This is a genomic window from Stappia sp. (assembly GCF_048261845.1).
Classification (GTDB): Bacteria; Pseudomonadota; Alphaproteobacteria; order Rhizobiales; family Stappiaceae; genus Stappia.
The window spans coordinates 1-55138 of the sequence record NZ_JBLXFR010000018.1 but is presented as its reverse complement, the minus strand read 5'-3'; the positions used below and the strand labels follow the sequence as shown (position 1 = coordinate 55138).

The following is a 55138-nucleotide window of genomic DNA, read 5'->3' as shown; positions in this document are numbered from 1 at the left end:
GAGGTTGTTGAGCAGGCTCGGCTCGCCGGGGGCGATTTTCAGGGCCTGATTGTAAAGCTCGCGCGCCGTCTTGGTCTCGCCCATCTGGTCATGGATCGCCGCCGCTGCCGACATCAGCCGCCAGTCTGGCCGGGTCGGTGTCTGGGCGCCGTTGATGACCTGCAGCGCTTCGGGAAGGCGGCCGTTCATGGCGAGCACCTTGCCATAGGCGGCTGCGATGTCGCGGTCGTTCTGATGGGCGATCACGGCCTTGCGCAGTACCGCCTCGGCCTGGTCGACCTGGCCGTTGCGACGCAATGCGGCCGCGTAGTTGAGAATGTTCTCGCGATCCTTCGGCGCCCGCTCATAGGCCTGGCCCCAATACCCGACAGCCTGGGTCGCGGCACTGGATCCCGGTGCGGCATACCCCTGGGTGGCGCTCGAATGCGTGCCGACATTGCGCTTCGACGAGGCGCAACCGGTCAGGGAGACGAGTGCGGCGATGGAGGCCGCAAGCATCAGGCGGGTGGCGACGGGACGCCGTGAAGTGTGGCGCGTGGCGGGCATGGTGCCGGGCTCCTCAACGCGAAACGGGACTTGCAAATTGCGCTGTCCCATCAATACGTCGTTAACCCTAATGCTTCGTTAAGCCGGCGGGACGGCGGCACTGCCGGGCGCGGGCGGGGCAATTGCCGCACTCGCATCTTCATGCTTAAACGGGGCATCCGTTTCTTTCCCGCCTCGTCAGGATGCCCGCCCATGCGTTCCTCGCTCATTGCCTTCGATCCCGCTTCGACGGCCATTCCCGTCCATCCGGTTGACAGGGACGGCACCGCCGGCCTGCTGCAGTCGCTCGGCGGGATGGCACACGTGCTTGCCCAGACAAGCGGTTTCGAGGGGACAGCCGGCCAGGTGCTGCTGGTGCCGGACGCGGAAGGGGCGCCGGTTGCAGTGCTTTTCGGTGTGGCGAAGGACGCGCCGCCGTTCACCCTTGGCGACCTCGCCCGCAAATTGCCCGGCGGCGACTACCGGCTGGTCTGCGCGCCCGGGGAGCAACACGATGCGGCGCTAGGCTTCGCCCTTTCCTCCTATCGTTTCGACCGCTACCGCAAACCCGCCGACAAGCCGCGCCCGCGCCTGATGGTGGGCGAAGGCGTCGACCTGGCAAGGCTGGGGCATATTCTCGACGGCGTTGGCCTGGCGCGCGATCTCGTCAACACGCCGGCCAGCGATCTGGGGCCGGCGGAACTGACTGACGCGGCGCTGAAGCTCTTTGCCGACCACGGTGGCCGGGTACGGGTGATCGAGGGCGACGCACTGCTCGACGAAGGGTTCCCGATGGTGCATGCCGTCGGACGGGCAAGTGATCGCGCTCCCCGGCTTGTCGATGCCGTCTGGGGTGAGGAGGACCACCCGAAGGTGACGCTCGTCGGCAAGGGCGTTGTCTTCGACACCGGGGGCCTCGACATCAAGCCGTCGAGCGGCATGGCCCTGATGAAGAAGGACATGGGCGGGGCGGCCAGCGTTCTGGCACTGGCCTCCATGGTCATGGCGGCGGGGTTGCCGGTGCGCCTCCGGGTGATCATTCCGGCGGTGGAGAATGCCATTTCCGGTTCCGCCTTCCGGCCCGGCGATGTCCTGGCAAGCCGCAAGGGCATCAGCGTGGAAATCGGCAACACCGACGCGGAAGGGCGGCTGATCCTTGCCGACGCGCTGGCGCTTGCCGACGAGGATGCGCCCGACCTCGTCATCGACATGGCAACGCTGACGGGGGCCGCCCGGGTCGCGCTGGGGCCGGATCTGCCACCCTTTTACACCGATGACGAGGATTTCGCCTCGGATCTGGCGCGTCATGCCGAGGCTGCCCGCGATCCGCTCTGGCGGATGCCCTTGTGGCGGCCCTACGAGAGCTACCTCGACAGCCGGATCGCCGATATCAACCACATCAATACCAGCGGTGCGGGGTTTGCCGGCTCGATCACCGCGGCTTTGTTCCTCTCCCGCTTTGTCGAGAAGGCGGCCACATGGGTGCATTTCGACATCTATGGCTGGAACCCGGCGGACCGCCCGGGACGTCCCCAGGGCGGCGAGGCGCAAGCTGCCAGGGCCTTGTTCGACCTTCTGGCCAACCGTTATCCGGGCCGCTGAACGTCGTTGCGTGGCCGGATTGTTTCGCCGTTTTTCTAACGGAACCGAAATGAATTGCGGGTCATGATGCGTCGGGAGCGGCCAGCGGGCCGCGCGTTCAGGTGAAGGTGAGGGGATGGGTGTCGACATACGGCCGTCGCAGGCTTTGCGGCTCTGGCACGACGTGACGATGTCGCTTGTGACCGACGGCGACAAGGATCTCACCTCGCGGCAGATGGCCATCCTGATGACCGTCTATCTGGAGCCGCCGCCGCATACGGTTCGCGGGCTGGCTGCACGTCTCGACGTCACCAAGCCGGTGATCACCCGCGCGCTCGACTCGCTGGGTGCAATGAAGCTCTTGTCGCGGCGCCGCGACGAGGCGGATCGCCGCAATGTCGTCGTCACGCGCACGGTTGCAGGCGCGCTGTATCTGGAACACATTGCCGATACAATCGTCGCCAAGGCGGCCGAGATGCCGCGCTGACAGGCAACAGGACCCTCAGGCAGCCCCCATATGACCGGCACCGTCCCTCCTTCCCTCGACAGGCGACTTCATCCCGTGCGCCCGGATCTGGCCGCGGCCCGCTATCGGGGCGCGGTGCAGGCGTCCGCCTTCGCCGAACCGGTGGAGAAACGGATAGCGGTCGACAGCGTCGCGCTTCGCCCGGCTCCCGATGCGGCGCGTTCCATCGACACCGAGGCACTCTCCGGCGAGCGGTTCGATGTCTACGAGACGCGCGCCGACGGCTGGGCCTGGGGGCAACTGGCGACGGACGGTTATGTTGGGTATCTGCCGGTCGACGCTCTTGGCGACCCGGGCCCCGTCCCGACCCATCGTGTCTGCGTGCCGCGCAGCTACCGCTATCCGGGGCCGGAGCTGAAATCGCCGTCGCTCGGCCTGTTGTCACTTGGCGCGCGGGTGAGCGTCGTCGGGATGGCGACGACGCGCGGTCTCGACTATGCCCTGCTCGCCGACGGCAGCGCCCTGGTCGCACGGCACCTGTTGCCGCTTGGCGGCATTGTCCCCGACTGGGTGACTGTGGCCGAAGGGCTGCTCGGCACGCCCTATCTGTGGGGCGGGCGCACCACGCTCGGCCTTGACTGCTCTGCCCTTGTCCAGATCGCCGCCGCCGAGGGCGGCCTTGTCGTACCGCGCGACAGCGACATGCAGGAGCGCGAAGCGGGGACGGAGCTGGACATCTCCGCCGGATTGCCGGAACTGAGGCGCGGCGATCTCCTTTTCTGGAAAGGGCATGTCGGCATCCTGCGGGACGCCGAAACATTGCTGCATGCCAACGGCTTCACTATGAGTGTCGCGAGCGAGCCGCTGGCGACCGCGATCGCACGGATCGCGTCGAGCGAGTGGGGTGCCGTGACCGCCTGCCGCCGGTTGGCCCGACCCGGTTCGGCCTGAGTTCCGAATGCCGAATTCTTTCGCGCTTTCTTGAAAGTTTGCAGCCGGTATGCGTTTTGGGAATTTACTTGCATTGAGACATGCGTAATTGGCGTGTAATTTCAAACTGCCCTAGCGTAGCAGGTATGCAGGGATCGCATTTGTCATGAATCGTCTCATGTAATATACAAGCGATGACTTGGCGCGGCGCTTTTGTCACGCGTCGATGACGGATCGGTCGGCTGTTCAGGCGAGGGTGCCGGAAAGCACGCAGTCCGCTCACAATCAAACACCATCGGTTATCCGTCTGCGTTGTGAAAAACGCGACGGACTGCTTGTGCTGTTGTCTCCATGGATAGTCGCGAAATCATGCTTCACGTTATTCCGCATGCTGTTTTTCTTCATATCGAGGATAACGTGAACGATGCCCGCGTATTTCGCCAGGCCATCGAGAGTGTTACCAGCAACATTCGTCTCCGGCGGGTGGCCTCGGCGAAAACCGCGCTCGAACTGATCGGCGGCTCCGGCGGGGAGGGCGGCCCGCCTTTCGACTGCGTCGTGACCTCGCTGAGCCTGCCCGGCATGGGCAGCGGCGACTTCGCGCGGCGGTTGCGGCAGCGCTACGACGGCGCCACCCTGCCGATTGTCGGCATGACCCGGGACACCCCGGTCGGCAGTGACGACCGCGGCTGGTTCGATGCGGTCTACCAGAAATGCGAGACGCCGCGTGGCCTGCGTGCGGCCGCTCAGGCGGTTGTCGACCTGTGGTTCTCCCAGGCCCGCCGCTTCCACTGCTGAGCGCGCCCGCGCCCGACGTTTCAGTACCCGGTCGCCGGATCCACCCTGTTGCGCAACACGCCGGTTGCCTCGTAGGCGGTGATCTGTTCGGCGACATAGTCCGAGATCGCTTCCGGATCGCTGTCGGCCGCCACATGCGGCGAGACGACGACATTCTCCATTTGCCAGAACGGGCTCGAGGCCGGCAGCGGTTCCTGCTCGAAGACATCGAGGCTCGCCGCCTTCAGCGTGCCGTCGCGAAGCGCCGCAATGAGGTCGTCCTCCACCTGGCTGCCGCCGCGTCCCGCATTGACGAAGACCGGCCCGCCAAGCGCGCCGTCGCGGGCGAGCCTCGACAGGACCTGCCGGTTGACGAGACCCGTCGTCTGATGCGTCAGCGGCAGAAGGTTGACCAGGATGTCGGTGCGCTGCAGGAAGGCGTCCATCTCCCCTTCGCCGGCGAAACAGGAAATCCCGTCGATCCGCTTGCGTGTGCGGGCCCAGCCGGCGACATCGAAGCCGAGAGCGGCAACCGCGCGGGCGGACCGTTCGCCAAGTATTCCAAGACCCATGATGCCGACCCGGACGCTGCGGGCCGCCGGTTGGGGCAGGTCGCGCCAGATCCCGTCCCGCTGCTGGGCGGCATAGGTAAGGTGCTGGCGATGGTGCAGCAGCACCTGAAACACCACCCATTCGGCCATGCGCGCCGTCAGGTCCGGATCGACGACACGCACCACCGGCACGCGAGGCAGTCCGGGCTGGCCGAGCAGATGGTCGACGCCGGCGCCGAGCGAAAAGATCACTTCGAGATTGGGGCAGGCGCTGAACGCCTCCGCCGGCGCCTTCCAGGCAAGCGCATAACGGATATCGGATGCCTCGCCGATCGCATCGGGCCAGGTGCGGATGGCTCGACCGGGCAGGCGGGCTGACAGGCGCTTGGCCCACGGCGCTGGGTCCCAGCCCTTGACGGCGACGAGCAGGCTCATGCGGCAATCCTCCCGGTGGTCATGCAAACGGCTTTCGCCCGTCATAGCGACCTTCGCAGGCCGGTGCAAAGGCGTCGGCGCTGGCCAGCACCGGCGAAGATTGATTGTGCGGAAACGAACTGCAATCTAAGGTAGTCTTGTTGTGGATTTGCCGGACAGCGCATCCTGGGCGGGTGTTCCGGCACGGGGAGGGGCTGTCATGAAAGTTGGCGACGTGAAGGATGTGGTGGCCTGGGTGAACGTCATGCCGGGGCCGGGCAGTGCCCCGACATTGCATGTGACCGGCAAGGTCACCGCACCGTCACCCTGTCATCAGGTGCTGGCCGAGTTCGACGGGTTCGACAAGTCGGAGCCGCCGGTCTATCGAGTGAAGGTCGTGCTCGGCGAGCAGCAAGGTCTTTGCCCGCAAGTGCTGACCGACAAGGAATTCCACTATGTCGAGCGCAATTATGCGGGCAACTCGAAGCAGCTGAGAGTGCTGTCCGACACGGACGGCAAGACGGTCGACATCCAGACCGTCAGTTGATGCGGGCCGGACGGCGCGGCCTTCAAAAAAGGTCCGGGTCGTCGGCGGCGGAAAGCCGCCGCGCGGAGGCGGAACCTGTCTGCCCTGTCGCCGTTTCGCCGCGCGGCGCGGCGCCATTGCCCGCTCCGTTGGCTTGCCTGTTCCCTCCCGAGACCGTGTGACCGGCATCCGGGTCCTCGCGCAGCGGCGCGAGATCGAGTTCGCCGATGCCGCGGCCGCGCTTGCCGATCTTGTCGGACGAGATGAGGATCTGCTCTATGTCGCGGCCCGCCTGGCCGAAATGCTGCTGGAGCTTGCGCACGCGCTCGTCCAGCCGGTCGACATCGGCGACAAGATGCGCGACCTCGGCCTGGATCCGGTGCGCCTCCTCGCGCATCCGTGCATCGCGCAACACCGACTGAACCACCTGGATCGAGAGCAGCAACAGCGAGGGGGACACGATGACGACGCGCAGCCGATGGGCGCGCTGCACGAGATCGTCGAAGGTCTCGTGAATTTCGGCGAAGACGCTTTCCGACGGCACGAACATGAAACCCGTGTCCTGGGTCTCGCCCGGGATCAGGTAGCGTTCCTTGATGTCGGCGAGATGCTTGCCGATGTCGCGGCGGAAGCGGGCGGCGGCCTGCTTCACGGCGTCCGGGTCCTGCGCGGCGCGCAGGTCGTTATGCGCCTCCAGCGGAAACTTGGCGTCGATGACGAGCGGCGCCGCGCCGTTCGGCAGGTGGATCAGGCAGTCCGGCCGGGCTCCGGTGGAAAGCGTTGCCTGGAAACTGTAACCGCCCGGCGCGAGGGCGTCCTGGATGATCGCCTCCATCCGGCCCTGGCCGAAGGCGCCGCGCGTCTGCTTGTTGGAAAGGATCGCCTGCAGCGCGCCGACCTGCCCGGAAAGGTCGCGGATCGTGACTTGCGCCCGGTCGATCACCGCGAGCCGTTCGTGCAGGTGTCGCAACCCGTCATGGGTTCGCTTGGTCGTGTCGGCCATTGACTGGCCGAGCTTGTGGCTCATCCCGTCGATCCGCTCGTTGACCGCGCGCATCAGGTCGCCCTGCCTCGTGCCGAAGACCTCGGCCATGGTCTGCATCCGCCCGGTCATCTCCGACTGGACCTTGAGCAGGTCGGAGATCCGCGCCTCCAGTTCGCGCGCCTGCTTCTCGGCGCGCCACTCGGCAAGCCGCCGCGCACGCGCCTGACGCGCCGCGCCCAGCACGCCGACGAAGAACAGCAGCAGCGCCAGGGCGCCAAAGACGACGACGCCCTCGCCAACCGTTACCGGGCGTCCGGAAAGGTGAAACAGAATCGCATTCATGGAAACAAAGATAGAACATTTGCACGTGACGCGAAATGGCGTCGCCGGCCGTCACGTGACATGCATCGCGCTGTCGCAGGCCGGCAGGCCCGCGTTGACGCGGCCCGTGTTCTCCAATATCTGAACCTCATGACGAAGCGTGATATCCTGATCCTGCCCGACCCCAAGCTGCGCCTGGTGAGCGAACCTGTGGCGCGTGTCGACGATGCCGTACGCCAGCTTGCCGACGACATGCTCGACACCATGTATGCCGCGCCGGGCATCGGGCTTGCCGCGATCCAGATCGGCGTGCCGAGCCGCATGCTGGTGGTCGACGTCGCGCGCGAGGGCGATGAGCCCGCGCCGCTGGTGGTGATCAACCCGGAAATCGTCTGGGCATCCGAAGAGCACTCGGTCTACCAGGAGGGATGTCTGTCGATCCCCGAATATTACGAGGATGTCGAGCGTCCCGAGAAGATCGGCCTTCGCTTCCTCGACCGGGACGGCGCCGAGCGCGAGATCGAGGCCGACGGTCTTCTCGCCACCTGCCTGCAGCACGAGATCGACCACCTGAACGGCGTGCTCTTCATCGACCATATCTCCCGGCTGAAGCGCGGCCGGGTCTTGCGCAAGTTCCAGAAGCAGGCGCGTCAGTCGGAGAAAGCCTGACGTCGGGCCAACCTGCGGCCGGGAGCGAGGCGCATGGACATTCCCTTTTTCCTCAAGGTATTCGCGGCGCTGTTCGCGATCATGAGCCCGATCGCCAATCTGCCGGTCTTTCTGGCGTTGACCGGCGATCGCGATGCGGCCGGCAAGCGCACGGTGGCGCTGACGGCGGTCGTCGCGCTCTGTATCGGCACGGTGGTCGTCTTCGTCGGTGGCGAGGCCATCCTGACGCTCTTCGGCATCAGCATCGACGGGTTCCGCCTTGCCGGCGGACTGCTCATCCTCTTGATTGCGCTTTCGATGCTGCATGGCGGGGAAAGTGCGGCCCATGCCGGGTCCGAGGCGGAAAGGGAACACCACCGGACGGTGGACAATCCGGGCATCTATCCGCTGGCCGTGCCGATGCTGCTCGGCCCCGGATCGATTTCCACCATCGTCATATTCCGGGAGCAGGCGAAGGCGCCTGGGCAGGAGGTCGCGCTGGTCGCCGCGCTCGCCGCCATCGTGATCCTGCTCGGGGCGACGTTTCTCGCAGGCCCCGTGCTGTCGCGCCTGCTGGGCCGCACCGCGGTCAGCATCATGAGCAGGTTGATGGGAATGCTTCTTGCGGCGATCGCCATGGAGATGATGGTGACGAGCCTCAAGGTCCTGTTGCCGGGGCTGGCCTGATGCGGGGATGTCAAAACGGCCGGCAAGGGAAGGACAAGCCATGAGCCTGCGTATCGTCTTCATGGGAACGCCGGAGTTCTCCGTGCCCACGCTGATGGAGATCGTCGGCCAGGGGCACGACGTCGTCGCCTGCTACACTCAGCCGCCGCGCAAGGCCGGCCGCGGCATGGATGAGCGCCGCTCCCCCGTCCACGAGGCGGCGGAGACGCTTGGCATCGAGGTGCGCACGCCCGCCTCGCTGAAAGGCGAGGAGGAGCGCGCCGCGCTGGCCGAGCTTGCCCCCGATGTCGCCGTCGTCGTTGCCTACGGGCTGCTGCTGCCCCAGGCCGTGCTCGATGTTCCCGTCCATGGCTGTCTCAACCTGCATGCGTCCCTGTTGCCGCGCTGGCGCGGAGCAGCTCCCATCAACCGCGCGATCATGGCGGGCGATGCGGAGACCGGCATCGAGGTGATGCGCATGGAGGCCGGTCTCGACACCGGTCCTGTCTACATGGCCGAAAAGATCGCCATCGACGCACAGATGACGGCGGGAGAGCTCCATGACCGCCTGTCGATGCTCGGCGCCGACCTGATGGTGCGGGCGCTGGCCGCCCTGCCACGCGGCGGCCTTGTGCCGACGCCGCAGGCGGAAGAAGGTGTCACCTATGCGCGCAAGCTCGACAAGGCCGAGACCAGGATCGACTGGTCGCGGCCGGCGCGCGAGCTGCATGACCATGTTCGCGGTCTCTCGCCCTTTCCCGGCGCCTGGTGCGAGATCGCCATCGGCGGACGCAACGAACGGGTCAAGGTCCTGCGCAGCGCGCGTGTTGAGATGGCGGTGGCGGCAGCGCCGGGGACGCTGCTCGACGCGGATGCGGCGGAGGGATTGCTGGTCGCTTGCGGTGATGGCGGCGCGTTGCGGCTGGTGCAGCTGCAGCGGGCCGGCAAGAAGGCGATGCCGGCGGCCGAATTCCAGCGCGGTGGCCAGCTGGTTGTCGGCACCTGCCTGACCTGACCCCGGCCGGCATGGCGTCGCCAAGCCGGCGGCCGGCGGTCTATGATATGCAAACGCACCGAAAACGATCGAAGCAGCCGCTGTAGCCATACCGCAAAACGGAACGCCCCGACATGACCCATCCCGCGCTTGAACCCGAGATCCGTCCGGCGACACCTGCCGACGAGGCGGACATTTCCCTGGTCACCGCCACCGCCTTCGGCGACGAGGCGGAAGCGCGCCTCGTCCGCGAGCTTCGCTCCTGCGGCGTGCTGGTGCTGGAGCGCGTCGCCGTCGACCGTGATGGCCGCCTGGTCGGCCATATCGCCTTCTCCCGCGTCACCGGCGCCGGCGCCGGCCATCGCCTTTCCATTACCTGCCTTGCGCCGGTCTCCGTCAGCCCCGACCGCCAGCGCGGCGGCGTCGGTTCGGCACTGATCCGCGCCGGGCTGGAGGCCTTGCGCGAGCAGGGCGAGGATCTCGTCCTGGTCCTTGGGCATCCCGACTACTATCCGCGCTTCGGTTTCGATGCGAAGCTTGCGCAGAAGGTTTCCGGCCCCTATGCGGGAGCCGCCTTCCAGGCGCTGGCGCTCCGGGACGAGGTTGTCGCGGCGCTTCCCATCGAGGTGACGTTCGCCACGCCCTTCCAGGTCTTCGAGTAGGACGGATCGTCGCCGCGCCATGCCCCGCTACAAGCTCACGGTTGACTATGACGGCCGGCCCTTCGTCGGCTGGCAGCGCCAGGACAACGGTCCCTCCGTCCAGGCAGTGATCGAACGCGCGGTGAAGGCGTTTTCCGGCGAGACGGTGACCATCGGCGGCGCCGGGCGCACCGATTCCGGCGTCCATGCCACGGGTCAGGTGGCCCATCTCGATCTTGAGCGCGACTGGCCGGCGGCGACGGTGCTGGGCGCGCTGAACTTCCATTGCCAGCCCGATCCGGTCGCGATCCGCGCCTGCCAGGTGATGCACGAGGGTTTCGACGCGCGCTTTTCGGCGATCCGCCGGCATTACCGCTTTCGCATCGTCAACCGTCTGGCGCCGCTTACCCACGACCTTGGTCTTGCCTGGCATGTGAAGAAGCCGCTCGATGCCAGTGCCATGCACGAAGCGTCGCAGGTCTTTGTCGGTCACCACGACTTCACGACATTTCGCCACTCGCGCTGCCAGGCGAAGAGCCCCTGGAAGACGCTCGAGGCCTTTTCCGTGCGCCGCGAGGGCGAAAGCGTCATCGCCGAGTGCTCCTCGCGCTCCTTCCTCCACAATCAGGTGCGCTCGATGGTTGGCACGCTGCGCCTCGTCGGCGAGGGAAGATGGGGGCCCGAAGACGTTGCAAGGGCGCTCGCCGCGTGCGACCGCGAAGCCTGCGGACCCGTAGCCCCGCCCGACGGGCTCTACCTGACGCAGGTCGATTATCGCTCCGCCGAGGAGGACCGGGCCTCGCTCGCCGCCTATCTCGCGGAAACGGGCGCGGGTGCGGACGGCTGATCTCCCGCCGCCGGCTCGTCCACCGGGGGCACCAGCTTGCGATAGAGATGCCAGGTCGTGTGACCGAGCACCGGCAGCGCGACGACCAGTCCCATGAACAGCGGCAGCATGGAGACGAGCAGCGTCGCGGTGACCAGGATGGCCCAGCCGATCATCGGCTTTGGACTGGTCACCACGGAGCGCACGCTGGTGATCATTGCGGTGATGAAGTCGATGTCCCGGTCGAGCAGCATCGGGAACGAGACGACGGTCAGCGAGAACAGGATGACCGACAGGACGGCACCCACGACATTGCCGATCAGAAGGAACATCAATCCTTCCGGCGTGGTCACCACCACCTCGGCGAAGGCACTGAACGAGGCGAAGGACTTGAAGCCGAGAAACAGGGCGAGCAGCAGTCGCACCTGGTACATCCACATGATCTGGACGAAGAGCACGACGAAGGCCATCCAGGCGATCTCGCGCCGGCGTTGCTCCCAGACGACGCCGAGCACGCCGCTCCACTTGAGTGGTTCGCCCGTTTCCAGGCGGCGGCTGACCTCGTAAAGCCCGACGGCGACGAACGGGCCGGCCAGCCCGAAAGCGATGGCGAGCGGATAGCTGAGATAACTCATCTGGAAGGCGGAGGCGGTGAGCAGCACGAGAATGCCGCCGGCGGCGTAGACGCCGCCGAAGAACAGGCCGAAGCGGGGAGCGGCACGGAAATCGCGCAGTCCGGCGCCAAGCGCGTCGACGATCGTATCGAAGCCGATGGCGTTCACCCGTGTGGGGTCCGGCCGTGCGGGGCCGGTCCTGCTCGCGCCGGTTCCGGCCGTCTCGTTCGTCATCCGCCTCTCCCGTAGCCTGTTGTTTCTGGCGAGTGAAACAACCAAGAGAAACAGCATTGGAGCGAGGCAGTCACCTTCGCAGTTCTACGAGGTCGGCGCGCGGCGCGGAGCCCTCAGGCCTTGCGCAGGTAGTCGTTGAGAAAGCGCCGGTAGATTGCGGCGAGGCGGTCGAGATCGGCGATGGCGACCCGCTCGTCGACCTGATGCATCGTCTGGCCGACGAGCCCGAACTCGACCACGGGGCAGAAGTTCTTGATGAAGCGGGCATCCGATGTCCCGCCGCCGGTGGAAAGTTCCGGTCGCCTGCCGGTCTCCGCCTCGATGGCGTCGGCAAGTGCCTCGATCAGCGCCGTGTCATGGGTGAGGAAGCTGTCGCTTGCGTCCTTGGTGAAGTCGAGTGTCCACGCGCAGGACAATTCGTTGACGCCGGCCAGCGCCGAACGCAGATGCGATTTCAGGCTCTCCACCGACCATGTGTCGTTGAAGCGCACGTTGAACTTCGCCTCCGCCTTGCGCGGGATGACGTTGAACGCGCTGTTGCCGACATCGATGGAGGTGATCTCGAGGTTCGACGGCTGGAACCGCTCGTTGCCCTTGTCCAGTTCCAACCGGTCGAGCGTGGCGGCGAGGCGCAACAGGTCGGAGACAGGGTTCTTCGCCAGATGCGGATAGGCCACATGGCCCTGCACGCCGGTGACGGTGACGATGCCGGAGAGGGATCCGCGCCGGCCGACCTTGATCGCGTCGCCGAGCCTCTCCGGATTGGTCGGTTCTCCAACGATGCAGGCGTCGAAGCGGTGGCCGCGTTCGGCTGCCCAGTCGAGCAGTTTCACCGTGCCGTTGATCGCCGGACCTTCCTCGTCGCCCGTGATCAGGAAGGAGATCCTGCCCGGCAGGTCAGGGCCGTTTTCGGCCACCCAGGCAAGGGCGGCGGCGGCGAAGGCGGCAATGCCGCCCTTCATGTCGACGGCGCCGCGGCCGAACAGGATGCCGTCCTCGACTTTGCCGTCGAAGGGCGCGTGCCGCCAGGCGTCCAGATCCCCGGCCGGCACAACGTCGGTATGGCCGGCGAAGGCAAGGTTCGGCCCCGTGTTGCCGATTGTCGCGAAGAGGTTTTCGACATCCGGTGTGCCGGGGGCCGAAAACACCATCCGCTCGACCGTAAAGCCCGCCGCCGACAGCCGCGCTTCCAGAAGCGCCAGCGCGCCGCCTTCCTCGGGCGTCACGGACGGGCAGCGCAGCAGATCGCGGGCGAGGGTGGCGGCGGGAGACAGTGTCTGGTCGGTCATGCGGGCAAATCCGGATGGTGCAAAAGGACGGCGTCGCGAGGGTGCGGGGCGGGAGGCGGGTGGCCTATTTCGGCCGCGCCCAGCGGCCATTGGGCCACGGGCCGTAGGCGTTGGGGCCGGGCGTTCCCGGCACGAAGCCAAGGCCGATGACAAACAGGATGTTGAGATAGGGCATGAACACGAGGATCGCGAGCAGCCCGCTCAGGCCGCGATCCTGCAGCCGCTTGATCACCAGCGCCAGTTCCACCCACTGGAAGGCGATCAACATGAACGGCATCAGCGGGTTGGCATTGATGAAATCGCCGAGATAGCTGGCCATGTCTCGGCCCTCGACCACCTCGACGGTGCGTGCCCAGATGGCGACGGGGATCATGAACAGCACCCAGGTCAGCGCCAGCGCCAGCCAGTAGGGCTCGCGCGAGACGCGGCCGATCGGACTGAGCAACAGCCAGAGAGGGCCGAACGGGCCGGGATGGGGAACGGGGGCGGTCATGTGTCTCCTTGCCGGATGAATGGCTGCCCAACCTATCTGGGGCGTGTTCCGGCATTTTGAAGGCGTGGCATGAGAGCGCGGCGACGCGATGTCCCGCGCTCTCCGGGGATCAGTCGCGCAGCAGCTCGTTGATCGAGGTCTTGGAGCGGGTCTTCTCGTCGACGCGCTTGACGATGACGGCGCAATAGAGGTTCGGGCCCGGCTCGCCGTTCGGCAGCGGCTTGCCCGGCATCGTTCCGGCGACGACCACCGAGTAGGACGGCACCTCGCCATAGAAGACTTCGCCGGTGGCGCGGTCGACGATCTTGGTCGACTGGCCGATGAAGACGCCCATGCCGAGCACCGCACCTTCGCGCACGATGCAGCCCTCGACGACCTCGGAACGCGCGCCGATGAAGCAGTTGTCCTCGATGATGACCGGACCGGCCTGCAGCGGCTCAAGCACGCCGCCGATGCCGACACCGCCGGACAGGTGCACATTCTTGCCGATCTGCGCGCAGGAACCGACCGTTGCCCAGGTGTCGACCATCGTGCCCTCGCCGACATGGGCGCCGAGATTGACGAAGGATGGCATCAGGACGACATTCTTGCCGATATGGGCCGAGCGGCGAACGATGGCGCCCGGTACGGCGCGAAAACCGGCTTCCTCGAAGTCGACGCCGCGCCATCCGTCGAACTTCGACGGCACCTTGTCCCACCATGTGGCGTCGCCCGGGCCGCCCTTGATGACTTCCATCGGGTTGAGCCGGAAGGAGAGCAGCACGGCTTTCTTCAGCCACTGGTTCACCTGCCAGTCGCCACCGGTCTTTTCCGCCACCCGTGCGTGACCCCGGTCCATCAGGTCGAGCGCGGCATTGACCGCGTCGCGGATCTCGCCCGTGGTGCGCGTGTCGATGTTGGCGCGGTCCTCGAAGGCGGCGTCGATGATGGCGGCGAGCTTCGCCGTGTCGGTGTGGGCGTGGTTCATGCGCGCGGGTCTCCAGCAAGTCTCGGGGATCGTGGCGGGAATTCTGTGCGCGGACCTAAGACCCGTGGCGATGCGAAGTCAAGGCCGGGCAGGCCTTGTCCCCGGCACCGGACGGCGGCCCGACCCGGCCTGCGCGCGGGAATGAGGACGTGTCATGTCGAGCAGGAGCGCATGCAGGTCGGCGCGCTTGTCCAGTGCGGTGCCGGTCAGGTCGGCAAGCCAGATGCCGTCGGCAGCAGCGCGCACGGCGGCGAGCCGCACATCGTCGTCGGTGGCCCGGTGCCGTTCGATGCGGGCCTCGAACCAGCCCGCCCACAAGGCCCGCAGGTCCGGGTCCGTGAGCATGGAGACATAGAGCGCCGCCCACGGCCCCCCGCTTGCGCCCGGTGCCATGTCGAGAACGGAGCCCAGATAGGCGCGGGTGAAGGCACCGTCCGGCTCGGGGTCCGCCTCGATCCGCGCATCGAGGTCCCGGTCAAGCGTGTCGAGAAGTTCCCGAAACACGGCATCGATCAAGGCCTGCTTGCTGGGGAAGTGATGCATGAAGCCGCCCTTGGTGACGCCCGCCGCATCCGCGACGGCCTGCACCGTGACGGCGGCAAGTCCCTGTTCGACGGCGAGCTCCGCCGCGCGGTCGAGAAGGGCGCGGCGGACCAGTTCGGGCTGCTTCTTGCGGGCGTACGGGTTCTCCATCTCAGTGCACGGCGCTGCGTGAGAAGACATTGATGACGATGACCCCGGAAACGATCAGCGCCATGCCGATCAGCGCGGCTGCATCGAGGGTGAAGCGGAACACGACGACGCCGATGATCGCCGTCAGCACGATGCCGACCCCCGCCCAGATGGCATAGGCGATCCCCAGAGGGATCACCTTCAGCGCCTGGGACAGGAAGAACAGCGCCGCGACGAAGCACAGACCCGTGGCAAGCGTGGGGACGAGCCGGGTAAACTGCTCGGTCTTCTGGAGCATGGAAGAGCCCGTCACCTCGCAGACGATGGCAAGGGCAAGCGAAGCATAGGCGACCAGGATCGGGTTCATGTCGGCATCTCGAATGAGGGAAGGTCGCAAAAAGATACCAACTGTTCGGTTTCTTTTCAAGTCCGACCCGTGCCCGCCGCGAGATGCATGCGGGACCGGCCGGCATGCCACGCCCCGAGGGCTGATCGTGCCGCAGGCGTCCTGCCTTTCGCCGAATGGCGGCCATCGCGTTTTCGCGCTACCACCGCCGCGACCCTTGTTGTATGTGCGGGAGCCATGGAACTCTGGATCCCCATCACGATCTTTGCCGCCTTTTGCCAGAATGCACGCTCCGCCCTTCAGAAGCACCTGAGAGGCCGGCTCGGCACGACCGGCGCCACGTTCGTGCGCTTCGGCTACGGCTTTCCCTTCGCGCTCGCCTACCTGGCCATCCTGCGCTACGGGCTCGGCTATTCGCTGCCGTTGCCCGGAACCGATTTCTGGCTCATCGGTGCGGCGGGCGGGCTTGCCCAGATCGCCGCGACCTTCCTGCTGGTGCATCTCTTCAGCTACCGCAACTTCGTCGTCGGCACGGCCTATTCCAAGACCGAACCGGTGCAGGCGGCCGTCTTCGGTCTGGTCTTTCTGGGAGAGACGGTGACCTCGATCGCCGCCTTCGCGATCGCCATCGGCGTTGCCGGCGTCGTGATGATCTCGCTCGCCGGCCAGCGTGTCGGGGTCAAAAGCGTGCTTGCCGCCCTTGCCGGGCGAGCGGCCCTGATAGGTTTGGCCTCGGCGGCGCTCTTCGGTGTCTCAGCTGTGTGTGTGCGCGGCGCCTCGCTCGCTCTGGGAGGACCGAACTTCCTCATGCAGGCCGGGTTCACGCTTGCCTATGTGACCGTTTTCCAGACCATTGCCATGGGATTGTGGATGGTCTGGCGCGAGCCGGATCAACTGGCCGCCAGCATCGCCAGCTGGCGCACCGCGATCTGGGTCGGCCTGTCGGGTGTTGCCGGTTCGGCCGGCTGGTTCACGGCAATGACCTTGCAGCAGGTCGCCTATGTGCGCGCGCTCGCCCAGATCGAGCTGGTCTTCACCTTCCTCGTGTCCTGGATCATCTTCCGCGAGCGTGTCCGCACGGTCGAGGCGGCGGGCGCGGTGCTGATCGTTGCCGGCATCGTGGTGCTGCTTCTGGGCGTGTGAAGGGCGGCGCGTTCCGTCCGCTGGCGTCAGGCCTTTTTCACGAACTGGCAGAGTATGACGATGCGCTGGCCCTCGACGCGGCCCTCGAGCTGCGCCGCGTTGTCGGGAACGAGCGCGATCTTGCGCACCGCTGTTCCTCGCTTGGCGGTGAAGCCCGCGCCCTTCACGGCAAGGTCCTTGATGAGGGTCACGGTGTCGCCGGTGGCAAGCACCGTGCCGTTGCAGTCGACATGGACGACGGCGTCCGCGTCGTCACCGCCTGCGCCCTGCTTCGCCCAGTCGAGAACGTCCGGCTCCAGATAGGCGAGCTCCAGTGCGTCACGGGCCCAGACGGCTTCGGGCAAGGCGTTGAGCAGGCGCCAGGCGAGCACCTGCACCGCCGGTTCAGGGCTCCAGATCGCCTCGTTGAGGCATTGCCAGTGCGGCCCGTCCTGCAGCCCGCCCGCAAGGCTCTGTTCCAGTCCCTGCCGGCATGTGGCGCAGACCGGTACGCTGTCCGCCTTTGGCGCGACTTCGTAGGGGGTGGCGTCATCGGCCTGGCATAGGGAGCAATGCGACATTGTCGGTTCCGTCGGTGGAGGATGAGGAGAGAACGGGGGAGGCTGGCGTGGCATACGTCACGCCAGCCTCCCTGTCCATCGCGTCGAGGCCGGATCCGTGTCGTTACGGACCTGGCCACCCACCCGGCCACTCACCCGGCAATCGGCCCGGCCTTCCGCCCCGTACCCGCGGCTGCCGCGGCTCAGAACCCCTCGACGACGATCTTGCCACGTGCGGTCCCGGTCTCGATCCGCCGGTGCGCCTCGCGCAGGTTGGCGGCGTTGATCGGAGAGAGGGTCTCCGAAACCGTGCTGCGCAGCCGTCCGGCATCGACCTCGCCGGCGACGAAGTCGAGCAGCCTGTTCTGCTCGATCATGTCCGGTGTTGTGAACATCGCCCGCGTGAACATCATCTCCCAGTGCAGGCTCGCCGCCTTGATCTTCATCTGCTCCATCGGCATCGGCAGGTCGGTGTCGTCGATTGTCACGATCGAGCCCTGCGGCCGGATCAGCTCGACCGCATCGTTCCAGTGGCGCATGTCGTTGAAGATGGCGACGTGGTCGACATGCTCTATGCCGAGCGCGCGCACCTGCGGGACGAGCGGTTCACGGTGGTTGACGACATGATCGGCACCCAGTTCACGCACCCAGGAGATCGTCTCCGGCCGCGAGGCGGTGGCGATCACGGTGAGCCCGGCGCGCCTGGCCAGTTGAATTCCGATCGAACCGACACCGCCGGCTCCGCCGATGATCAGGATCGAACGACCTGCATCCGCGCCGTCCCGGTCGATGCCGAGCCGGTGGAAGAGCGATTCATAGGCGGTGATCGTCGTCAGCGGCAGGGCGGCGGCCTCGGCGAAGGAGAGGCTTGCCGGCTTGTGCCCGACGATGCGCTCGTCCACCAGATGGAATTCCTGGTTGGTGCCGGGGCGGGTGATGTCGCCGGCATAGTAGACCTCGTCGCCCGGCCCGAAGAGCGTGACCTCGGGGCCGACGGCCTCGACGACGCCACTGGCGTCATAGCCGATGACGCGCGGCGCTTCCTCGACCGTGTCCTTTGGCGCGCGGACCTTGGTGTCGACCGGATTGACCGCGACGGCCTTGACGGCAACGAGAATGTCGCGGCCTTCCGGGACGGGTTTCGGCAGGTCGAGATCGATCAGCGACTGGGGGTTGTCGATGGGCAGGTAGCGGGTGAAACCGACGGCTTTCATGTTTTTCATCCTTGTTGAAGAGGCGTTCGAATTCGGCGGCAATCGTGCGCGGCGGCAGAGCCACGCGGTTCGGTCAGGATTTGGGCGTTGCGGGTCATCCGGATAATTGGCTAAAATCCGAAATTATAATTCGGATGAATCGAATAATGACACTCGACAACCTGGCGCTCTTCCTGCGGATCGTCGAAAAGGGCGGGCTGGCCGCCGGGGGCCGTGACTTCGGCCTCTCGCCGGCCACTGTCTCGGAGCGGCTTGCGGCGCTCGAGCGCCACTATGGTGCGACCTTGCTGCTGCGCACGACGCGCAGCCTGCGCCTGACCGATGAGGGCAGCCTGCTTGTCGAGGGCGCGCGCAGGCTGCTCACGGAAGCGGAAGAGCTGCAGGACCGCATCCGCTACGGTGCCGAGCGGATTTCGGGACCGATCCGGATGAGTGCGCCGGAAGACCTTGGCCGTCGTCGCGTCGTGCCGATCATCGATGGCTTTCTCGCGCGCCACCCGGACGTCACCGTCGATCTGGATCTCACCGACGGTTATGTCGATCTCGCCGGTCAGGGTCTCGACCTGGCGATCCGGCACGGGTCGCTCGCCGACAGCACCTTGCGATCACGGCCGCTCGGGGAGAACCGGCGCATCGTCTGCGCCGCGCCGGCCTATCTGCAGGCGCGCGGCACGCCGAACCACCCTGACGAGCTCGCCGGCCATGACTGCATTCTCATGCGTTTCGGCGGCAACCTCGACCGGGAGTGGCCGTTCGTGATCGACGGCAAGGCACGCAAGATCGCCGTGCGCGGTCGCCGTGTCGCCAATGACGGCGGACTTGTCCGCCAATGGTGCCGGGACGGGCATGGCATCGCCCTCAAGTCGATCCGCGATGTCGACGAGGACCTTGCGACCGGCGCCCTGGTCGAGCTGCTCGAGGAGTATTCCCAGGGTCGCACCGCATTGCAGATCGTCTATCCGCCGAGCGCCGTGCAGCCGTGCCGGGTGCGCGTGCTGATCGAATATCTGGCGGCCGAACTCTCGGCCTTCACCGATCCGCGGCCTGGCCTTCTTTCTTCGGCCGGTTGACCAGCGTTACCAGCACGAAAGAGATGATCATCAGCAGCACCCAGGCGTTGAGCTTGGCAAGGGAGACGAGCGTCCAGCCGTCCGCCTGGTCAGGGTAGCGCCAGGCCTGCGCGAAGGTGCCGATGTTCTCGGCCAGCCAGATGAACAGCGCCACCAGGAAGAACCCCAGCACCAGCGGCATGCGGTGGCGGTAGCGATAGACGGAGTAATGCACCCAGGTTCGCCCGTAGAGCAGGAAGAGGGCGGCAAACAGGGCAAGCCGGATATCGAGCGTGTAGTGGTGGGAAAAGAAATTCACGTAGATCGCCAGAGCAAACAGCCAGGTCGTCCACAGCGGCGGATAGCGCGAATAGGCAAAATCGAAGATGCGCGAAACGCGGGCGAGATAGCTGCCGACGGCCGCATACATGAAGCCGGAAAAGAGCGGCACGCCGCCGATGCGGAAGAAGCTCTCTTCCGGATAGATCCAGGAGCCGGCAGCGGTCTTGAAGACTTCCATCGCGGTGCCGACGACATGGAAGATCAGGATGACCCTGGCCTCGTCGAGCGTTTCGAGCCGTGCCACCAGCAGCCAGGCCTGGATGGCAAGGGCGGCAAGGAAAAGAAAGTCGTAGCGGGCAAGGTCCGCCCCTTCCGGATACCAGAAGCGGGTCGCCAGGATCAGCGCCAGCAGCAGCGCGCCGTAGATGCACGCATAGGCCTGCTTGATGCCGAAGGCGAGGAATTCGACTGCCGCCCGTGCCGGCATGCCCTTGCCCAGGCGCCGGTAGACGAGCGGCAGCGTCTTGTGCAGCAGCCGCTCGGTGCGCGAGGCGGCGTTGGCGGGCCGGCCGAGCCTGCGAACCAGCTTCAGTCCCATCTTCCCTGCAACCTATGCTTCGATGGCGCCGAGCACAGCATTCAGGAAGCCGGTGAGGTCGTCTGTGACGAAGTCGACATGCGGCGCATTGCGGCCTTCCATTTCCCATTCCTCGCGGAAGACGCCGCGCGTGCCCTCCGGCACCAGAAGAACGGAGCGCATGCCGAGCCCGTGCGGGACGGCAAGATTGCGGGAAAGATCCTCGAACATGGCCGCGCGCACCGGCGAGACGCCGGTCTTCTCGATGAACAGGTTGTAGGTCTCGAGGTTCGGCTTCGGCAGCAGGCCGGCGGCCACGATGTCGAAAATGTCGTCGAAATGCTCGCTGATGCCAAGTCGCGCGGCGGTGCGCTCCGCATGCGGACGGTCACCGTTCGTGAAGATGTATTTCTTGCCGGGCAGCCGGGAGATGGCGTGACCGAGCGCAGGGTTCGGCGCGACCGGTGAATAGTCGATGTCGTGGACATATTCGAGAAAGGCATCCGGCTCGATCTCGTGCTCGATCATCAGCCCGCGCAAGGTGGTGCCGTAGTCGCGATAGAAGGCCTTCTGCTTGAGACGGGCATCCGCCGCCGAGAGCCCCAGGTGGCGGGCGATATAGTCGGAAATACGCGCATCGATCTGCGAGAACAGGTCGGAGCTCGGCGGATAGAGCGTGTTGTCGAGGTCGAAGACCCAGGCCTCGACACCGGAAAAGACACGCAGGTCCTGCTCGTGCGCCTGGGAGCCTTCCTTTTCGTCGGGGGTCATGGGCGCAGGAGCGTCCCCGCGCCCTGGTCGGTGAACAGCTCCAGCAGCACTGCGTGCGGCACCTTGCCATTGAGGATCACGACACCCTCGACACCCCGCTCCAGCGCCTCGATGCAGGTTTCCACCTTGGGGATCATGCCGCCGGAAATGGTGCCGTCCTCGATCAGTGCACGGGCCTGGCTGACGGTCAGTTCCTTGATCAGCTTGCCGTTGGCATCCAGCACGCCCGGCACGTCCGTGAGGAACAGCAGCCGCTTGGCGTCCAGCGCGCCGGCGATCGCGCCGGCGAACGTGTCGGCGTTGATGTTGTAGGTCTCGCCGTCGGCGCCCGGCGCCACCGGCGCCACCACGGGGATCAGCTCTTCCTTCATCACGAGGCGCAGCACGGTCGGATTGACCGCGGCCGGCTCGCCGACGAAACCGAGGTCGAGGACCTTCTCGATGGCGGAGTTCGGGTCGCGCACGCGCCGCTGCAGCTTTTCCGCCGTAACCATGTTGCCGTCCTTGCCGCAAAGGCCCACGGCCTTGCCGCCTTCGGCGTTGATCAGGTGGACGATTTCCTTGTTGATCGAGCCAGCCAGCACCATCTCGACGATCTCCACCGTCGCCTTGTCGGTGACCCGCAAGCCGTTCCTGAACTCGCTCTTGATGCCGAGCCGGTCGAGCATGGAGCCGATCTGCGGGCCGCCGCCATGCACCACCACCGGCAACACGCCGGCAAGGCGCAGCAGGGTGATGTCGCGGGCGAAGGCGTTGCCCAGTGCCGGGTCGCCCATGGCATGGCCGCCATATTTCACCACCACGACCTGGTCGTCGTAGCGCAGCATGTGCGGCAGGGCCGTGGAAATCACCTTGGCGGGGTTGATCGGGGTGGTGTCGCTCATGTCGGGAAGGGGCTCTCGGACTGGTTCGCGGGCGGCGCAAAGGCGCTTGACCGGTCTATAGCTGCTTTCGCAAAAGGGCTCAATGATGGCCCGGCCATGCGGCCGGCTGTCCGGATCAGGCGACGCCGGCCTTCAGGGCCTCGTCGCCGTGCTGGTCGTGGCGCAGCGCCTGTGCCTGTGCCGGTGCGAGCGACGGGGAACGCCCGGCCTCCTGTGTCCGGGAGAAGGAGCCGGCCTCGATCAGCTTGGGAATGCTGTCGGCGGCGACCGGGCGGGAGAAATGGAAACCCTGCAGGTCGCTGCAGCCGATCAGCGCCAGGAAGTTCTTCTGTTCCTCGGTCTCGATCCCTTCGGCCGTCACCTTGAGGCCGAGATCGACGGCGAGCTTCACAACCGCGTGGGTCACGGTGTTGTAGTCGACCCGCTCGCCCAGGCCGCGGACGAACTGCCGGTCGACCTTGATCCGGTCGATCGGGAACTGCAGCAGATGGTTGAGCGAACCGTAGCCGGTGCCGAAATCGTCGAGCACGATGGAGATGCCGAGCTGCTTCAGCTTGGTCAGCGTCTCGACAAGATCGGCGCTCGGCGTCAGCAGGATGTCCTCGGTGATCTCGAGATCGAGATCGCGGCCGTCGAAGCCGGTGCTCTCGAGAATGGAGCGCACCCGGTTGACCAGACGCGGGTCCCGCAACTGGCCGGAGAACAGGTTGACCGAAAGGCGAAACCCGTTTGGCGCGGCCTGGGCCCAGGGACGCGCGGTGCGGCAGGCTTGCTCCAGCACCCAGTAACCCACATCGGCGGCATGGCGACTGCCGTCGAGCGCGCTGATGAAGGCGCCGGGCTGCAGGCAGCCGCGCTCGGGATGATCCCACCGGATCAGCGCCTCGGCGCCGATCACGACTTCGTCGGTGATGCGCACCACTGGCTGGTAATCGAGATGGAACTGCTTTCCGTCCACGGCTTCGCTCAGTTCGCGCGCCAGCGTGTTGCGGTGATCCGCGTCGCGTCGCATCGCCGCGTCGAAGATCATGAAGCGCCCGCGTCCCTTCGACTTGGCCTCGTAGAGCGCCAGGTCCGCGTTGCCCATCAACTGGCTGAAGGAGCCGCCGTGATCGGGCAGGACGGCAATGCCGAGGCTACAGCCGCATTCGACGCTGTCACGACCGGTCGGGATGGGCTGGCCGATGGCCTGGGCCAGGGCCGCGGCATATTCCGCAATGGCGCCATCGCGCGAAAGGTCCGGCTCCAGGACGGCGAACTCGTCGCCGCCGAGCCGGGCGACGGTCGCCCGCGGGCCGACGCTGGTCGAGAGCCGGTTTGCAACCTCCATCAGCAGCGCGTCGCCGCTGGAGTGGCCATAGGTGTCGTTGACCAGCTTGAAGTGGTCGATATCGAGCAGGAAAAGCGTTGCTTCCGCGCCCGTTTCCTGCCAGCTGCGGAAGGCATCGGTGACACGGCTTTCGAAGGTCGAGCGGTTGACCAGGCCCGTCAGCGGGTCGTGCCGTGCCATATGCTCGATCTCGCGATGAACCTGCTCGATCTCGGTGACGTTGCGCGCCGTGCCGCGATAGCCGAGGAAGCTGCCGTCATGCGCGAAGACGGGGCGTCCGCTGATGGAGTAGATGCGTTCCTGATCGTCGGAGAACCAGCGGAAGCGAAGGTCGCGGAACGACTTGTGAGCCTTCAAGAGCTCCCGATGCGCATCCCAGAAGGCCCCGCCTTCGCCGTTGCCGCTCTCCGCCTCCCAGCGGGTCTTGCCGAGGAAGCGGTCGATGACGATGCCGTTGTCGCGGGCGCTGGGCGACAGGTAGGTGAAGCGGAAGTCGGCATCCTGTTCCCAGATCCAGTCCGAGGCGATCTCCAGATAGTCGGCGAAACGGGCATCGCGCCGGCGGCCCTCCAGCACGCGCACGGTCAGTGCCGTCAGCGCCTGCATGCTCTCGAACTCGTCGGGGGTCAGCCCCTCTTCGCGCACGGTCCGGTCGATGACGCAGAGTGTGCCGATGGGAAAGCCGCTTTCCAAGCGAACGGGGAAGCCGGCATAGAAGCGGTTGCCATTGTCGATATCGACATAGGGATATGTCTTGAAGCGCGGATCGGTCGCCAGGTTGGCGACGATCAGAGGAGCATCTTCACGATAGGCGACGCCGCAGACGGATGTCGCCGCCGGGGTCTGGGTCACGGTGCTCCCGACGGCGGCAAGCACATGCACGTCGCTGCCATGAACGAAGGTGACGAAGGCCTTCTCGCAGCCGGTGATCCGCGCGGCTGCCTTGACGATGTAGTCGAGAGCGAGGTCGGGCGCATTGCCTGCAAGGTGCAGACCCGCCAGTTCCGCGCGCAGCCGTGCTTCTTCCCGCGCTCTTGTCGGCGGTAAGGCACTTTCGTCCGTGGCACTCCTGCCTTGCACGTGCATGCGGTTATCCCCTCATTCCGCAGGCATAGCGTAAGTAACTTTACGCTGCGTTAAAAATGAGGAGATTCGCCGTGCCTGTCGACAGCGAAGACTGTCGGACACGTCAATCGGTCCCCGGTAACGATCACTTTGCCGCCGCGTTCGGGCTGATCCCGGCAGTCAGTCGATCGAAAGCTTGTAGATCTCCGCCCTCACATCCGCGATTCCCGCACCCTTCTCGGACGAGGTGTCGATGATGTTCGGATGGGCGGCCGGTCGTTTCTTCAATCCCTCGGCTGTTTCCTGCCGGATGCGCTGCAACTGGCCGGGTTTTATTTTGTCGGTCTTGGTCAGCACGACCTGATAGCTGACGGCGGCGCGATCGAGCAGTCCCATGACCTTCAGGTCGACTTCCTTCAGCCCATGGCGGCTGTCGATAAGGACGAAGACGCGTCGCAGGCGCGCGCGGCCCTGGAGATAGGTGAAAACCAGCTCCGTCCACGCATCGACGAGTGACTTCGGAGCCTGAGCGTAACCGTAGCCGGGCATATCGACAAGAGTGACAGGGGACTCCGGCGCGACGAAGAAATTGAGCATCTGCGTGCGGCCGGGGGTGTTCGATGTCCGCGCCAGTCCCTTCACGCCGGTCAGCGCGTTGATCAGGCTCGACTTGCCGACGTTGGAGCGGCCGGCGAAGGCGACCTCGGTCGCGGCCTCCGGCGGCAATTGCTCCAGATGGGCGACGCTGGTGACGAAGCCCCAGGGTCGGCGGAACATCAGCCGGCCTGCCTCGATCTCCCCCTCGGTAAAGGGGGCGTCGGGCTTGAAGGAATTGTCCGGCTCGCTCATCGCGTCTCGCTTCGCATGGTGTGTTGCCGGGGCGCGGCAGGCAGTCCGGCCTGTCGCGACCCGGCCTGATGCTCTAGCGGGCCTGTGCAAGCTTGTCGAGATCGGCACCGCGTATGGCGTCGAGATTCCGCGCGATCTTCTCCGCCGGCCAGTGCCACCATGCGATGTCCAGCAACGCGTCCACGGTCGCCTCGTCGAAGCGCATGCGGACCACACGCGCCGGATTTCCCGCGACGATGGCGAAGGGAGGCACGTCGGAGGCGACAACCGCTCCGGCACCGATCACCGCCCCGTCGCAGACGGTGACGCCGGGCAGGATCGTGGCATCGCGGCCGATCCATACGTCGTTGCCCACCAGTGTGTCTCCGCGATGCGAACTGGCCAGCCCTGCCATGTCGAAATCCTTCTCCCTGCCCTGACCGAAGATGGCGAACGGATAGGTGGAGAAGCCGGTCATCGGGTGGTTGGCGCCGTTCATGATGAAACGGACGCCGGTCGCAAGCGCGCAGAACCGCCCGATCCTGAGACGGTCACCGATGAAATCGAAGTGGTAGAGCACGTTGCGGTTCTCGAAATCCGCCGCGTGGTCCGGGTCGTGATAGTAGCTGTAGTCGCCCACCTCGATATTGGCTCGGGTGACAACAGTGTTGAGGAAAACGGTATGCGCCTCGCCGGCAAAGGGGTGGCGCGTGCTCGGATCTGGGCCGTGCATGGGGAATCTCCGGATCGGGAAAAGGTTCGCGTGTCGCGACCACGGCCATGCTGGCTCGCGGTCGTCGGGCAAGGCGCGAGGCGGCTGCGTTGCAGGCCTTCGCTCGCGCCATCTTCAGGCGATCCTGATCATCGGTCCTCTCCCCGAATTCGTCTGACACGTTAATGGGTGGCAGACGTCGCCGCTGCAACCCTCCATTCGTCTGCTGCAAACGAAAAAGCCCCGGGGGTGTCCCCGGGGCCACAGTCATTGTCGGCCATTGGTGCGGCCGGCGTCACTTGGACTTGCTGTCGGCCTCTTCCTTCTTTCGACTGAAGCTGCCTTTCAAATTGTCCCAAAGTTCCACCTTCACGCCCTGGCGCCGCATGATCACGTATTGCTGGGCGATCGACAGCGAGTTGTTCCAGGCCCAGTAGATCACCAGACCGGCCGGGAACGAGGCCAGCATGAAGGTGAACAGCACCGGCATCCAGGTGAAGATCATCTGCTGGGTCGGATCCGGCGGGGCCGGGTTCATCTTCATCTGGACGAACATGGTGACGCCCATGATCAGCGGCCAGATGCCCAGCATCAGCATCTGCGGCGGGTCCCAGGGGATCAGGCCGAAGAGGTTGAAGATCGACGTGGGATCGGGAGCCGAGAGATCCTGGATCCAGCCGAAGAACGGCGCGTGCCGCATCTCGATGGTGACGAACAACACCTTGTAGAGCGCGAAGAAGACCGGGATCTGCACCAGCACCGGCAGACAGCCGGCGAGCGGATTGATCTTTTCCTTCTTGTACAGCTCCATCAGGGCCTGTTGCTGCTTCTGCTTGTCGTCCTTGTAGCGGTCCCGGATTTCGGTCATCTGCGGCTGGACGAGCTTCATCTTGCTCATCGAGACGTAGGACTTGTTGGCCAGCGGGAAGAACAGCGTCTTGATCGCGACGGTCACGAGCAGGATGGCGACGCCGAAGTTGCCGACCACCTTGAACAGGTAGTCGATGACGAAGAACAGCGGCTTGGTGAGGAAGTAGAACCAGCCCCAGTCGATCAGCAGTTCGAACTGCTTGATGCCGAGGTTCTCCTCATATGCATCGAGCTTGGCCGTTTCCTTGGCGCCGGCGAACAGATGGGTCGTGGAGGTCGCGCTTGCGCCGGCCTCGACGCGGATCGGGTCGCCAAGGAAGTCGGCCTGGAAATTGTCGGTCGCCTGGGCGTAGGAGAACTGCGGCTGGAAGCCGTTGCCCTGTGCCGGGATCAGCGCCGATGCCCAGTACTTGTCGGTGATGCCGAGCCAGCCGGTGCTGACGGCGGCGGGCCGCACCCGGCCGTCTTCCTGGACGTCCTCGTAGTCGATCTCGGAAAGTCCGGTCTCGCCGAAGACGCCGATCAGGCCTTCGTGAAGGATGTAAAAGCCTTCCGTATGCGGCGTGCCGTTGCGCACGATGAGGCCGTAGGGGTAGAGCTGGACGGCCTCACCGGTCTCGTTGCGCACCCGCTGTTCGACGGTGAACATGTAGTCGGCATCGATCGAGATGACGCGCTCGAAGACAAGGCCGGCGCCGTTGTCCCAGGTCAGGGTGACCGGCGACTGCGGCGTCAGTTTCGCTCCCTCTTCCGCCGTCCACACGGTGGTTGCCTGGGGCAGGGCGACATCCGCGCCCGGATCGGCGGTGACACCGAAATCGGCGTAGTAGGGGGCCGGGGCGCCCTTGGGCGAGAACAGCACGATCGTCGGGCTCGATGCGTCGACGGTCTCCCGGTAGTCCTTCAGCCGCAGGTCGTCGATACGCCCGCCCGTCAGGTTGACCGAACCGCTGACCCGCGGCGTGTCGATGATGACGCGCGGGGTTGCCTCGATCGCCGCTTCACGGGACATGGCCGTCGTTGCCGGTGCCGTGCCGCCCGGCACGCTCGCTGCGCCGGTTGCCGCGCTGCCGGGCGCGCCGGGGGTCTGCGGAGCGGCCTCTCCCGTTGCCGGTTGGCCCTGTTCGCTCGCCTGCTGCTCGGCAACCTGCCGCTGCTGCTCGAGCTGCGGCTTGGCAATGAAATACTGCCAGCCAAGCAGGACGATCAGCGACAGGACGATAGCCAGGATCGTGTTACGGTTGTCGGCCATAATCGGCGTTCACCTTTGGTTTTTCGCGGGAGTTTTGGATGGGGTGCGGCTCTTGCGGCGCCTGTCCTGCGTCGGGTCGGCCGTCAGTGGCGCCTTGGCCAGGCACTGTCCGATCTCGCGCACCAGGGTGTCGAAATCCATGGACAGTCCTGCCCGGCGGCCGATCAGGACGTAGTCGACGCCCGGACGCGCGTTCGCCGCCGCCGCGCGCACCGCCTCGCGGAAGCGCCGGCGGATGCGGTTGCGTTCGACGGCGTTGCCGGTTTTCTTGGTGACCGTATAGCCCATGCGCGGTGCGGCATCGGCCTGCGGGGCAGGGGCGGCCTGCAAGACAAAAGCACGCCGTGCGCTCCGGCCACCCTTTGCGGTGGCCAGGAACTCGGCGCGTGTCTTCAGCGTTGGCAATGTCGAGGTCGGCGGGGACTGGATCACGTAAACGACTCCTCCACCGCCAGCCCGGCCGGGCCCGCTTAGGCGCTCAGCCGCTTGCGGCCCTTCGCGCGACGGCGGGCAAGGACCTGACGGCCGTTCTTGGTCGCCATCCGGCTGCGGAAGCCATGGCGGCGCTTGCGGACGAGGCGGCTCGGCTGATATGTGCGCTTCATTGTGTCTTCTCCCGCGCGCGAGGGGCGCGCGGCCCTGGTTCTCGAATTGTCTGGTGGTCGATCTCCCCACCCGTCCGGGCCGCGACCCGTAGAGGCAAGGATGTCGTGGGCGCCGCAAAAGTCAGCACGACCCGATTTCGGGGCTTATACGGGCCGAACACCCCGAAGTCAACGACAAGCGGGCGTCGCGAGACCGGAAACCGCGTCGTCGGGGCCGGCTCTTTCCTCCCGGTTTCCCGCAAGCTCCCGCGCACGCCGCGGTGAGCCGGCTTCACAGGCCGGTGACGGGCCTGTCGGCCGTTTTCACTTCCCGGTGAGAGTGCCCGATTCCGCCTCGCCGCGTCCCGGATAGAAGGTAGAACGCAAGGGTTGGCTCGCCTCCGGGCGTCCTGATGTTGAAGACAGGAGACCGATCGCATGCGACACGTGGCAGGCCCTTCGGGCAAGGGGCTTTTCAGGGCGGACGGCGCGCCCGATGGCGCATCGCATGTGTCGCGCAGGTCCGTCATTGCCGGGCTGGGCGCCGCATTCGTGTTGCGGGCGCAGGTTGCAAGTGCCGCGGTTCCCTCGCATGACCCCTTCACCGAACTGCTGCGGCGTTATGTCGTCGCCGGCCGTGACGGGCTCAACCGGGTTCGCTATGCCCGTTTCAAGGCGGAGGCGGGAGCCGCCCTCGATCGCTATATCGCCTCGCTCGCCGGAACGCGCGTGTCGAGCCTTGGCCGCAATGACGCCTTTGCTTTCTGGGTCAACCTCTACAACGCCCTGACCCTGCAGGTGGTGCTGGCCCACTACCCTGTCCGCTCGATTCGCGAGATCGACCTTGGCGACGGTTTCTTCGCCCGTGGTCCCTGGCGCCGGAACCTTGTCACCGTCGAGGGGCGCGAGCTCTCCCTTGACGACATCGAGCACGGGATCCTGCGCAAGCGCTGGTCGGAGCCGCGCGTTCATTATGCCGTCAACTGCGCCTCGATCGGCTGCCCGAACCTTGCCACCGAAGCCTGGTCCGGCGCGACGCTCGGGCGCATGCTGGACGAGGGCGCGCGCGCCTTCGTCAATCACCGGCGCGGTGTCGAGGTCACGGCCGACGGCGTGCGCGCCTCGCGCATCTACAGCTGGTTCTCCGAGGATTTCGGAACCGGGGAACAGTTGCGCGAGCATTGGCGCACCCATGCCGGGGCGGCGTTGCGACGCGGGCTCGATGCCAATGTGCGAATCGCCGGATATCAATATGACTGGGGGTTGAACGATGCGCGCTGAACGGGACACGGGCGCGCAAACGGGGGAGGGCGCAATGCCGCGACACGAGGACGAGAACCCGCCGCCGCCGGTTCCGGCACCGTCAGGCGGCGGCGTGCTGCGCCGCTTTGCGCCGCTTGCGATCATCGTCACGGCCATGGGGCTTGGCTACGCGTTCGACCTTCACCGCTATCTCAGCCTGTCGAACCTGATCCGCGAGCGTATGGAACTTGCCGCCTTCGTGTCGGACAACCTGCCGCTGGCCGCCGCCGCCTTTGTCGGCGTCTATGTGGCGGCTGTTGCCCTTTCCTTTCCCGGGGCCTCGCTTCTCACCATCATCGGCGGCTTTCTCTTCGGCTGGGCGCTCGGCGGTACGCTGGTCGCCTTTGCCGCCACCGCCGGTGCGGCGCTCATCTTCCTGGTCGCGAGGACCTCGCTCGGCGAAACGCTGAAGCACCGCGCCGGACCGTTCCTGTCCCGGCTTGCGGCGGGTTTCCGCGAGGAAGCCTTCAACTATCTCCTCTTCCTGCGACTGGCGCCGGTCTTCCCGTTCTGGCTGGTCAACATCGCCCCGGCGCTGTTCGGCATGAGCCTGCGCCCCTATCTGGCGGCGACGTTCCTTGGCATTCTGCCCGGAACCTATGCCTATGCCTTCATCGGCGCGGGCCTCGACAGCGTCATCGCGGCGCAGGAAGCGGCGTCTCCCGGCTGCGCCGCCGCCGGAACCTGCAGCATCGAACTGTCCGCACTGGTCACCCGCGACCTGGTGCTCGCCTTCGCGGCGCTCGGGATTGCGGCCCTCGTTCCCGTCCTCGTCCGCAAGTGGCGGGCGCGAAACCGCCGTCCGCGCGAGTGAGCGCGTCACCCGCCCTGTCCTCTTCAAGGGGCCGCCCGGCCTCGCGGCGATGTCCTGCCGCCAACATACCGGAGCAAGCAAGATGACCCGCATCCTGACGCCAGACATCTGTGTCATTGGCGCTGGCTCCGGTGGCCTGTCGGTCGCCGCCGCCGCTGCCGCCTTCGGGGTCGAGACGGTTCTCGTCGAAAAGGGCGAGATGGGCGGCGATTGCCTCAACTACGGCTGCGTGCCGTCGAAGGCCTTGATCGCTGCCGGCAAGGCCGCGCACCATGCCGCCCATTCGGTGGGTCTCGGCGTCGCGGCCCCGCACGTCGATATCGACTTCGCCGCCGTCAACGATCATGTCCGCTCCGTCATAGCGGCCATCGCCCCGCACGATTCGCAGGAGCGTTTCGAAGGGCTCGGCGTCACCGTCATCCGGGCGCGGGCCCGTTTTAGCGACGCCGACACGGTGATCGCCGGCGAAACGGAGATCCGCGCCCGCCGCTTCGTCGTCGCCACAGGCTCCTCGCCGCTGGTGCCGCCGATACCTGGTCTCGATGGCGTGCCCTTCGACACCAACGAGACGATCTTCACACGCCGCGAATGTCCCGGCCATCTCCTTGTCATCGGCGGCGGGCCGATCGGGTTGGAGCTTGCCCAGGCACATCGCCGGCTCGGCGCGCGCGTCACGGTTGTCGAGGCGGCCAGGGCGCTGGCGAAGGAGGATCCGGCGCTTGCCGGGATCGTGGTCGGGACCCTGCGCGAGGAGGGGATCGAAATCCTCGAGCAGACCAGGGTCACGCAGGCGGCCGGCGCGGCGGGTGACATAAGGCTCACACTCGAGGATGCCTCCGGCACGCGCGAGATCTCGGGAACGGACCTGCTTGTCGCCGCCGGGCGCAAGGTCAATGTCGAGGGGCTGGGGCTGGAGGAGGCGGGCATCGCCTTCGACCGGCGCGGCATCACCGTCGGCGCCGACCTTCGCTCCACCAACCGGCGCGTCTATGCCATCGGCGATGTCGCCGGCGGCCTGCAGTTCACCCATGTCGCCGGCTATCACGCGGGCATCGTCATCCGGGCGCTTCTCTTCCGCCTGCCGGCGAAGGAAAACCGCGACATCATTCCCTGGGTCACCTTTACCGACCCGGAGATCGGCCATGTCGGGCTGACCGCCGACGAGGCACGCGGCCGGTTTGGGGCCGGGCGCGTGAAGGTGCTCGAGGCGCCGTTCTCCGGCAATGACCGCGCCCAGGCGGAACGGCGCACGCAAGGGCTCGTGCGCCTCGTCGTCGGCAAGGGCGGCAAGGTGGTGGGCGGCGACGCCGTCGGGGCGGGCGCCGGCGAGATTGTCAACATGCTGTCGCTGGTCGTGGCGCGCGGTCTCACCGTGCGCGACATCGCCGGTTTTGTCTCTCCTTATCCTTCCCTTTCGGAAGCGGTTCGCCGCGCGGCGATTTCCTACTATGCTGACAGCGCGCGAAACCCGTGGATTCGCCGGCTCGTCCGCTTCCTCGCCCGTTTCGGGTAAGCGGCCGGCAGCGTCTTCCGGTCCTGAGCGCGGGGGGCGTTGGAACAGGCCGGGCGCGGCAGCGCCCGGTCGGACGGACGACAGGCCGGCCGCAGGGATCGCGGCCGCGAGAGGGTGGCTAGTGACGGCGCCGCAGATGATCGACGACCCGCGCAAGAACGCCGTTCCCGGGGCCGGTGCACCGCGCCCCGGCAGGAGGCGTTGGGGCGGCCTGTCCGGCAAGCTGCTCATTCTCACCGTGCTTTTCGTGATGCTGAGCGAAGTCCTGATCTTCGTGCCCTCGATCGCCAATTTCCGCAATACCTGGCTCACCGACAAGCTGACGGTGGCCGGCGTCGCGGCGGCGATCCTGGTGGAGACCGACATGGTTTCGCCCGCCGTCCAGGCCGAGTTGCTGCGCACCACCGGCGCCTTGGCCATTGCCCTCGATGACGGCGAGCGCCGCCGGCTGATCGCCATGTCCGAGCCGCCGGGGGCGGTCGGCCGGATGGTCGACATGGGCGAGGCGGATCCGATGAGCTCGGTCCTCGACAGTTTCTCCACCCTGCTTTTCGGTGGCGAGGGGCAGCTTCGCGTGGTCGGCCCTTCGCAGATGGGGCTTGGCGGGCGTGTCGACATCGTTCTGCCCGAGGCGCTCCTGCGCGACGCGATGCTCGCCTTCTCGGTCCGCATCCTTGCCCTTTCGCTGGTCATTTCGGCGATCACCGCCACGCTCGTCTATCTGTCGCTGCGCTGGCTGCTGGTGCGCCCGATGCAGAAGCTCACCCGTTCGATGGCGCGTTTCCAGGAGGCGCCCGAGGAGCCGTCCCGAGCAATCGCTCCCTCAGGGCGCAACGACGAGGTGGGCGATGCCGAGCACCGGCTGGCCGCCATGCAGGCGACCCTGACCGAGACGCTGCAGAGCCGGCGGCGGCTTGCCGATCTCGGGCTCGCGGTGTCCAAGATCAACCACGACCTGCGCAACATCCTTGCCTCCGCCCAGCTCTTTTCCGAACGCCTGGAACATGTCGCCGACCCTACGGTGCAGCGGCTGGTGCCCAAGATCGTGGCGACCCTCGACCGGGCCGTCGGCTACACCCAGTCGGTGCTCGCCTATGGCAGCGCCCGGGAGGCGCCGCTCGCCCGCCGGCTCGTGCGCCTCGATGCCGTGGTGCGCGATGTCGGCGACGTTCTCGGCCTTGCACCCGATGGCGGCATTTCCTTCGACAACCGGGTGCCGGAGGGGGTGGAGATCGACGCGGACCCCGAGCAACTCTTTCGCGTCCTGATGAACCTGTGCCGCAATGCGGTGCAGGTGCTGGAGCAGAACGCCGCCGATGTGCTGGTGCGCCGGGTCGTCGTCGAGGCGGAATGCAGCGCCGATGGCGTGCTGATCCGGGTTCGCGATACCGGGCCGGGCATCCCCCCGGCGCTTCGCGACAAGCTGTTCAAGCCGTTCCAGTCCGCCGCCAAGCGCGGCGGCACGGGCCTTGGCCTTGCCATTGCGGCGGAGCTGGTGCGCGCCCATGGCGGCCGGATCCGTCATGTCGCGCGGGAGGGGCCGGGAGCCGAGTTCGAGATCATCCTGCCGGCGCGCCTGCCGGACGAACGATCCGGTGCGGCGCCGGAGGCGGGCGGCACTGGTGTTTCCGCGCAGGACACCTCTGTCTGAGGCGGTATCCGGCCTGTCCGCGCCGGTTCGCTGCCGGCTGGCCGACGGGCTTATCAACAGGCATGTTTGCCGGGTCCGAAAAATGCGTCAAAAACGCATTGCCTCGCTTGCAATCGGCAAAGGACCGGAGTAGAGGTAGCGCCCTGTTCGAAAGGCAACGCCTTCGGACGGAACGCCTCGCCTCGCGCCAAGCGACGGCCTGACGGCAAAAGCACCGGTAGCTCAGCTGGATAGAGCACCAGACTACGAATCTGGGGGTCGGGAGTTCGAATCTTCCCCGGTGCGCCAAATACCGTAGATTGCCCTCTAAAGTGCGATATTGCCGCGATCACCGGCCCCCCCACCAAACCGGCATGCGAAGCCGCAGATTTCACCCTACAGCCCGATAAATCTTGAAGGCCGGCAAACGGCAACTCCCGACGCCATTTCGGCCATCTCGGCACATGGTGTAGAATCCTGAGAGCAGCCATTCAGTTCGTCTTTACCGCGAGGTCGCGCGGCAGCAGGATGCGGATCGCAAAAATCTGTTGGGGCACTACATGGCTGAGGCACTGAAATCGGAAGACATCGGCATGAAGCGAGGTCGCGTGCTCGCCCAGCTCACGCCAGCGCGGCAACTGGATATCATCGCTGAAGGGCTGCCGATCCTGCTGAAGAGTGCTGACGAACTTATGACGGCTGCTGAGGCACTCGACGATCATTCTAGGGCAGCAGCAATCCTCATAGGGCAGGCGACTGAAGAGCTGTCGAAGATCCTGATCCTTATGGACATCGTGCGTTGCCCTCCGACGCTCCGAGGCAGGCTGGTCGGTCAGATGTTCAAGTGGTTCTACGACCATCTACCGCGTCTGCTCTATGCCGAGGCCCAAGGCTGGAAACCGACGGCGGTGGGGCAGCTCCAGGAATATCTCGACAACAGCCGGCGCTCGCACGACATTGAGGGTTTTGCCGGCGAATTCATCATGCCGAACTCGACGCTGTTTGCTCGTGAAAACCGGCTCTACGCCGACATCGTCACGCATGAAGATGGCGAGCCAATGTGGAGCGAACCGTCGGACTGGATGCCAGCGAGGTTCGGGGGCCGACGTACCTCAATCTGGTATGTGGCAAAGGCCCTGAGCGACATGGGCGCCTTCAGCCGGGCAGGGCTGGATATCGTCTCTCAGGTCTGGAGCACCGTCGATTTCGTAGGTGAGATCGAGTGCTACTCTCTTCCTCGCAACCTGACGCAGCAGATGTTGGAACGACTGGACGCGGCGGGTTTGATTTCGCAAAACGCCGAACAGGGCCAGCTGCGCTACCTGTACAATCAGTGGCAGGTGCCCATGTATCGCCTCGATTTCAAGCCGATCCAGGTGCCTCTGGAGGATCTTCTAGCAGCGCAGGAGGCAGCATTGCGGAGCGAGATTGGAGACTATGGGGATTACTGCTGAGGTAATCCGATTTTCGGTTCTTCGAGCCTAGCTGTAAGGAAAACAAGTGTTTTCGGTCGCCCAACGATGGCTGTTTCCGAAGCCATTTCGGCCGTTCCTCACGGCGGCACCTCTGCCCGCAACCTCTCATTCTTCCGGCTAGTCAAAGAGGCAAGGCGGCTGGACTTCAGCTAAGACTGTGATTGCCGTTTTGGGTACTTCTCTCTGAGCATGTCCAAGTTGAAACCCCACAGACCCTTTTCCTCAATCGCAGGAATTTGCTCCTCGACCGGCGTATGCGTTTCAAACAGAGTCATGTCCTGCAAAGACGAAGTGACCATGTCCTGAAGATAAATGCCGATCGGTTGCTGATCCTCAAAGAAGCTGGTTCTGAACAGCGACAACCAGGCCATCAGGAAGGCAAGAGGGGTGTCGGTGCTGTAGGGCTTAATAAAGCCCGTCGCTTCCAGAGCACCCACCTTGTGCGGGAAAGGTAGACCGATTGTTTGGGTGAACGGTGCGTCCTGGTGGGGCGACAAGATAATCGCAACGTTCTGGTCCAAAAGGAAAATACCGTCGAGAGGGAGGACCTTCTCGCTGTCGATGTACTCCATCACCTCCAATAGGATCGATTGCCAAGGCGACTTCGTCTCGGTTGCGATCATAAAATATGGACGATAGAAAACAAAATAGGAGGCCCAGACGTCTGGGTTTGGGACCTGTACCAGCCGAGACATGTTCTTTGCACGCAACGCACGGAACTTTCGAGCTTTCCGCAATTCTTCCGGCATTAAAGAGCGTGACAAGCTGGTTTTAACTTCGCCAGCAGCAAGTACCCCTTCGACGAAAAACAGCGTCGGAACATCTCGCGCCGTTGGGAAAGGTTGCGACTGATTTGAGAACACCAGATCCATCTGGCCCGATCTACCACCCTTGCTGTCGCTGTCGCTTTCCGAAGCGATTACTTCGCCCGTTCCAACGTTTACGGATCGAGGGAGATGCTTTTCAAAGAAGTCTCGGGAGGCGATCTCGAGTGCATTGCCCCGGAGTCCGAGATGTTCGAAACGAGTACGCGCTACCTCTAGCTCCAATTCGAGGATTTTTTGCTGATGAGTGAATAGATCCTTGAAGTCCATTTTCCTGCCACTGCTTGACTCGCCCCGTTTAGGAAATTCCCGCGTCGGATGAACTTTCAATCATTAGAAGTTTGTCTCGAATGTCCGTCTCTGGCAATCGCCCACCCAACAGCCGCCAGACCGCTTCCCACCCAATAGGAGCCATTCGCCTGTGCCTCAATTTAGAGGGCTATGGCGTAGATATATTTGTCATCTTCACCCGGTGCGGTGCGCTAAATACCCTGAAATCTGCCTTGGTTGAGATCGCCGGACACCGTCGATTACCGCACAAATTTGAACTATTGGCCGCAAGTCATGGTGTGCCGGCGAAGCAGGTCGTGTCCTCAGGATGCTCGCAACATGGCATATCGCGCGAGATGACATGCCCTCATGAGCCGGTTTTGTTGTGATTATGGTCGGTTGCCCGTCGAAGAAACGCCGGCGCTTCCCTTCAGCCAATCTTCGATAATTGAAGCCAACCCCTCGTGGAACGTCGCGTCATCGCCCGAGCGCTTCCGTTGAAAGCTCTCGGACTGGCTGTTTGCTCGTGTCATGAAGTGATCGAGGTCAGCCACTTCCACATAGGTGGCAGCGCCAGGAGTCTCAGCATTCACGACGGCCTGAATTTCCAGATGCTCATCGGTGCTCGTGAGGTAGTCAGAGCTACCATAGATCAGCAGGACCTCTGTTTTCAGGCTCGCCCAAAGTTCCGCGATGTCGATGGCGGCGATCTGTTGCAGATACACGTCTGATGTCGGTATCTTCATCTCCGCCTCACAGTCGGGTTTTTCGTGCAGGATCGCCGATCTCGGCTGCGCCTCGATCAGCAGTCGGTGCATGCACCATTGCTTGAGACGCATCTGAAGGTTGATGGCTCTGGGAGTTAGCCCGGAAAGCTTCAACTGACGGCGGCGGTTGATCAGTTCATACTCGAACCAGGTGGTCCCGACCGTACCCATCGCAACGATCCCCTTGACAGGTGCCTGCGCAGCCACAAGCGGGCCGACGATCCCGCCAATGCTGTGGCCGATGACAAACACCCTGTCTGGATCCACATAGGGTTTGAGTTTGAGCGCGTTCAAGCCTTCGCGATACCCGCTGACCTCCGTATCCAGATCAACCGATTCGCATGCAGGGCCCTGGCTATCGCCCATGCCGCTTTTCTCGACCCTCATTGTCACGAAGCCCTCGCGTGTCAGCGAGGAGAGCAACTGCCGGTAAACCTCCGTCTCATCAAAAGGCGATTCCATGCTGTAGCAGCCAATGCCGCCGACAAACAAAACCGCTGGAAATCGCCCCGAACCCTTTGGCTGCGTTATGATCGTGCGCCTCTTGAAGCCATCGACCATGACGGCCTCATAGGCGGTATTGAAATCAGGAGCCTTTTCGAAGGGCAGACCAACCAAAGTAAGATTTTTTGTAAGGCCTGTCCCATCGCGCCAGATTTCGAGCTGAACAGTGTCGCCAGCACGTCGTGGCTTCAACTGCGCGACAAGCTCTTCTGGTGTGGAGATCTTTGTACCATCGAGTGCCATGATCAGGTCACCGCGACGCAGATCCGAGAGTGCGGCGCTTGAGTTTTCGATGACACGCTCAACCTGTACTTGACCGTTCGGGTGGTCAACGGTTTGCATGGCAATTCCGATGAAGGAACGGCGGGGCAGTTCTGTGTCCTTGGCGTGTGCTTCACAAAGCAGAAGGGACCACATGAACAAGATGGCCAGAACAGAGGCTGGAAATGCGCGTCCATCGAGAACGTGACGTTTCGAAAAGAGCGTTGGGAACAGGTTGACTTTTGCGGTTCCGATCATCGAGTTGTTCCAACTGAACCACTCCGGGTCTGCCGGAGGCTGTTTCGTTTGAGCAGCGCCGCCATGGCTGGCCGTTCCAGCATGGCGTAGCAGAGTTTCCCGGCTTCGGCCGGCGGGGTGTGGCCAATCGATCCATTCGAGCGTGGCGAGCTCGACCGCCTCGAACGGGCGTCAGGGCCCACGTCGATGGATGACCTCGGCCTTGTACAGGCCATTGATGGCTTCTGCGAGTGCGCGGTCAAGGGAATCTCCCACGCTGCCGACCGGTAGCTCGACGCCGGCCCGGGCGCTCGGTGCATTTGATCCAGGCTCAGGACTTCGGCAACGAGGCCGTCTCAGTCAAGCGGGTTTGCGCATGCGGCGTCGGCCGCCGACGTGCGGTTGGGCAAGGTCTCTGCAATCGCCGCATTGCAGAGGCGGTTTGCCATCTCTACTTCTTCATTGAACAACGGTATTTCAGCGACGCGCGGGAGCCTGCCTGAAAAGCGGTTCCATGTCCGCGCCGGTGTGTGTGCCGGCGAAGGTCAATGGAACGGCCGCACTTCCACAGGCGCGCGACAGGCCAGCGCGGCCTTGCGTCCCCAGTCCAGCGCTTCGTCCAGACTGGCAAGTTCCAGCACCCAGAACCCGCCGACATGTTCGCCGGCCCGCAGATAGGGACCGCTGCCGGCAAGGACGCTGCCATCGGGTTGCGGACGAAGCGAGACCGCGCTGCCGGCCGGACGCAGGCCGCCAACGAAAACCCTGACGCCGGCGGAGACCATGGCCTCGTTGAGCCCGTCGATTTCCCGGCGCATCGCATCGTCTTCGCTGGCTGCCGCGTCGTAGCTGTCCGGCCGGTGAATGGCGATCAGATATTGCATTGCGGTCTCCGTTGTCGCGCAACTGCTTGCGTTGCCCGCTTGACGCCTTGAGCATCGAGGCATAAACACGCGCCATGACCCGACCTTCGAAATCACTCCGGTCCGTATCCCGTCAGGCGCCCGACTACACCGACCGGGCATACTGGCAGGGGACGATCAAGATGTCGCTCTCCAAGTTCTTCGTGCTGAGCGCCCTGCATCACAAGCCGATGCACGGATATGAGGTCGTGCAGACGGTCGACAGGACGACGAAGGGGTGTTGCAGTCCCACCGAGGGAACCGTCTACCCGATGCTCAACGAGTTCGAGGCCGGCGGTTATCTCTCCGCCCATAGCGAGATCGTCCAGGGCCGCGAACGGAAAATCTATGCCCTGACGGACAAGGGACGCGAGGCGTTCCAGACGGCTGTCGAGGCCTGGCTTGAAGCCACGGACTGCATCGTTGCCGGCAAGGCCGCGGCCGACGCCCTGGCCCGTTCTCGGAAACAGTCGCGGAGTTGATGCGGATGAAAATTTTTTGCCCATATACCTCGATGATCAATGCATTGATCGGCGATGTATCAAACGGAGTGGCGGTCCGGTGCAAGTGATCTCCCGACCGACCCTGGTCGTCGCCACGCTTGGCAGTGCCCAGACCCTGGCATGGGGCTCGACATATTATCTGCCTGCCATTCTGGCGGGGCCGATGTCGCGTGAGCTTGGCGTCTCGACTGGCACGGTGTTCGCGGCGTTCTCGACCGCGCTCATTGTCACGGCACTCCTTGGCCCCCTTGCCGGCCGGCATATCGACCGCTTCGGCGGCCGCAACGTGCTCGCGTTGTCGAGCCTGATCTTTGCAGCAGGCCTTGCGCTTCTGGGGGCTGCGCAGGGGACCGTGATGCTGTTCGCCGCCTGGCTCACCATCGGGGCGGGAATGGCGCTCGGTCTTTATGAGGCCGCCTTCGCGACGCTCGCCCGCCTCTACGGCAGCGAGGCCCGCGGCGCCATCACCGGCATCACACTGATCGCCGGGCTGGCCAGCACCATCTGCTGGCCGGTTTCCGCCTGGCTTGAACTCGAGGTCGGATGGCGCCTGACATGTTTCGTCTGGGCGGCGGCGCATATCGTCGTCGGGTTGCCGCTCAACCGCTTTCTCGTCCCCGCGAGCACGCGGCCGGTTGTGGCGGCAGTGCCGAAAGTTGCGCCGGAGGTCTCGTCGTCGGCGCCTGCTCCGCAAACCGCGACGATGGTGCTGCTCGCCTTTGTTTTCGCCGCGACCTGGTTCACCAGCACGGCCATGGCCGCGCACCTGCCCGGCCTCCTGCAAGCGGCCGGTGCTACACCGGCTGCGGCGATTGCCGCTGCCGCGCTGATCGGTCCCGCACAGGTGGCCGGGCGCCTTCTGGAATTCGGTGCCCTTCGGCGGTTCCATCCGCTCCTGTCGGCGCGCCTTGCAGCGTTTGCGCATCCTCTCGGTGCGGCTGCGATCCTCGGTTTCGGTGCCCCGGCCGCCATGGTCTTTACCGCGCTGCACGGTGCGGGAAACGGCATCCTGACCATCGCAAAGGGAACCCTGCCGCTCGCGATCTTCGGGCCCGCCGGCTACGGGTTCCGCCAGGGTATTCTCATGGTTCCCGCGCGCTTCGCGCAGGCCGGCGCCCCGTTCCTGTTCGCCCTGCTCCTGGATCGTTACGGCGCCTCGGCGCTGCTCCTGACCTCTGCCCTCGGCCTCGCCAGCGTCGCCGCTCTTGTCCTCCTTGATCCGTCATCGAAAGTTGAATGCGCATGAGACTTCGCCCGCTTCCCGACCCTGCCTCGCTTCCGGCCCTCGACCTGCAGCATGCACTTGAGCGGCCTGCCGCCGGTCTTCCCGCGGGCTTCCGGCATCCGCCCCGCATCCTGCTGCTCTACGGGTCGTTGCGAGATCGTTCCTACTCCCGTTTCGTCGTGGAGGAAGCGGCACGTCTGGTGCGCTTCTTCGGCGGTGAACCGCGCATCTTCGACCCCTCTGATCTCCCATTGCCGGACCAGGTGACCGGTGACGATCATCCGGCGGTGCATGAGCTGCGCGAGCTTGCGATGTGGTCGGAAGGGCAGATCTGGTGCAGCCCCGAGCGGCATGGTCAGACCACGAGTGTCATGAAGGCGCAGATTGACCACCTGCCGTTGAAGATGGGCGGCATGCGGCCGACGCAGGGCCGCACGCTCGCCGTGATGCAGGTGTCGGGCGGCTCCCAATCGTTCAATGCCGTGAACACGCTGCGCCTTCTCGGGCGCTGGATGCGCATGTTCACGATCCCCAACCAGTCGAGTGTGGCCAAGGCATTCCAGGAATTCGACGAGCAGGGGCGGATGCGTCCCTCCAGCTACTACGAGCGGATTGTCGACGTGGTCGAGGAACTCATGCGCTTTACGGTTCTGCTGCGACCGCATGCCGGATCTCTGGCCGACCGCTACTCGGAACGCAAGGAAACCCGGGGCGCCCCGCGCGATGCCGCCGCCGACCTCTCGGCAATCGCGGTCGCTTCGCAGGCGAAAGGTCTACGCGCATGAAAAAGCTGATCTGGCTGACCGATCCGCATCTCGTTGAGCCGGGCAGGGAATGGCCGGCGGGCATCGACCCGCTGGCGCGACTTCGGGCCTGCCTGCGGGACATTCGCGAGCTTCATGCGGATGCGGAGCGCATCGTCATTTCCGGCGATCTGATTCAACTCGGCAACACGCAGGCATACGAGGTGCTGCGCCGCGAACTTGAGCCGATGCCTGTGCCATACCGGCTCCTCGTGGGAAATCACGACGACCGTGATGCGCTGTCGGCCGCCTTTCCCGAAGTTGGCCGGCACGCCGGCTTCATACAATGCGCCGAGGAACTGGACGGCATCCGGATCCTGTATCTCGACACGCTCGCGCGGGACGGCAATCCTCACGGGGAACTCTGCCCGACCCGGATGGACTGGGTGGCGGAACAGGTCGAAATGACCGGTGACGGGCCGCTGCTCGTCTTCCTCCATCATCCGCCATGTGACATTGGCGTGCCGGCACTCGACCGGTTGAAGCTCCTCGATTCCGGGGCCCTGGAAGGTCTGCTTCGAAAGCGCCGCGGCCTCACGCAACTGTTCTGCGGCCATGTGCATCGCAATGTCTCGGGACTGTGGGCCGGGCACCCGTTCGCGGCCCTGAAGAGCACCCATGTGCAGTTCGATCTCGACATGAGCGGGCAAAAGCTGCGGCGCTGCGAGGAGGCGCCTGCCTATGCGGCAATCCTTTGCACGCAAGACCGGGTCGTCGTGAACTATCGGGACTTCGCTTCGGGGGGCGGGGCCTGAACCTACCTTTGCAGGCTGTCGATGATCAGCCAGGCACCGGAGAGCGAGTAGACGGCGACGAGGGCGTATCTGAAACCGGATGAACCGGCCACCGTCTCGCGCGTCAGCATCCTTGAAGAGAACAGCAGCACGTAGCTGGAAAAGATCACGGCGCCAAGGACGAGGCAGCCGAGCACGATCGCCAGCGGCACGTACCAGGGGGAATCCTCGCGCACGCCCGTGGCGATGATCAGGATCCAGCCGACGACGGCCTTCGGGTTGAGGATCTGGATGAAGAAGCCGCGCCGGAAATTGCCGGCCAGGCTGTGCCCGGCGGTGCCCGTGTCACCAGTCGTGCCGGCCGGCCGGCGGTTGTTCGTCTTCCAGGCCAGCCACACCAGGTAGAGGCCGCCGGCGACGCCGATCGCCATCATCGCTGCGGGCATGGCGACAAGCACGGATGACAGTCCGATTGCCGCAAGCAGGGCCCATGTCTGGCCGGCGGTCATGACGCCGGCCGTGACCGCGAAGCCGGGAAGGCGGCCCTGCTGGACCGCCGTGGTGGCGATGGTCATGTTGCCGAGGCCCGGGCTTGCCGCACCGACAACGTAGACGAGGAAGGCGGACAGCATGTTCGCCAAATCATGGTGCGTGACCAGCATGTGACAGGGATCCGGTGACGGGTGGGACGGGGAGGCAGGCGCGCCACTATAGCAAGGTCGCCGCAATCCCAGATAGTCGATATTTGTCGCCGGCGCGCAATCCGCGCAGGGCCTCGCCTTTCAGCGTTGCGTTGAAACGCCTTTTTCACGGCGATGCCGCACGAACTACAAATTCTTACCTTGATAAATTTACGTAAATGTCGAATTGAATATGCATTTGGTCGCCCATCATATAGGCAGTGACTCACACGATATATTTAAAGAATTTCGTAAAAAACCTTCATCATGTTAGATAATACAAGATAATTACTTCTAATATTCCGACAATATATAAGATTTGTCGGGAATTTCCGAATTTATACATAAATCCCGAGCGTCACGTGTTGACGAGACACCGTCTATGTTTTGGAGGATGAAACATGCTGAACCGGGACGACCAGATCGCTCATGAGATGTTCCAGGAGATACAGTCTCCGGATCAGCCTCGCCAGAAGGTTCTCGACAGCCCGCATCTGCACCGCTTGCAGAGGATGCACTTCTTTCTCTTCGATGTGCTGCCGATCATCGGAACGGTCTGCGCGGTTGTACTGCTCTTCTTTCACCCCGTCTCGGTGGTCGACATCACGCTCTTCGCGGTCATGTGGATACTGACGGGACTGGGTGTTTCCGTCGGGTATCACCGCCTGTTCACCCATCGCAGTTTCAAGACCACGTCGGTGGTGCGCGCCCTCTTCGGCATCTTCGGCTCGATGGCGGGGCAGGGCGGGGTGATCTCCTGGACGGCCATGCATCGCAGGCATCATGAACTGGGCGACCAGGACGGCGACCTGCATTCGCCGAACCTTCATGGCTCCGGCCTTGTCGGCAAGCTCAAGGGCTTCGTGCACGCGCATTTCACCTGGATGGTCGCGCATCCCTATCCCAACGTCGTCCACTATGCCCCGGATCTCCTGAAGGATCCGGTGATCATCTGGGTCAACCGGCACTACTACACCTGGATTGTCCTGGGACTGCTGGCTCCGACCCTGATCGGCGCGCTTGTCACGCAGACCTGGATGGGCGCCGTCACCGGCTTCCTGTGGGGCGGCATGGTGCGCATGTTCGTGGTCGAGCAGGGGATCTTCTCGCTCAACTCGCTCTGCCACCTGATCGGACGGCGCCGGTTCGTCACCGATGACCAGAGCACCAATATCAGCTGGCTGGCGCCGTTCATCTTCGGGGAATCCTGGCATCACAATCACCATGCCTTTCCCGGTTCCGCGTCGTTCGGCCTCGCGTGGTACCGCATCGACCCCGGTTACTGGGTCATCTGCATGCTGTCTCTCCTCGGACAGGCCTGGGACGTCAAGGTCCCCACGAGGGAGCAGATCAGTCGCCGGGAAATCCGCGCGTCCTGACATTCTCGACCAGCACTGAAAGAGGAGGGAGATCCCATGGATCATGTCCAGATTGCAGAACAGATCGACGAAGCGGCCGTTGCCGCCTGGCTGAAGTCCTACATCGCCAATGTGCTCGGCATGGAAGATGCCGCGATCAAGGGCAGCGACGGGCTCGATTCCCTTGGCCTGGACTCGGCCCTGACCACGGCCCTGGCGATGGACATGGAAGGGTGGCTCGGCATCGAGATCCCTCTCGCCATCCTGTTCGAGGCGGAGACGCTCGACAAGATCGCCGAGGGCGTCACGCTCGAGACGCAGCGCCAGCAGGTAACCGCAGGATGAGTACCGCCATGAAGAACGACCAGCAGGACTATGGCGGCTCGATGGCTGCCGTCCAGTACCACTACGATGTCAGCCGGGAATTCTACAGTCTCTGGCTGGACGAGAGCCTGACCTATTCCAGCGCTCTCTGGGAAGGCGAGGATGACACCCTTGCCGCGGCACAGCAGCGCAAGATCGACCACCACCTGACCGAGGCGCGGGTCGCGCGAGCCTCCTCGCTTCTCGACATCGGCTGCGGCTGGGGCGCGCTGGTGCGCAAGGCCAGTGCCTTTCCCGCACTCGAGCGCATCGTCGGGCTGACGCTGAGCGAGGACCAGGCGGATCAGGTCCGGAGCTTCGCGATCCCGAAGATCGAGGTGCGCCTCGAGAGCTGGACCCAGCACAAGCCGGACCAGCCTTATGACAGCATCATTTCCGTCGGCGCCTTCGAGCATTTCGCCAAGCCCGAGGACAGCCGGGAGGTGAAGATCTCCACCTATCGGGATTTCTTCTCCACCTGTTCGGGATGGCTGACGCCGGGCGGGCGGCTTTCGCTCCAGACCTTTGTCTACGGCACGATGCGCAACGAGGAGGCGAGCGAGTTCATCAACGAGGAAATCTTCCCGGCCGCCGACCTTCCCCGGCTGGAGGAGATCGCCGCGGCGATCGACGGCGTGATGGAGATGACCTACCTGGTCAATCACCGCCTCCACTATGCGCGCACCTATGACGCCTGGGCGCGCAACCTGCGCCGCCGGCGGGACGATGCGGTCCGGCTTGTCGGCGAGGAGGTGACGGAGCGCTACGAGCGGTACCTGAAACAGACCTCGATCGGTTTCTACACCGGCAAGATCGGCCTGCTTCGCATGTCGCTTCGTCCCACGGACCGCGGCGTGTCCGTCCTGGCGAAGATCTAGGCCGGCAGGCCTCACCGCTTCTCATCGCGGCATGACAACACGGCGGCGGCGCGGGTCCCGCGTCGCCGGTCGCTCTCCCCTTGCGTGACCAGGATCAGGGAACAGTGCAATGACCCTCACGGCCCCAACCCAGAGCAAGGTTCCGAACCCGGCCGCTGCGGGACGCGCCGCTGCGGACATCGTGTTCAACCCGCTCGATCCCGCCTTCCGGGAGGATCCCTATCCTGTCTATGCAAGACTGCGCGCGGAGGCGCCGGTCCTGCGGACGAAAGGCACGCTGATCCTGTCCCGCTACGAGGACGTGCTTGCCGTCCTCCGCAGCCGGAAATTCAGCGTCAGCCTGATACCCGATACCGTGGTCAAGCAGGCCTCGCGGCTTCGCTTCACCGAATACGGCCAGATGCTGCGCTTCCTGCTCGCGTCCATCGTCTTCACCGACAATCCGGACCACATGCGGCTGCGCCGGCTGGTCAACCAGGCCTATTCGAACGAGGCGGTCAACGCCCTCCTGCCGGTGATGACGGACCGGATCGAGCGGCTGCTGGCCGGGCATGCCCGCAACGGCGCCTGCGAGATCATCGGCGACATTGCCGAGCCGCTGCCGATCCACATCCTGTGCGACTGGATGGCGGTGGAGGAGGAGGCCCGCCCCGGCATCGCCGAGAAGGTGCACGCGGTGCGATACCTTCTCGATCCCGGCATGATGAACCGGGCAAGCTTCGAGACCGCCGCACGCAGCATGCAGGAGCTGACGGGCTATTTCGGTGAGCATGCAGCGCGCCTGCGCAAGTCCGGCAAGGATACGCTGGTGGCCCGGCTCCACGAGGCCCGCTTCGACGGCCAGGGCCTGTCGGACGAGGAAATCGCCTTTGCCTGCGTGATGTCCTTCGTCGCCGGCACGGAAACGACGCAATGCCTGATCGGCAACATCACGGACGCCCTCCTGAACGAGCCCGGCCAGTTCGCGGCGCTCGCCGGAGATGACGCCGCGATCCGGGCGGCCATCGAGGAGGTGACGCGGCACGAGACGCCGCTGCAGTTCACCAAGCGGCTCGCCGTCGAGGACTGCAACGTCGGCGGCATCGACATCCGGGCGGGCGAGCAGATCCTGCTGTGTCTTGGCGCTGCCAACCGGGACGAAACCGTTTTCGAGGATGCGGACGCGCTGCGCCTGCAGCGGTCGGGACCGGCTCATGTCGGCTTCGGCTTCGGCATGCATTCCTGTCTCGGCGCGCTTCTGGGACGCGTGCAGAGCGCGACCTTCCTCAAGGTACTTCTGGACGGCTACGAGGCGTTCGAGCGCGTCGAGCCGCAGCGCACCTGGCAGGCCAACAGCCTCATCCTGCGCGGTCCGGCGCGGCTCGACCTGCGCTTCGCGGCAAGACGGGGGATGGCGTGAGGGCGTGCACCGACATATTCGCGAGCGAGCGGAGGGAGTGCGCGCTCGACCTTTACGCCTTTCATCACGCGGGCGGCAGTCGTCATTCCTTCGCCGCCTGGCAGAACCGCTTTCCCGATGCCGTTGCCCTCCACCGGGTGCAGCTCCCGGGGCGAACGGCGGAAACGAGCGACCTTCTGCCGAAATGGGCGGGGGGATTGATCCCGGACCTGGCGCGCCGTTTCCTGCGCGAGCGCACCGGAACGCAAAGGCCCTATGTCTTCTACGGCCACAGTCTCGGTGCGCTGATCGCCTTCGAACTGGCCCGGTTCCTGCGCCTGCTCGGTGAGCAGATGCCCGTCGGGCTTGTCGTTGCCAGCCGGCGTGCGCCGCAATGCCAGCTCACCCATGGCGAGCTTTTCAGCCTGCCCGACGAGGATCTCGTCGCCGCACTGCACCGTCTCGGCGGCGTTCCCGCGCATATGCGCGGCAAGGATGACTGGCTGCGCCAGATGCTCCCGGTCATCCGGGCCGACCTGATGCTCTCGGACATCTACCGCTATGCCGGGCAACAACCGTTTTCCTGCCCGATCCTGGCGGTCAAGGGATTTGACGACCCGATCCTCTCGCATGACGAGCTTGCCGCCTGGTCGACCCAGACAACAGGTGAGTTCGTCTGCGCGGAACTGTCGGGCGCGCATTTCTTCGATGCGACGGGAACGGCGCAACTGCAGGAAATTCTCGTCGAGACACTGGCCCGCTGGGCCGAATTCGAACCTGCGGCCGTGCCCGCGTAAACAGCCTTTCCGGAGGGACACCATGCTGGACAAGAGACACGAGTTGAGCGCCCCGGCCGTACCGACCCTGTGGGGCCTTCTGGACGGATTTGCGGCCGCGCGGCCCAATGAGCGGGCGTTTCTTTATCTTGGTCCGGACAATGTCGAGCAGGAGGCCCTGACCTACGCCGAACTGCTGCGCCTTGCACGGGTCTACGGTCAGCGCCTTCGCCAGCATTCGAAGCCCGGCGACCGGGTCATCCTGATGTTCCCCTCGGGTCTCGCCTTCGTGGTGGCGTTCTTCGCCTGCCACTTCGCCGGCGTGGTTCCGGTGCCGATGGTGCCGCTGAAGGGACAGCGGCTGCGCAACACCGTCCATGCCATCGCCGAAAACTGTGCGGCATCCGTTGTCCTCAGCAATGTCGAGCAGGCCGAGCTTGTCCATGCCCAGCTCAGCCCGCTGCCGAGCTACCGGGACGCGACCTATATCGCGGTCGACCTCGACGATGCCTCCCCGGCGCCGACGGCCGACGCCCACGAGGCATCGCCGCAGGAGCTCGCGTTCATCCAGTACACGTCGGGATCGACCTCGGTTCCAAGGGGCGTCATGGTCAGCCATGCCAACCTGGCGGCCAACCTGGAGATGATGGCCGAAGCCTTCGGCAATGACGACACGCCGACCTATGTCGGCTGGGCGCCGCTCTATCACGACATGGGGCTGATCGCGAACGTGCTGGAACCGTTCTATCTCGGCTCCTTCTGCATCCTGATGTCGCCGAACCTGTTTGCCCACCGGCCGTGGCTGTGGCCCAAGGCGATCAGCGACTACCGCGCCGTCGTCAGCGGCGGACCGAACTACGCCTATGACCTGTGCATCGAGCGGCGCGACCAGATCCTGGAGGCCGGCTACGACCTGTCGTCCTGGAAGCTCGCCTTCAACAGCGCCGAACCGGTGCGTGCCGGCACGCTGGAACGGTTCACGAAGACCTTCGAGCCGATCGGCTTCCGGCCGCGCACCTTCTACCCCTGCTTCGGGATGGCGGAGGCGACGCTGCTGATCACCGGCGGCAGCCGCCAGGAGGAGCCGATTGTCCGCTCCGTGAGCCGCAGCGGCCTCGCCAAGGGAAGCGCGAGCCTGCCGGTCGACGAGAAGGACGAGACCCTCGCGGTCGGTTGCGGCCGCGCCCTGCGCGACGAAACGCTGCGCATCGTCGACCCCGAGACGTCGGTGGCACTGCCCGATGGCGAGGTCGGCGAGATCTGGGTTGCCGGGCCGCATATTCCCGAAGGCTATTGGGGGCATGCGCAGGCCTCGAAGGACACATTTCACGCAAAAATCGCCGGCGAACCGGACCAGCGTTTTCTCAGGACCGGCGATCTCGGCTTCATTCTTGAAAACGAGCTCTACGTCACCGGACGGCACAAGGACCTGATCATCGTCCGCGGCCACAATGTCTATCCGCAGGACATCGAATACATGGCGGAGCGGGCCTGGCCGGGACTGAAGAAGAACTCCGGCGCCGCGTTCGCGGTCGAGGACCCGGAGACCGGCATCCAGACGCTGGTCCTTGCCCAGGAAGTGATGATGGGCAACCGGCAGGCGATCGACATCGATGCGGCGACCAAGGCGATCCGCCAGGAGATCCTGAAGGAGGCCGACGTCACGGTGCACAAGATCGTCCTGCTCGATCCGGGGTCCATCCCCAAGACGTCGAGCGGCAAGATCCGCCGCGCCGAGACGAGAACCCGCTACCTGGAGGAGACGCTGTCGATCCTGGCAAGGCGTTCGCCGGCCACGGCGACGGCCGCCGGCAGCGACTGACCCTGGCGGGCGGCGCCGAAAGGGCCGCTGCCCGCGTTTCAAACCCGAACCGACGAGGCGGAACAGATCATGTCCGACGACCAGGCGCCGGCACTCTCCCATGAGGAGATCGAGGCGATCATCGCAAAGACGCCGTTCGCGGTCTGGGTGGGCGCGCGCCTCGACATCTACCGGCGCGGCGAGGTCGAGATCAGCATCCCGATGCGGCGCGAGCTGACGCAGCATCACGGCTTCGGGCATGGCGCCATCATCGGCTTCCTTGCCGACAGCGCCTGCGCCTGGGCGGGGGCCTCGGTCGCCGGGGATGTCGTGACGTCGGAATACAAGCTGAACCTGGTGGCGCCCGCCGTCGGCCAGACCCTCGTCGGGTGCGGCTCGATCGTCCATGCCGGAGGGCGCCAGGTGGTCTGCCGCGCCGATCTTTATGCCATCGCGTCCGAACGGCGAAAACTCGTGGCGACCGCGCTTGCCACGATCGTTCAGGTCAAACGGTAACAACAAACCGCTTGGGAGGTTGCATCATGTATCACACCGAAAATCCGCTCGGTTCCGACATGCCGATCGTCGTCTGGTCGCCCGCCGGCGGGCGCGGTTTCGACCTTGACGGCCTCACCGGCTATCTCGCGGACAGCAAGGACCGCCTGTCGGCCCAGCTCGACGAGCATGGCGGCGTGCTGCTGCGCGGCTTCGACTGCGTCCGCTCCGCCGCCGATTACCAGAAGGTGCTCGATGTCGTCGCCCCCGACCTGATGGACTATGTCGGCGGCACGTCGCCGCGCAAGGTGGTCAACGGCCGGATCATGACGGCGACGGAGATCCCCGGCACCTACTCGATCCCGCTGCACCAGGAGATGTCCTACACCGACAATTCGCCGGACCGGATTTCCTTCTTCTGCGAGCGCCCCGCGACGGAGGGCGGCGAGACGACCATCGGCGACATGCGCGCCATCACGCGGACCATGGATCCCGCGGTTCGGGCCCGTTTCGAAGAGCATGGCGGCGTCCAGCTCTGTCGCAACCTGCCGCTGCCGGACCGGGTCGATGCCCGTCCCGGCGTGCCCAAGACCTGGCACGAGGTGTTCGCCACCAAGGACAGGAGCGAGGCGGAAAAGGTCGCCGAGAAATCCGGCTGGCGCTTCGAATGGAAGGACGACGGCTCCATGCAGCTCTGGCAGGAGGTGCGTCCCACCACCCGCCTGCATCCGAGGTCCGGCGACGAGGTCTGGTTCAACCAGGTTCACATCTTCTCGCCCGCCTCCGCATTGAAGTGGGCGCGCGAGGACGGGCGTACCGAAGCGGCGGACAGGCTGGCCCGGGCGCTTGAGGAGGCGCCGCAGCTGCTCGACCACATGCGTTACGGCGACGGCACGGAAATCGAGGAGGCGGACGTGCTGCACATCTATGACGTGCTCACCGCCAATGCCCGGCCGGTCAAGTGGCAGGCCGGCGATGTGCTGATCCTCGACAACATCCTGGTGGCCCACGGCCGTCGCAAGTTCGCCGGCGACAGGAGCGTGCTGACCGCGCTCATCCAGCACGCCCACTAGGCATTTCGCGGCTCCGGGAGGGCTTCGCCCGCGCGGCTCTCCCCGGTCCCGTTGCCCCATCCTATCGGAAGAAGACCATGCTGAAGACAGTATCGAACCAGAACACCGGCCACTCGGACGCAGACGAGCACCAGGAGGAGGCCTTGCTGCGTGTTCAACTCGCCGAGTTCTACCATCTCGTCGCCTATCTCGGCTGGACGGAGATGATCTTCAATCACATATCCCTGCGGGTTCCCGGCCCAGAGGGGCACTACCTGGTCAACCCCTTCGGCCTTCACTACGAGGAAGTGACGCCGGACAACCTCGTCAAGATCGACGTGGAGGGCAATCTCGTCGGGACGTCGGACCATCCGCCCAACCGCACCGGCTTTGCCCTGCACGGCGCGATCCACGAGGCGCGCGACGACATTCACTGCATTGCCCACACGCATACGACGCCGATCTCCGCGATTGCCCTCAAGGAAGACGGCTTCACCTATGACGACTTTTACGGGGCCCAGCTCTACGGCCGGGTCGGCTACCACGCCTTCGAGGGCGTGACGGTCTTTGCCGACGAGCGGCCGCGAATGATCGCCAGCCTGGGGGACAAGAATGTCCTCGTGCTGCGCAACCACGGCATCGCCGTGGGCGAGCGCGACGTGCCGCGCACCTTCTGGCTGCTCTACACCGCTCAGCGCGCGGCCGAGATCCAGTGCCAGGCCGGCATGCTGCCGGGGGGCAACACCGGTCTCGAGGTCGAGGTGCGCGAGCGCTGTTCGCAGGTCGCGGAGGAGCTCATTGCCGGCGATGCCTTCGCCGCCAAGCTCTTCGACGCGATGATGCGCAAGGTCCGGCGTGACAAGGGCCCCCTTTGGGCCGGAGACACTGCGCCCGACCGGCTGCGGTAAGGCCTGAGAAACGCGCCTGCCGCGCGTTTTCGTAAGATTGGGGAGGTTCGTCCCGTGTCACTTGCAGAGAACAGCACAGGCCAGGCGCGCCGGGAGCGACCGGGCATCTGGGCCAGCAGCTTCCGCGTGCAGCTTGGCATGCCGCATCTCGCGTTCAGCGGCCTGTCCGAGGCATGGCTCCTGAAGGAACTGGGGCATCGCCACTGGATGCAGCTGGCGCGCATGGCCGCATCCGGGTTGCCGGACTTTTACGACGCGGCCGGCAACATCGTCTACGCGGCATTCCGCTCCGTGCAGATCGAGGATGCCCGCTTCGACCTGGCCAAGGAGAACGACACGCTCGTCATCCGTTCGAACCTCGTGCGGATCTCGCGCACCCAGGTGCAGAGCGAACATCGCCTGACCATCGGCGGCGCCGCGATCGGCACCATCCGGATGGTGTCCGTCTTCGTGCACCGTAACGGCAAGTCGTCGAACCGCTCCGTGGTCCGGGTCGAGATCCAGGGCCTGCCGCCGATCTCGCAGGCACACAGGTCGGCCCTGATCAGGCCGTCCACCGAAGGAACCATCTGGGACACGGGGGCCGTCAAGACCGCCGGCCGCCGGCCGCAGGTGTTCTTTCCCTGCCCCTCGCAGGACTTCAACGGAGCGGGTTTTCTCTACTTCGCCAACGTTCCGGCCTTCGTCGACCGGGCGGAATGGAATGTCGATCAGGACTTCGCCCGCAATGCCGTCACGAGATGGCGGCGTGTCACCTATCTCGCCAATATCGATCCGGGCGAGGCGATCTCGATCGAGGTGGTGGATTTCGAGCGCAGTCCCGTCCTGTGGCGGCACAAGTGCCGCGTCACCCGCGCCACCGACGGCAAGCACATGGCCGATGTCCTCACCGTGAGGAGCCGGGTGGAGGTGGCCGGCTCCAGGCGGCTTGCGGCTCCCCGGGAAGTCGATTGCGTCGGCGGCCCCGACCGTCCCGGATAGCAGTCCGGGCCCCGATGCCGGCCGAGTGCCCGACAGACGTTTCCATGAAGCGGTAACGCATGCGCGGATTTTACACCCTCAATGGGTCGTGATATCCGACATGATCTCTTCTTGCTGGGGTGAGCGGGGATCTTTGTAAGTATATTTTACAGCGAGCGCATGTCGAAGTGGCCATTCTCCAGAACAGCGTGCCTTCCTCCGCGCAATATCCGTCGTTGCCGACAGGTCCGGATTGCGAGGGTGAGGCAAATTTCATGAGATTTTCCGTGCTGCGGCGGATCGAGGAGACCGCCCGAGCACATGGCGACCTCGTCGCCATGGAGGAGGGCGCGCGGCGGCTCACCTATGCCGGGCTTGTCGAATGCCTTCGCCGGGCCGGGCGGCAGGGTCTGGCCGTTTCACGCCCGGGACTTGTCGGCATCACCGCGCGGCCGTCGATCGAGGCCGGCATCGGCATTCTTGCGGCGATGGCGTCGGGCGACGTCGCCGTGCCGATCGACGAGCGATTGCCGCCCGCGCGCCGGCAGGCCCTGCTCGACTGGTGCGATGTCGCCCATGACCGCGAGGCCATCTCCGCCATCCTTGCGGATGTGGCGGGCACGCCTCCGGCACCCGGCGCGGCAAGCTGCATCGCCGCGCGCGCGGAACGCCAGCCGGCCTATGTCAGCTTCACGTCCGGTACGACCGGCGAGCCCAAGGCCATCGAGGGAACGATGGAGGGGATCGATCACTTCATGGCCTGGCAGTCGGACCTGGTCGGCGAATGGATCGATCGGCCCCGCGTTTCCTGGCTAACACCGCTGTCCTTCGACGTCATGTACCGGGATCTGCTTCTGCCGCTCTGCACGCAAGGGACGCTGGTTATTCCGGACGGCGGAGCCGGGTTCAACATCGCTTCGGGCTGGCACTGGCTGGTCGGGCAGGGCATCGACATTGCCCATGTGGTGCCCTCGATCATGGGCGCCTGGCTGGCCGGAGGCGACCTGCCGCGGCTGCCCGCCGCCGTTCTGTTCTTTGCCGGCGAACCGTTGAAGCGACGCCTGGTCGAGGACTTGAAATGCCGCTTCTCGGGCCGCGTCTACAATCTCTACGGTCCGTCCGAGACGACGATGGCCAAGTTCTGCCGCCGCATCGACGACGACTGCCCGACCAGCGGCGGGCTCTATCCGGTCGGCCGGCCGATCGACGAGGCGGTTGCCTACGAGCTTGCGAAAGATGGCGAGGTCGCCATTCGCTCGCCCTTCCTCACCAACGGCTACCGGAAGAAGGACGGGACGGTGACGCCCTTTCCTGCCGCCTCGCCGGGCTGGCGCGCCTATGAGACGGGTGACCGGGGCGAGGTGATCGACGGCGAGCTCTATCTGCTTGGCCGGATCGACGGGCAGATGAAGGTCAATGGCATTCGCATCGAAGCCGGCGAGGTCGAGCGGCTGGCGGAAGGCTGCGCGGGGATCGCGCGCGCCGTTGTCGTCAAGCTGATGCCGCCCGAGGCCCCGCACGAAACGCTCGCGCTGTTCTACCAGGGCGCTGCGGACCGGGAAGCGGATTTGCGCGCGCATCTTGCCGCCCGCCTGCACCCGGCCGTCGTCCCGACGCTCTTTGATGCGCTCGCCAGTTTTCCCGTCACCATCAACGGCAAGGTCGACCGACGGGCGCTCGCCGCGCTGGCGATCGGGCGGTTCGCCGCTGCCTCCGGCCATGAGGCAGGCGATGAGGCAGGCGGGGAGGTGGGCGAGACGCCGCCCGGCGAGGCCGCACGCCATGTCCAGGCGGTGATCTCGAAGGTGCTTCGGCGGCCATGCGGCATGGACACGGATTTCGTCGGCATCGGCGGAAACTCGCTCATGTCCGGGCTGATCGCGCTGGAGCTGGAGGCTTCCTTTGGCATTCCGCTCCCCCAGGAGCTGTTCTACCGGGCCGGAACACCGCGTGCCATCGCCCGGTGGCTGGAGGAAAACGGCGGGATTTACCGGCCGCCGGTGGACGAGGCGAAAGGCCGGCCGGCGCCGTAGCCGCCGTTGACGTGCGATCCCGCCTCGTGGACCGGGGCGCCCGCGCCGGGCGGGAGCGGCCACTGCAGGATCATATTGCGCGCGGCGCCGCCCGGCTGCGTGCAGAAAATGTTGTAGATGGTCCGC

At 65.2% G+C, this 55138-nt stretch carries 56 protein-coding genes, 1 tRNA gene and 1 pseudogene (1 of these 58 cut by a window edge); 33 read left to right on the top strand and 25 right to left on the bottom strand.

The window, feature by feature from the left end; all coding sequences use genetic code 11:
• A protein-coding gene (locus ACN0T5_RS09850; RefSeq protein ID WP_417768450.1) for a tetratricopeptide repeat protein crosses the window boundary here: on the bottom strand, positions 1-546 show its 5' portion. The gene continues 273 nt to the left of window position 1, outside the view; the window shows 546 of its 819 coding nt (coding positions 1-546); its start codon is at positions 544-546; its stop codon lies beyond the left edge, outside the window.
• Positions 547-738: 192 nt separating this feature from the next.
• Between ACN0T5_RS09850 and ACN0T5_RS09845 the strand changes: the two genes are divergently transcribed.
• The 4 genes from ACN0T5_RS09845 (at position 739) to ACN0T5_RS09830 (ending at position 4300) form a co-directional block, all read left to right on the top strand.
• Positions 739-2127, top strand: a complete 1389-nt coding sequence (locus ACN0T5_RS09845; RefSeq protein ID WP_417768449.1) for a leucyl aminopeptidase family protein — start codon at positions 739-741, stop codon at positions 2125-2127.
• Positions 2128-2242: 115 nt separating this feature from the next.
• Positions 2243-2593 carry a MarR family winged helix-turn-helix transcriptional regulator gene (locus tag ACN0T5_RS09840; RefSeq protein ID WP_417768448.1) on the top strand — a complete coding sequence of 117 codons (351 nt, stop codon included), beginning with the start codon at positions 2243-2245 and terminating at the stop codon, positions 2591-2593.
• A gap of 30 nt (positions 2594-2623) precedes the next feature.
• A complete protein-coding gene (locus ACN0T5_RS09835; RefSeq protein ID WP_417768447.1) occupies positions 2624-3523 on the top strand; it encodes a C40 family peptidase in 900 nt (299 codons plus the stop codon).
• 330 nt (positions 3524-3853) lie between these two features.
• Positions 3854-4300, top strand: a complete 447-nt coding sequence (locus ACN0T5_RS09830; RefSeq protein ID WP_417768446.1) for a response regulator — start codon at positions 3854-3856, stop codon at positions 4298-4300.
• A 20-nt stretch (positions 4301-4320) separates the two neighbouring features.
• Here ACN0T5_RS09830 and ACN0T5_RS09825 read toward each other — a convergent pair whose 3' ends face one another.
• Positions 4321-5265 (bottom strand): 2-hydroxyacid dehydrogenase, encoded by a 945-nt coding sequence (locus ACN0T5_RS09825; protein WP_417768445.1) that lies wholly within the window; start codon positions 5263-5265, stop codon positions 4321-4323.
• 199 nt (positions 5266-5464) lie between these two features.
• Between ACN0T5_RS09825 and ACN0T5_RS09820 the strand changes: the two genes are divergently transcribed.
• Positions 5465-5791 (top strand): hypothetical protein, encoded by a 327-nt coding sequence (locus ACN0T5_RS09820; RefSeq protein WP_417768444.1) that lies wholly within the window; start codon positions 5465-5467, stop codon positions 5789-5791.
• Between the two features lie 22 nt (positions 5792-5813).
• Here the strand turns inward: ACN0T5_RS09820 and ACN0T5_RS09815 are convergent, their stop codons facing one another.
• A complete protein-coding gene (locus tag ACN0T5_RS09815; protein ID WP_417768443.1) occupies positions 5814-7097 on the bottom strand; it encodes a DNA recombination protein RmuC in 1284 nt (427 codons plus the stop codon).
• A 129-nt stretch (positions 7098-7226) separates the two neighbouring features.
• Here ACN0T5_RS09815 and def point away from each other — a divergent pair, with 129 nt between their 5' ends.
• The 5 genes from def to truA all read left to right on the top strand — a co-directional run bounded on the left by def (position 7227) and on the right by truA (position 10872).
• Positions 7227-7745, top strand: a complete 519-nt coding sequence (def, locus tag ACN0T5_RS09810; protein WP_417768442.1) for a peptide deformylase — start codon at positions 7227-7229, stop codon at positions 7743-7745.
• Positions 7746-7778: 33 nt separating this feature from the next.
• Positions 7779-8411: a MarC family protein gene (locus ACN0T5_RS09805; RefSeq protein WP_417768441.1), complete on the top strand. Its 633-nt coding sequence runs from the start codon at positions 7779-7781 to the stop codon at positions 8409-8411.
• Positions 8412-8457: 46 nt separating this feature from the next.
• The gene (fmt, locus tag ACN0T5_RS09800) at positions 8458-9405 is read left to right on the top strand and encodes a methionyl-tRNA formyltransferase (RefSeq protein ID WP_417768477.1); all 948 of its coding nucleotides are present in this window, start codon (positions 8458-8460) and stop codon (positions 9403-9405) included.
• Between the two features lie 113 nt (positions 9406-9518).
• Complete coding sequence (locus ACN0T5_RS09795; RefSeq protein WP_417768440.1) at positions 9519-10046, top strand: GNAT family N-acetyltransferase; 528 nt, start codon at positions 9519-9521, stop codon at positions 10044-10046.
• Positions 10047-10065: 19 nt separating this feature from the next.
• Positions 10066-10872, top strand: coding sequence for a tRNA pseudouridine(38-40) synthase TruA (gene truA, locus ACN0T5_RS09790; protein WP_417768439.1), 807 nt, complete (start codon positions 10066-10068; stop codon positions 10870-10872).
• Here the strand turns inward: truA and ACN0T5_RS09785 are convergent.
• From ACN0T5_RS09785 to ACN0T5_RS09760, 6 genes are all read right to left on the bottom strand, one after another.
• Positions 10836-11699 carry a DUF2189 domain-containing protein gene (locus ACN0T5_RS09785; RefSeq protein WP_417768438.1) on the bottom strand — a complete coding sequence of 288 codons (864 nt, stop codon included), beginning with the start codon at positions 11697-11699 and terminating at the stop codon, positions 10836-10838. The two genes, truA and ACN0T5_RS09785, sit on opposite strands and share 37 nt — an antisense overlap.
• 113 nt (positions 11700-11812) lie before the next feature.
• Positions 11813-12988, bottom strand: coding sequence for a succinyl-diaminopimelate desuccinylase (dapE, locus tag ACN0T5_RS09780; RefSeq protein ID WP_417768437.1), 1176 nt, complete (start codon positions 12986-12988; stop codon positions 11813-11815).
• 64 nt (positions 12989-13052) lie between these two features.
• Positions 13053-13481 carry a DUF805 domain-containing protein gene (locus tag ACN0T5_RS09775; protein ID WP_417768436.1) on the bottom strand — a complete coding sequence of 143 codons (429 nt, stop codon included), beginning with the start codon at positions 13479-13481 and terminating at the stop codon, positions 13053-13055.
• A gap of 109 nt (positions 13482-13590) precedes the next feature.
• Positions 13591-14448, bottom strand: coding sequence for a 2,3,4,5-tetrahydropyridine-2,6-dicarboxylate N-succinyltransferase (dapD, locus tag ACN0T5_RS09770; RefSeq protein ID WP_417768435.1), 858 nt, complete (start codon positions 14446-14448; stop codon positions 13591-13593).
• Positions 14449-14526: 78 nt separating this feature from the next.
• Positions 14527-15141 (bottom strand): TetR/AcrR family transcriptional regulator, encoded by a 615-nt coding sequence (locus tag ACN0T5_RS09765; protein WP_417768434.1) that lies wholly within the window; start codon positions 15139-15141, stop codon positions 14527-14529.
• A gap of 1 nt (position 15142) precedes the next feature.
• On the bottom strand, positions 15143-15475 hold the full coding sequence (locus ACN0T5_RS09760) for a DMT family transporter (protein WP_417768476.1): 333 nt from the start codon (positions 15473-15475) through the stop codon (positions 15143-15145).
• Between the two features lie 228 nt (positions 15476-15703).
• Between ACN0T5_RS09760 and ACN0T5_RS09755 the strand changes: the two genes are divergently transcribed.
• Positions 15704-16609: a DMT family transporter gene (locus ACN0T5_RS09755; protein WP_417768433.1), complete on the top strand. Its 906-nt coding sequence runs from the start codon at positions 15704-15706 to the stop codon at positions 16607-16609.
• 26 nt (positions 16610-16635) lie between these two features.
• On the opposite strand, the gene ACN0T5_RS09750 is transcribed toward ACN0T5_RS09755, so the two are convergent.
• Positions 16636-17169, bottom strand: a complete 534-nt coding sequence (locus tag ACN0T5_RS09750; protein ID WP_417768432.1) for an alkylphosphonate utilization protein — start codon at positions 17167-17169, stop codon at positions 16636-16638.
• A 182-nt stretch (positions 17170-17351) separates the two neighbouring features.
• Positions 17352-18362, bottom strand: a complete 1011-nt coding sequence (locus ACN0T5_RS09745; RefSeq protein ID WP_417768431.1) for a zinc-binding alcohol dehydrogenase family protein — start codon at positions 18360-18362, stop codon at positions 17352-17354.
• Positions 18363-18508: 146 nt separating this feature from the next.
• Between ACN0T5_RS09745 and ACN0T5_RS09740 the strand changes: the two genes are divergently transcribed.
• Positions 18509-19432: a LysR family transcriptional regulator gene (locus ACN0T5_RS09740; protein WP_417768430.1), complete on the top strand. Its 924-nt coding sequence runs from the start codon at positions 18509-18511 to the stop codon at positions 19430-19432.
• Here the strand turns inward: ACN0T5_RS09740 and ACN0T5_RS09735 are convergent.
• From ACN0T5_RS09735 to rpmH, 9 genes are all read right to left on the bottom strand, one after another.
• Positions 19392-20291, bottom strand: coding sequence for a DUF817 domain-containing protein (locus tag ACN0T5_RS09735; RefSeq protein WP_417768429.1), 900 nt, complete (start codon positions 20289-20291; stop codon positions 19392-19394). The genes ACN0T5_RS09740 and ACN0T5_RS09735 overlap by 41 nt on opposite strands.
• Before the next feature lie 12 nt (positions 20292-20303).
• Entirely contained in the window at positions 20304-21041 is a 738-nt protein-coding gene (locus tag ACN0T5_RS09730) for a pyrimidine 5'-nucleotidase (protein WP_417768428.1), read from the bottom strand.
• On the bottom strand, positions 21038-21925 hold the full coding sequence (gene argB, locus ACN0T5_RS09725; protein ID WP_417768427.1) for an acetylglutamate kinase: 888 nt from the start codon (positions 21923-21925) through the stop codon (positions 21038-21040). The genes ACN0T5_RS09730 and argB overlap by 4 nt, the downstream gene beginning before the upstream one ends.
• Positions 21926-22040: 115 nt before the next feature.
• Complete coding sequence (locus ACN0T5_RS09720) at positions 22041-24341, bottom strand: EAL domain-containing protein (RefSeq protein WP_417768426.1); 2301 nt, start codon at positions 24339-24341, stop codon at positions 22041-22043.
• 159 nt (positions 24342-24500) lie between these two features.
• Complete coding sequence (yihA, locus tag ACN0T5_RS09715; protein WP_417768475.1) at positions 24501-25097, bottom strand: ribosome biogenesis GTP-binding protein YihA/YsxC; 597 nt, start codon at positions 25095-25097, stop codon at positions 24501-24503.
• Between the two features lie 145 nt (positions 25098-25242).
• Positions 25243-25881, bottom strand: a complete 639-nt coding sequence (locus ACN0T5_RS09710; RefSeq protein WP_417768425.1) for a CatB-related O-acetyltransferase — start codon at positions 25879-25881, stop codon at positions 25243-25245.
• A 274-nt stretch (positions 25882-26155) separates the two neighbouring features.
• On the bottom strand, positions 26156-27982 hold the full coding sequence (gene yidC, locus ACN0T5_RS09705) for a membrane protein insertase YidC (protein WP_417768424.1): 1827 nt from the start codon (positions 27980-27982) through the stop codon (positions 26156-26158).
• A gap of 9 nt (positions 27983-27991) precedes the next feature.
• Positions 27992-28387 (bottom strand): ribonuclease P protein component, encoded by a 396-nt coding sequence (gene rnpA / locus ACN0T5_RS09700; RefSeq protein ID WP_417768423.1) that lies wholly within the window; start codon positions 28385-28387, stop codon positions 27992-27994.
• Between the two features lie 65 nt (positions 28388-28452).
• Complete coding sequence (rpmH, locus tag ACN0T5_RS09695) at positions 28453-28587, bottom strand: 50S ribosomal protein L34 (protein WP_067220180.1); 135 nt, start codon at positions 28585-28587, stop codon at positions 28453-28455.
• 417 nt (positions 28588-29004) lie between these two features.
• Here rpmH and ACN0T5_RS09690 point away from each other — a divergent pair, with 417 nt between their 5' ends.
• The 6 genes from ACN0T5_RS09690 to ACN0T5_RS09665 all read left to right on the top strand — a co-directional run bounded on the left by ACN0T5_RS09690 (position 29005) and on the right by ACN0T5_RS09665 (position 35279).
• Positions 29005-29847, top strand: a complete 843-nt coding sequence (locus tag ACN0T5_RS09690) for a DUF547 domain-containing protein (protein WP_417768422.1) — start codon at positions 29005-29007, stop codon at positions 29845-29847.
• Between the two features lie 34 nt (positions 29848-29881).
• The gene (locus tag ACN0T5_RS09685; protein WP_417768421.1) at positions 29882-30682 is read left to right on the top strand and encodes a TVP38/TMEM64 family protein; all 801 of its coding nucleotides are present in this window, start codon (positions 29882-29884) and stop codon (positions 30680-30682) included.
• A gap of 82 nt (positions 30683-30764) precedes the next feature.
• Entirely contained in the window at positions 30765-32195 is a 1431-nt protein-coding gene (locus ACN0T5_RS09680) for a dihydrolipoyl dehydrogenase family protein (RefSeq protein WP_417768420.1), read from the top strand.
• Between the two features lie 121 nt (positions 32196-32316).
• On the top strand, positions 32317-33846 hold the full coding sequence (locus tag ACN0T5_RS09675; RefSeq protein ID WP_417768419.1) for a sensor histidine kinase: 1530 nt from the start codon (positions 32317-32319) through the stop codon (positions 33844-33846).
• A gap of 211 nt (positions 33847-34057) precedes the next feature.
• Positions 34058-34134: transfer RNA gene (locus ACN0T5_RS09670), tRNA-Arg, on the top strand.
• A 251-nt stretch (positions 34135-34385) separates the two neighbouring features.
• Complete coding sequence (locus ACN0T5_RS09665) at positions 34386-35279, top strand: hypothetical protein (RefSeq protein WP_417768418.1); 894 nt, start codon at positions 34386-34388, stop codon at positions 35277-35279.
• Between the two features lie 170 nt (positions 35280-35449).
• Here ACN0T5_RS09665 and ACN0T5_RS09660 read toward each other — a convergent pair whose 3' ends face one another.
• From ACN0T5_RS09660 to ACN0T5_RS09645, 4 genes and pseudogenes are all read right to left on the bottom strand, one after another.
• Positions 35450-36394, bottom strand: coding sequence for a DUF6602 domain-containing protein (locus ACN0T5_RS09660; protein ID WP_417768417.1), 945 nt, complete (start codon positions 36392-36394; stop codon positions 35450-35452).
• A 389-nt stretch (positions 36395-36783) separates the two neighbouring features.
• Positions 36784-38184, bottom strand: coding sequence for an alpha/beta fold hydrolase (locus tag ACN0T5_RS09655; RefSeq protein WP_417768416.1), 1401 nt, complete (start codon positions 38182-38184; stop codon positions 36784-36786).
• A pseudogene (locus ACN0T5_RS09650) lies at positions 38181-38472 on the bottom strand (hypothetical protein); the annotation flags it as partial. The pseudogene ACN0T5_RS09650 and the gene ACN0T5_RS09655, both read right to left, overlap by 4 nt.
• 236 nt (positions 38473-38708) lie before the next feature.
• Positions 38709-39047: a YciI family protein gene (locus ACN0T5_RS09645; protein ID WP_417768415.1), complete on the bottom strand. Its 339-nt coding sequence runs from the start codon at positions 39045-39047 to the stop codon at positions 38709-38711.
• 161 nt (positions 39048-39208) lie between these two features.
• Here ACN0T5_RS09645 and ACN0T5_RS09640 point away from each other — a divergent pair, with 161 nt between their 5' ends.
• The 4 genes from ACN0T5_RS09640 to ACN0T5_RS09625 all read left to right on the top strand — a co-directional run bounded on the left by ACN0T5_RS09640 (position 39209) and on the right by ACN0T5_RS09625 (position 42351).
• Positions 39209-39547 (top strand): PadR family transcriptional regulator, encoded by a 339-nt coding sequence (locus ACN0T5_RS09640; protein WP_417768414.1) that lies wholly within the window; start codon positions 39209-39211, stop codon positions 39545-39547.
• 85 nt (positions 39548-39632) lie between these two features.
• Positions 39633-40814, top strand: coding sequence for an MFS transporter (locus tag ACN0T5_RS09635; RefSeq protein WP_417768474.1), 1182 nt, complete (start codon positions 39633-39635; stop codon positions 40812-40814).
• Complete coding sequence (gene arsH, locus ACN0T5_RS09630; RefSeq protein WP_417768473.1) at positions 40811-41578, top strand: arsenical resistance protein ArsH; 768 nt, start codon at positions 40811-40813, stop codon at positions 41576-41578. Before ACN0T5_RS09635 ends, arsH begins: the two co-directional genes overlap by 4 nt.
• On the top strand, positions 41575-42351 hold the full coding sequence (locus tag ACN0T5_RS09625; protein WP_417768413.1) for a phosphodiesterase: 777 nt from the start codon (positions 41575-41577) through the stop codon (positions 42349-42351). Before arsH ends, ACN0T5_RS09625 begins: the two co-directional genes overlap by 4 nt.
• A 2-nt stretch (positions 42352-42353) precedes the next feature.
• Here ACN0T5_RS09625 and ACN0T5_RS09620 read toward each other — a convergent pair whose 3' ends face one another.
• Positions 42354-42992, bottom strand: coding sequence for a LysE family translocator (locus ACN0T5_RS09620; protein WP_417768412.1), 639 nt, complete (start codon positions 42990-42992; stop codon positions 42354-42356).
• Between the two features lie 419 nt (positions 42993-43411).
• Between ACN0T5_RS09620 and ACN0T5_RS09615 the strand changes: the two genes are divergently transcribed.
• The 11 genes from ACN0T5_RS09615 to ACN0T5_RS09565 all read left to right on the top strand — a co-directional run bounded on the left by ACN0T5_RS09615 (position 43412) and on the right by ACN0T5_RS09565 (position 55012).
• Complete coding sequence (locus ACN0T5_RS09615; protein WP_417768411.1) at positions 43412-44389, top strand: acyl-CoA desaturase; 978 nt, start codon at positions 43412-43414, stop codon at positions 44387-44389.
• Positions 44390-44425: 36 nt separating this feature from the next.
• Positions 44426-44713 (top strand): acyl carrier protein, encoded by a 288-nt coding sequence (locus ACN0T5_RS09610; protein ID WP_306026864.1) that lies wholly within the window; start codon positions 44426-44428, stop codon positions 44711-44713.
• Positions 44710-45609 (top strand): class I SAM-dependent methyltransferase, encoded by a 900-nt coding sequence (locus tag ACN0T5_RS09605; protein WP_417768410.1) that lies wholly within the window; start codon positions 44710-44712, stop codon positions 45607-45609. The genes ACN0T5_RS09610 and ACN0T5_RS09605 overlap by 4 nt, the downstream gene beginning before the upstream one ends.
• A gap of 109 nt (positions 45610-45718) precedes the next feature.
• Positions 45719-47008, top strand: a complete 1290-nt coding sequence (locus ACN0T5_RS09600; RefSeq protein WP_417768409.1) for a cytochrome P450 — start codon at positions 45719-45721, stop codon at positions 47006-47008.
• Complete coding sequence (locus tag ACN0T5_RS09595; protein ID WP_417768408.1) at positions 47005-47784, top strand: thioesterase II family protein; 780 nt, start codon at positions 47005-47007, stop codon at positions 47782-47784. The genes ACN0T5_RS09600 and ACN0T5_RS09595 overlap by 4 nt, the downstream gene beginning before the upstream one ends.
• A 22-nt stretch (positions 47785-47806) precedes the next feature.
• Positions 47807-49585 carry a fatty acyl-AMP ligase gene (locus ACN0T5_RS09590; RefSeq protein ID WP_417768407.1) on the top strand — a complete coding sequence of 593 codons (1779 nt, stop codon included), beginning with the start codon at positions 47807-47809 and terminating at the stop codon, positions 49583-49585.
• 69 nt (positions 49586-49654) lie between these two features.
• Positions 49655-50080 (top strand): PaaI family thioesterase, encoded by a 426-nt coding sequence (locus ACN0T5_RS09585; protein ID WP_417768406.1) that lies wholly within the window; start codon positions 49655-49657, stop codon positions 50078-50080.
• Positions 50081-50106: 26 nt separating this feature from the next.
• Positions 50107-51132, top strand: coding sequence for a TauD/TfdA family dioxygenase (locus ACN0T5_RS09580; protein ID WP_417768405.1), 1026 nt, complete (start codon positions 50107-50109; stop codon positions 51130-51132).
• A gap of 77 nt (positions 51133-51209) precedes the next feature.
• Entirely contained in the window at positions 51210-52019 is an 810-nt protein-coding gene (locus ACN0T5_RS09575; RefSeq protein WP_417768404.1) for a class II aldolase/adducin family protein, read from the top strand.
• Between the two features lie 54 nt (positions 52020-52073).
• Positions 52074-53000: a Pnap_2097 family protein gene (locus ACN0T5_RS09570; RefSeq protein ID WP_417768403.1), complete on the top strand. Its 927-nt coding sequence runs from the start codon at positions 52074-52076 to the stop codon at positions 52998-53000.
• A 254-nt stretch (positions 53001-53254) separates the two neighbouring features.
• Positions 53255-55012 carry a non-ribosomal peptide synthetase gene (locus ACN0T5_RS09565; RefSeq protein WP_417768402.1) on the top strand — a complete coding sequence of 586 codons (1758 nt, stop codon included), beginning with the start codon at positions 53255-53257 and terminating at the stop codon, positions 55010-55012.
• Positions 55013-55138: the final 126 nt, after the last annotated feature.

Excerpts from the sequence above, each read along its gene's own strand:
- ACN0T5_RS09845 (WP_417768449.1), top strand. The coding sequence starts at position 739 with ATGCGTTCCTCGCTCATTGCCTTCGATCCCGCTTCGACGGCCATTCCC.
- ACN0T5_RS09840 (WP_417768448.1), top strand. The coding sequence starts at position 2,243 with ATGGGTGTCGACATACGGCCGTCGCAGGCTTTGCGGCTCTGGCACGAC.
- ACN0T5_RS09835 (WP_417768447.1), top strand. The coding sequence starts at position 2,624 with ATGACCGGCACCGTCCCTCCTTCCCTCGACAGGCGACTTCATCCCGTG.
- ACN0T5_RS09830 (WP_417768446.1), top strand. The coding sequence starts at position 3,854 with ATGGATAGTCGCGAAATCATGCTTCACGTTATTCCGCATGCTGTTTTT.
- ACN0T5_RS09825 (WP_417768445.1), bottom strand. The coding sequence starts at position 5,265 with ATGAGCCTGCTCGTCGCCGTCAAGGGCTGGGACCCAGCGCCGTGGGCC.
- ACN0T5_RS09820 (WP_417768444.1), top strand. The coding sequence starts at position 5,465 with ATGAAAGTTGGCGACGTGAAGGATGTGGTGGCCTGGGTGAACGTCATG.
- ACN0T5_RS09815 (WP_417768443.1), bottom strand. The coding sequence starts at position 7,097 with ATGAATGCGATTCTGTTTCACCTTTCCGGACGCCCGGTAACGGTTGGC.
- def (WP_417768442.1), top strand. The coding sequence starts at position 7,227 with ATGACGAAGCGTGATATCCTGATCCTGCCCGACCCCAAGCTGCGCCTG.
- ACN0T5_RS09805 (WP_417768441.1), top strand. The coding sequence starts at position 7,779 with ATGGACATTCCCTTTTTCCTCAAGGTATTCGCGGCGCTGTTCGCGATC.
- ACN0T5_RS09795 (WP_417768440.1), top strand. The coding sequence starts at position 9,519 with ATGACCCATCCCGCGCTTGAACCCGAGATCCGTCCGGCGACACCTGCC.
- truA (WP_417768439.1), top strand. The coding sequence starts at position 10,066 with ATGCCCCGCTACAAGCTCACGGTTGACTATGACGGCCGGCCCTTCGTC.
- ACN0T5_RS09785 (WP_417768438.1), bottom strand. The coding sequence starts at position 11,699 with ATGACGAACGAGACGGCCGGAACCGGCGCGAGCAGGACCGGCCCCGCA.
- dapE (WP_417768437.1), bottom strand. The coding sequence starts at position 12,988 with ATGACCGACCAGACACTGTCTCCCGCCGCCACCCTCGCCCGCGATCTG.
- ACN0T5_RS09775 (WP_417768436.1), bottom strand. The coding sequence starts at position 13,481 with ATGACCGCCCCCGTTCCCCATCCCGGCCCGTTCGGCCCTCTCTGGCTG.
- dapD (WP_417768435.1), bottom strand. The coding sequence starts at position 14,448 with ATGAACCACGCCCACACCGACACGGCGAAGCTCGCCGCCATCATCGAC.
- ACN0T5_RS09765 (WP_417768434.1), bottom strand. The coding sequence starts at position 15,141 with ATGGAGAACCCGTACGCCCGCAAGAAGCAGCCCGAACTGGTCCGCCGC.
- ACN0T5_RS09755 (WP_417768433.1), top strand. The coding sequence starts at position 15,704 with ATGGAACTCTGGATCCCCATCACGATCTTTGCCGCCTTTTGCCAGAAT.
- ACN0T5_RS09750 (WP_417768432.1), bottom strand. The coding sequence starts at position 17,169 with ATGTCGCATTGCTCCCTATGCCAGGCCGATGACGCCACCCCCTACGAA.
- ACN0T5_RS09745 (WP_417768431.1), bottom strand. The coding sequence starts at position 18,362 with ATGAAAGCCGTCGGTTTCACCCGCTACCTGCCCATCGACAACCCCCAG.
- ACN0T5_RS09740 (WP_417768430.1), top strand. The coding sequence starts at position 18,509 with ATGACACTCGACAACCTGGCGCTCTTCCTGCGGATCGTCGAAAAGGGC.
- ACN0T5_RS09735 (WP_417768429.1), bottom strand. The coding sequence starts at position 20,291 with ATGGGACTGAAGCTGGTTCGCAGGCTCGGCCGGCCCGCCAACGCCGCC.
- ACN0T5_RS09730 (WP_417768428.1), bottom strand. The coding sequence starts at position 21,041 with ATGACCCCCGACGAAAAGGAAGGCTCCCAGGCGCACGAGCAGGACCTG.
- argB (WP_417768427.1), bottom strand. The coding sequence starts at position 21,925 with ATGAGCGACACCACCCCGATCAACCCCGCCAAGGTGATTTCCACGGCC.
- ACN0T5_RS09720 (WP_417768426.1), bottom strand. The coding sequence starts at position 24,341 with ATGCACGTGCAAGGCAGGAGTGCCACGGACGAAAGTGCCTTACCGCCG.
- yihA (WP_417768475.1), bottom strand. The coding sequence starts at position 25,097 with ATGTTCCGCCGACCCTGGGGCTTCGTCACCAGCGTCGCCCATCTGGAG.
- ACN0T5_RS09710 (WP_417768425.1), bottom strand. The coding sequence starts at position 25,881 with ATGCACGGCCCAGATCCGAGCACGCGCCACCCCTTTGCCGGCGAGGCG.
- yidC (WP_417768424.1), bottom strand. The coding sequence starts at position 27,982 with ATGGCCGACAACCGTAACACGATCCTGGCTATCGTCCTGTCGCTGATC.
- rpmH (WP_067220180.1), bottom strand. The coding sequence starts at position 28,587 with ATGAAGCGCACATATCAGCCGAGCCGCCTCGTCCGCAAGCGCCGCCAT.
- ACN0T5_RS09690 (WP_417768422.1), top strand. The coding sequence starts at position 29,005 with ATGCGACACGTGGCAGGCCCTTCGGGCAAGGGGCTTTTCAGGGCGGAC.
- ACN0T5_RS09685 (WP_417768421.1), top strand. The coding sequence starts at position 29,882 with ATGCCGCGACACGAGGACGAGAACCCGCCGCCGCCGGTTCCGGCACCG.
- ACN0T5_RS09680 (WP_417768420.1), top strand. The coding sequence starts at position 30,765 with ATGACCCGCATCCTGACGCCAGACATCTGTGTCATTGGCGCTGGCTCC.
- ACN0T5_RS09665 (WP_417768418.1), top strand. The coding sequence starts at position 34,386 with ATGGCTGAGGCACTGAAATCGGAAGACATCGGCATGAAGCGAGGTCGC.
- ACN0T5_RS09660 (WP_417768417.1), bottom strand. The coding sequence starts at position 36,394 with ATGGACTTCAAGGATCTATTCACTCATCAGCAAAAAATCCTCGAATTG.
- ACN0T5_RS09655 (WP_417768416.1), bottom strand. The coding sequence starts at position 38,184 with ATGATCGGAACCGCAAAAGTCAACCTGTTCCCAACGCTCTTTTCGAAA.
- ACN0T5_RS09645 (WP_417768415.1), bottom strand. The coding sequence starts at position 39,047 with ATGCAATATCTGATCGCCATTCACCGGCCGGACAGCTACGACGCGGCA.
- ACN0T5_RS09640 (WP_417768414.1), top strand. The coding sequence starts at position 39,209 with ATGTCGCTCTCCAAGTTCTTCGTGCTGAGCGCCCTGCATCACAAGCCG.
- arsH (WP_417768473.1), top strand. The coding sequence starts at position 40,811 with ATGAGACTTCGCCCGCTTCCCGACCCTGCCTCGCTTCCGGCCCTCGAC.
- ACN0T5_RS09625 (WP_417768413.1), top strand. The coding sequence starts at position 41,575 with ATGAAAAAGCTGATCTGGCTGACCGATCCGCATCTCGTTGAGCCGGGC.
- ACN0T5_RS09620 (WP_417768412.1), bottom strand. The coding sequence starts at position 42,992 with ATGCTGGTCACGCACCATGATTTGGCGAACATGCTGTCCGCCTTCCTC.
- ACN0T5_RS09615 (WP_417768411.1), top strand. The coding sequence starts at position 43,412 with ATGCTGAACCGGGACGACCAGATCGCTCATGAGATGTTCCAGGAGATA.
- ACN0T5_RS09610 (WP_306026864.1), top strand. The coding sequence starts at position 44,426 with ATGGATCATGTCCAGATTGCAGAACAGATCGACGAAGCGGCCGTTGCC.
- ACN0T5_RS09605 (WP_417768410.1), top strand. The coding sequence starts at position 44,710 with ATGAGTACCGCCATGAAGAACGACCAGCAGGACTATGGCGGCTCGATG.
- ACN0T5_RS09600 (WP_417768409.1), top strand. The coding sequence starts at position 45,719 with ATGACCCTCACGGCCCCAACCCAGAGCAAGGTTCCGAACCCGGCCGCT.
- ACN0T5_RS09590 (WP_417768407.1), top strand. The coding sequence starts at position 47,807 with ATGCTGGACAAGAGACACGAGTTGAGCGCCCCGGCCGTACCGACCCTG.
- ACN0T5_RS09585 (WP_417768406.1), top strand. The coding sequence starts at position 49,655 with ATGTCCGACGACCAGGCGCCGGCACTCTCCCATGAGGAGATCGAGGCG.
- ACN0T5_RS09580 (WP_417768405.1), top strand. The coding sequence starts at position 50,107 with ATGTATCACACCGAAAATCCGCTCGGTTCCGACATGCCGATCGTCGTC.
- ACN0T5_RS09575 (WP_417768404.1), top strand. The coding sequence starts at position 51,210 with ATGCTGAAGACAGTATCGAACCAGAACACCGGCCACTCGGACGCAGAC.
- ACN0T5_RS09565 (WP_417768402.1), top strand. The coding sequence starts at position 53,255 with ATGAGATTTTCCGTGCTGCGGCGGATCGAGGAGACCGCCCGAGCACAT.